Source organism: Labrys sp. 22185, assembly GCF_052045555.1.
Lineage (GTDB): Bacteria > Pseudomonadota > Alphaproteobacteria > Rhizobiales > Labraceae > Labrys > Labrys neptuniae.
This window is the reverse complement of sequence record NZ_JBQEPH010000002.1, coordinates 450,688-506,822: the sequence shown is the minus strand read 5'-3', so window position 1 is coordinate 506,822 and position 56,135 is coordinate 450,688. Positions and strand designations below refer to the sequence as shown.

Genomic DNA, 56,135 nt, shown 5'->3' with positions numbered 1-56,135 from the left:
CACGGCTCAAGGCATTGGGGGATGAAGGCGTGCTGGCCCTGGTCTGCGATTCCACCAATGCAATCCGCGACGGGCGTTCTCCCTCCGAGCGCGACGTCGCCAAGAATCTGGCGGAGATCATCGGCGCGAGGAAGGGCAGGGTGGCCGTCACCACCTTCGCTTCCAATGTCGGGCGCATTCGTTCGATCGCCGAAGCCGCCATGGCGAACGACCGCAGCGTGGTGATCGTCGGCCGGGCCATGGAGCGGGTTTGCCAGGTCGCGCGCGAATGCGGCCTGCTCGACGGCATTCCCGATTTCCTGAGCCCGGAAAGCTACGGCTTCCTGCCGCGGGAGAAGGTGGTCGCCGTGCTCACCGGCAGCCAGGGCGAGCCCCGCGCTGCGCTGGCGCGCATCGCCCGGGGCGAGCACCCTGAGGTCACGCTGGCCAAGGGCGATACGGTGATCTTCTCCTCTCGCACCATTCCGGGCAATGAGAAGGCCGTCGGCAACATTATCAACGGCCTTGTGCGGCAGGGCGCGGAGATCGTCACCGATCGCAACCAGCTCGTGCATGTCTCCGGCCATCCGCGGCGCGGCGAACTCACCGACATGTATCACTGGACGCGGCCGAAGATCGCCATTCCCGTGCATGGCGAAGCCTGGCACTTGGCCGAACATGCCGAACTCGCCCGTTCGCTCGGCGTGCCTGAAGTCGTCGCGGCCGGTGACGGCCAGATCATCGCGTTGCGCGAAGGTGATACCAAGGTGGTGGACGAGGCGCCCACCGGGCGCATCTGCCTCGATGGTGACGTGCTGATCAACGCTTCCGAGGAAACTATCCCCCAACGTCGGCGCCTGTCCTGGTCCGGTGCTGTCTCGGTTGCGCTCGCTCTGTCCGAGAAGGGCGAGATCGTCAACGAGCCGGATGTGAAATTCTCCGGTCTGCCAGTGCGTGTCGGTGATGGTCGCCTGATGGACGACGTCATCGCCGATGCCGCCCTGCTGGTGATCGACAGTCTGCCCAAGCCCAAGCGACGCGATCCCGACGCGGTCGAACTGGCGGTGGAGCGCGCCGTGCGCTCGGCTGTGAACGCAGTGTGGGGCAAGAAGCCTGTTTGTCATGTGATCGTGCTGGTGGTCTGATAGCCGGCCTGGGTTTGCAGGATGGAAACGCGCCATGACAGTTGCAGATCGAGCCAGCACCCGCACCCGCCGTAAATCCGTCGATGCCGAGGAAGAGCGTAACGGTTTTCAGCGCATCGCCCTGCTGTTGCAGGGCGGGGGCGCGCTCGGTGCCTATCAGGCCGGTGCCTATCAGGCGCTTGAAGAGGGAGGCGTCCAGCCCAACTGGATCGCCGGTATTTCCATCGGTGCCATCAACGCGGCTTTGATCGCCGGCAATGCCCCCGGCGAACGTGTCGCCAAGCTTCGGCGCTTCTGGGAGATGGTGAGCGACCCGCCCTTCGAACCGGCTCTCGAATGGGTCCGCCTGTTCGCCCGGGAGGGCGACCGCCAGCACAAGCTGGTGAACCAGGTCCTGGCCGGCCAGGTTCTGCTGAAGGGAGCGCCGAAATTTTTCGAGCCGCGCTTTCCGCCGCCCTATTTCATGCCGGCCGGTTCCATCGGCGCCACCAGTTTCTATGATACCGCGCCCCTGAAGCAGACTCTGCTGCAGTTGGTCGATTTCGATCGGCTCAACAGCGGCGAGACCCGCTTTGCGGTTGGAGCGGTCAATATCGCCAGTGGCAATTTCGCCTATTTCGACAATGGCAACGGCACGGCGCGCATCACGCCGGAACATATCATGGCAAGTGGCGCTCTGCCGCCCGGTTTCCCGCCGATCGAGATCGACGGGCAATTCTATTGGGATGGCGGCCTGGTCTCGAACACGCCCCTGCAATGGATCCTGGAGCAGCAGGATCTCGATACGATCGCCTTCCAGGTCGATCTGTGGAATGCCCGCGGCGACATCCCCAAGGACATGGCCGAGGTCGAGGTCCGGCAGAAGGAGATCCAATATTCCAGCCGCACGCGGGCGGCGACCACCCGCGCTCGTGAACGCCAGCGCCTGCGTGGCGCACTTAAGCGCATCCTGGCGGAATTGCCGGCGGATTTCGGCCTGGAGGACGATGTCGAACTGCTCAGCAAGGCAGTCGAGCGCAAGGCCTGTAATATCGTGCAGCTGATCTACAGGGCCCGCAAATATGAAGGGGCCAGCAAGGACTATGATTTCTCCCGCCTGATGATGGAGGAGCATTGGGCTTCAGGCTACGAGGATGCCCGCCATGCCCTCGGCCATCCGGAGATCTTCCGCAAGCCCCGCAATGTGGAGGCCTTCGCCAGCTACGATTTCGGCGGAAGCTAGCGCCCCTGGGATCGCGGGCGTCTCGCCTGCTCTTGGAAATATCGAATTTGCCGGAAAGGAAGATGCAGGCGAGACGCCTGCCGTCTCAGGCGGAAACATGCTTGCCATTGTCGGCTTGGCGGCTCATATACGATCGCTTTCCCGCCTGATTTAACGAACGCACAGAGACGCCGATGCCTGCCTATCGTTCCCGTACCACCACCCATGGCCGCAACATGGCCGGTGCCCGTGGCCTCTGGCGCGCCACCGGCATGAAGGACGGGGATTTCGGCAAACCGATCATCGCTGTCGTCAACTCCTTCACCCAGTTCGTACCCGGCCATGTCCATCTCAAGGATTTGGGACAGCTGGTGGCCCGCGAGATCGAACAGGCCGGCGGCGTCGCCAAGGAGTTCAACACCATCGCGGTGGATGACGGCATCGCCATGGGCCATGACGGCATGCTCTATTCGCTGCCTTCGCGCGAACTCATCGCCGACAGCGTCGAATATATGGTCAATGCCCATTGCGCCGATGCGATGGTTTGCATTTCGAACTGCGACAAGATCACCCCCGGCATGCTGATGGCCTCGCTGCGCCTCAACATTCCCACGGTGTTCGTGTCCGGCGGGCCGATGGAGGCCGGCAAGGTCGTCCTCGGTGGCCAGAAGAAGGCGCTCGATCTCGTCGACGCCATGGTTGCGGCTGCCGACGACAAGGTCTCGGACGAAGACGTCAAGGTGATCGAGCGCTCGGCTTGCCCGACCTGCGGCTCGTGCTCGGGCATGTTCACCGCCAACTCGATGAACTGCCTCACCGAGGCCCTCGGCCTGTCGCTGCCGGGCAATGGCTCGACGCTCGCCACCCATGCCGACCGCAAGCGCCTCTTCGTCGAGGCGGGCCATCTCGTCGTCGATCTGGCGCGCCGCTATTACGAGCAGAACGATGAGAGCGTGCTGCCGCGCAAGATCGCCAGTTTCGGGGCTTTCGAGAATGCCATGACGCTCGATATCGCCATGGGCGGCTCGACCAATACGGTGCTGCATATCCTGGCTGCCGCCCATGAGGGCGAGATCGCCTTCACCATGGACGATATCGATCGGCTGTCGCGTCGCGTGCCGGTGCTCTGCAAGGTCGCCCCGGCCGTCAGCCATGTCCATATGGAGGACGTCCATCGCGCCGGCGGCATCATGGGCATTCTCGGCGAGCTCGATCGCGCCGGCCTGATCAACCGCGACCTGCCGACGGTGCATTCGGCCAGCATGGCGGAAGCCCTCGATCGGTGGGACGTCGTGCGCACCAAGAGCGAGAGCGTGCGTGAGTTCTTCAAGGCCGCGCCGGGCGGCGTGCCGACCCAGGTCGCCTTCAGCCAGGACCGGCGCTGGGACGATGTCGATCTCGACCGCGAGAAGGGCGTGATACGCTCGGCTGAGCATGCCTATTCCAAGGATGGCGGCCTCGCCGTGCTGAAGGGCAATCTGGCGCTCGACGGCTGTATCGTGAAGACGGCCGGCGTCGACGAGTCCATCCTGAAATTCGCCGGCCCGGCCGTGGTGTTCGAGAGCCAGGATGCGGCCGTGGACGGCATCCTCAACGGTAAGGTCAAGGCCGGCGACGTCGTCGTCATCCGCTACGAAGGACCGCGCGGCGGGCCGGGCATGCAGGAAATGCTGTATCCGACCAGCTATCTGAAGTCGAAGGGTCTCGGCAAGGCCTGCGCCCTGATCACCGATGGCCGCTTCTCCGGCGGCACTTCGGGCCTGTCGATCGGCCACGCCTCGCCGGAAGCGGAAGAGGGCGGCACCATCGGCCTGGTCGAGCCCGGCGATCGCATCGAGATCGACATTCCCAACCGCACCATCGTGCTGGCCGTGCCGGAAGCCGAGCTCGAGCGCCGCCGCGCCGTCAAGGGAGCCGCGCCCTGGCGCCCGGCCGCGCCGCGCAAGCGCAAGGTCACCACGGCCCTGCGCGCCTATGCCGCCATGGCCACCAGCGCCGCCAAGGGTGCCGTGCGCCAGGTTCCGGATTTCGATTGAGCCCGGCGTGCCGGTCTTCTCAACTCCATCGAGAGATGGAGTGGGACCGGCACGTTCTTTCTGGGATCGCCGGCTTCCAGCCGGCTCTTGGAAGCACTGCACCCGCCGATGAGCAAGAGCCGGCTGGAAGCCGGCGGTCCCAGGAAATCCTCAACCGCCTCTAGCCAGCTTCTCCAGCGCCTCGCCGGTCAGGCGGCAGCCGATCCATTCCTTGCGCAGCACGGCCCCCTGTCTCTCGTAGAAGCCGATGGCAGGTTCGTTCCAGTCGAGCACGGACCATTCGAGGCGTCCCAGCTTTTCCGTGACGCAGCGCTTGGCAAGATGGCCCAGCAGGGCCTGGCCGATGCCGTGGCCGCGATAGGCGTCCCGGACGAACAGATCCTCCAGATAGATGCCGTGGCGGCCGAGGAAGGTCGAGTAGCTGTAGAACCACAACGCAAAGCCGGCCGTCTCGCCCTGCCATTCCGCGATCTCACAGAAGACGCGCGGATTGGTGGCGAACAGGCTGGCCCGGATGTCGGCTTCGGTGGCAACCGCCTCCTGCTCCAGCTTCTCGTAGAGCGCCAGGCCTCGGATCAAATCCAACACGGTTGCGGTATCGGCCGGTTCGGCGCGGCGGATGGTCAGGGACATTGTCGTGCTCCAACAAAAAGCCCGCCTTGAGGGCGGGCTGACTGTGTAGCCTGAAACCGTGATTTCAACAGTAATTCAGGCCGCGTCGATATCGTTCAGGCCGAGGCGCTTGTCGAGATAGGACGAACAGGACGCAATCAGTTCGTCCGTCTTGTTGTCGAAGAAGTGGTTGGCACCGGCAATGACCGATTGCTCGATGACGATACCCTTTTGCGTCTTCAACTTCGACACCAGCGTCTCGACGTCCTTGAGCGGTGCGACGCGATCGGCATCGCCGTGGACGATCAGGCCAGAGGACGGGCAGGGGGCGAGGAAGGAGAAGTCGAAGCGATTGGCGGGTGGGGCAACCGAGATGAAACCCTCGATCTCCGGGCGGCGCATCAGGAGCTGCATGCCGATCCAGGCCCCGAACGAGACGCCGGCGATCCAGCAGGACTTGGCGTCGGGCGTCACCGCCTGGACCCAGTCGAGCGCCGAGGCGGCATCGGAGAGCTCACCGGCGCCGTGGTCGAAGGAGCCCTGGCTGCGGCCGACGCCGCGGAAATTGAAGCGCAAGGCCGAAAAACCGCGCTGCACGAAGGCATAGAACAGATCATAGACGATCTTGTTGTTCATCGTCCCGCCGAATTGCGGATGCGGATGCAGGACAATCGCAATGGGGGCCCCACGCTGCTTGGACGGCTGGAAGCGGCCTTCGATGCGGCCTGCCGGGCCGGTGAACGTAACTTCGGGCATATATTGAGTTGCCTTTTTCGTGTGCCAGAGCAGTGCTCGGTTGATCCGAACGGTTCCCGATCAGCCGAGTTCCGCGAGAACTTCGAAACCTTGCAGGATATCCGGGCCCTCCTTAGGGCGGACCGCGAATTCCCGCTTGGGACGCGCGCTCCGGCTCCGATGACTGGCCTTGACGGCTGAGGGAGGCAGGAGTATGACTTTAGAATAATTCTAATGACTTAGAACCATTCTAAAGAAGCTCACCGCTCGGATGCGATGCGCTCTGATCCATGCGCCGATGAGGACGCATTGCACCCAGCCCGCGTTCGGGTAGCGCTTCTTAACACGAAGAGCAGGGCGTTTTGCAAGCTTTTCCGCATCGGTAGAGCGGCAGAACAATGGATTTTTGAGGTTTGACCAGGTCGCGCACCTATCTGGACCACAATGCAACCACGCCATTGCGGCAGGAGGCTCGCGCCGCCATGCTGTCCGCGCTGGATCTGTGTGGTGCGCCATCTTCGGTGCATGCGGATGGCCGTGTGGTGCGCAAGCTGGTGGAGGCGGCGCGCCATGATGTCGCCGATCTCGTCGGTGCGCTCGCCAAGAACGTGGTTTTCTGCGCCTCCGCTACGGAAGCCAACAATCTCGCCCTCAATCTCGACTGGCAACGCCCCGGCAAGCCGCCCCTCCGGCGCATGGCTGTGTCCAGCGTGGAGCATGCCAGCGTATTGAATGGCGTGCGTCCGCAGGGCACGGAACTCGACCTGTTGCCGGTGGATGGGAATGGGGTGCTCGACCTCAACGCACTCGAGGATCGGCTGAGCGCTTGGCACGAACGCGGAGAGACGGGCCTCGTGTCGGTGATGCTGGCCAACAACGAGACCGGAGTGGTGCAGCCGGTGGCCGAGATTGCCGCTCGTGTGCGTGAGGCCGGCAGCCTGTTTCATTGCGATGCCGCGCAGGCGGCAGGAAAAATCTCCTGTTTGATCAACGAAATCGGGGCCGATCTTCTAACGATTTCGAGCCACAAGCTTGGCGGGCCGCTTGGCGCCGGCGCGCTGGTGTTGGCCAGCGATAGCCTGCATCAGCCCAATGCTCTCATCCGCGGCGGCGGCCAGGAGAAGGGATTGCGGGCCGGTACCGAGAACGTACCGGCTCTGGCCGGCTTTGGCGCGGCAGCACGCGCCGCCGCGCGGGAGCTCGCGGCTTACGGGCAGGAGAGCCTTGCCTTGCGTTCGACTCTGGAGGCGGCGTTGCGGGACGCGTCGCCGGACATTGTGCTGTTCGGCGAGGGCGTCCGGCGCTTGCCCAACACGCTGAATTTCGCCGAACCGGGGATGGCGGCGGAAACGACATTGATTGCGCTGGATCTTGAGGGTATTTCCGTCTCCTCGGGATCTGCCTGCTCGTCGGGCAAGGTGAAGGTCAGCCATGTGCTGACAGCGATGGGCGTGGCGCCGGCGCTGGCCGGTAGCGCCTTGCGCGTATCGCTGGGACGGGAAACCACAGTCCAAGAGATCGAGTTTTTCGTCGCGGCCTGGAAAAGGCTGCGCAAGAACTTACATGACAGAAGGCATCGGGCAGCATAAATCCCTGTCCGATCTGTAAAATTTGCTGCTTTCGGGTGGCACCAGGAGACCAACATGCCTGCAGTCCAGGAAACCGTCGAACAGGTCCGGGCGATCGACGTCGACCAATATAAATATGGCTTCGTCACGGACATCGAGATGGAGCTTGCACCCAAGGGCCTGTCCGAAGAGATCGTGCGCTACATCTCGGCCAAGAAGGGCGAGCCGGAATGGATGACCGAATGGCGCCTCGATGCCTACAGGCGCTGGATCACCATGCAGGAGCCGACCTGGGCGCGCGTGGAATATCCGCCGATCGATTTCCAGGATCTCTATTATTATGCGGCGCCCAAGCAGAATGCCGCGCCAAAATCGCTCGACGAGATCGATCCGGCCATTCTCAAAACCTATGAGAAGCTCGGCATTCCTCTGCGCGAGGTCGAAATCCTCGAGGGCGTGGCGCCGGCCAACCGCATTGCCGTCGATGCGGTGTTCGACTCGGTCTCCGTCGTCACCACCTTCAAGGAGGAATTGAAGAAGGCCGGCGTGATTTTCTGCTCCATCTCCGAGGCGCTGCGCGAGCATCCGGACCTGGTGAAGAAGTATCTCGGTACCGTGGTTCCGACCACCGACAATTTCTATGCGACGCTGAACTCGGCCGTGTTCTCGGACGGGTCCTTCGTCTATGTGCCGCCGGGCGTGCGCTGCCCGATGGAGCTGTCGACCTATTTCCGCATCAACGAGGAAAAGACCGGTCAGTTCGAGCGCACTTTGATCATCGCCGACAAAGGAGCTTATGTCTCCTATCTCGAAGGCTGCACGGCTCCCCGCCGCGACGAGAACCAGCTTCACGCCGCCGTGGTCGAACTGATCGCGCTCGAGGACGCCGAGATCAAATATTCCACCGTGCAGAACTGGTATCCGGGTGACTCCGAGGGCAAGGGCGGCATCTATAATTTCGTCACCAAGCGTGGCGATTGCCGCGGTGCGCGCTCGAAGATTTCCTGGACGCAGGTCGAGACCGGTTCGGCCATCACCTGGAAGTACCCGTCCTGCATCCTGCGCGGCGAGGGCTCCCAGGGCGAGTTCTATTCGATCGCCGTGTCGAATGGCCGCCAGCAGGTCGACAGCGGCACCAAGATGATCCATCTCGGCAAGAATACCAAGAGCCGGATCATCTCCAAGGGCATCTCGGCCGGCCATTCCAACAACACCTATCGCGGCCTGGTCTCGGCCCATCGCAAGGCCACGGGCGCCCGCAACTTCACCAATTGCGACTCGCTGCTGATCGGCGAGCACTGCGGGGCGCACACCGTGCCCTATATCGAATCGAAGAATTCGACGGCGGTGTTCGAGCATGAGGCCACCACCTCGAAGATCTCGGACGACCAGCTGTTCTATTGCCTTCAGCGCGGCCTGTCGGCCGAGGAGGCGACGGCGCTGATCGTCAACGGCTTCGTCAAAGACGTGCTTCAGCATTTGCCGATGGAATTCGCGGTCGAGGCGCAGAAGCTCATCTCCATCAGCCTCGAAGGCAGCGTCGGCTAAGGCGGCGCGTCACCTCTTTCACGCTCCGGCGTCACTATTTCTAGGAACTCTACGATGCTCGAAATCAAGAACCTCCATGCCGAAATCGACGGCAAGCCGATCATCCAGGGGCTGAGCCTCACGGTGAAGGACGGCGAAGTCGCGGCGATCATGGGCCCGAACGGCTCCGGCAAGTCGACCCTTTCCTATATCCTGGCCGGCAAGGAAGACTATGAGGTCACGCAGGGCGAGATCCTGCTCGACGGCGAGAACATCCTGGAGATTCCGGTCGAGGAGCGCGCGGCGCGCGGTGTCTTCCTGGCCTTCCAGTATCCGCTGGAAATCCCCGGCGTCGCCACCATGACCTTCCTGAAGGCGGCCTTGAATGCCCAGCGCAAGGCGCGTGGCGAGGCCGAGCTCTCCACGCCGGACTTCATCAAGCGTGTCAACAGTGCTGCCGATGAGCTTAAGATCTCGAAGGAAATGCTGCGCCGCGCCTTCAATGTCGGCTTCTCCGGCGGTGAGAAGAAGCGTATGGAAATCCTGCAGATGGCTCTGCTGCAGCCGAGCCTCGCCGTGCTCGACGAGACCGATTCCGGCCTCGATATCGACGCGCTGCGCATCGTGGCGGACGGCGTGAACGCGCTGCGCTCGCCCAAGCGCTCCTTCATCGTCATCACCCATTATCAGCGCCTGCTCAACCATATCGTCCCCGATAGCGTGCATGTCCTCTCCAAGGGCCGCATCGTGAAGTCGGGTGGCAAGGAACTGGCGCTCGAGCTCGAAGCCAACGGCTATCGCGACTACGAGGAAGCTGCGTAACCATGGCCAATATCGTTGCTGTAAAGACTTCGGCCGAGACGGCGCTGGATGAGGCGTTCGGCGGCCTGCGCGAGACGCTGCCCGGTGCGGCGACCGTGCGCGGCCTGCGCGAGGGGGCGATTGCCCGCTTCCGCGCAAGCGGCCTGCCGCATCGCCGGGTCGAGGAGTGGAAATATACCGACCTGCGCAACCTGATGCGCGATGCCAATCCCGTTGCTACCAGCCCGTGGGGAACACCCGGTGCGGCGGGCAAGGCGGAGGAGTTTCTCGCCGGGCTCGAGCATATCCGCCTGGTGATCGTCGACGGCGCCTATTCTCCGGCGCTGTCGAACCTTGCCACACTGCCGGCGGGGTTGAAGGTGACGTCGCTCGCCGAGGCGCTCGCCTCGACGGACGATGCACTCATCGCCGATCTCAGCGCCGGAGCGCCTGACAATTCCGTGCTCGATCTCAACACCGCCTTCATGAGCGACGGCGTGGTTGTGAGCGTCGATGCGGGCGTCGAAATCGGCCTGCCGGTTGCCATCGAGACCCGCCACACCGGTACGGTGGCGCAGGCAACCTTCACGCGGTCGCTCGTTGTCCTGGGCGTCGGCGCCAAGCTGACGCTGATCGACAGCTATGAGGGGCCGGAGGGCGTTGCCCATCAGACCAATGCGGCGCTCGCCGTCAAGGTCGGCGACGGTGCCGAACTGCAGCGCATCAGCTTCCAGGTTCAGGGCCTGGAGGCCCAGCACATCTCCACCGTGCTGGCCTCGCTCGGCAAGGAAGCTCTGTTGCAGAGCTTCGCCCTGGAGGCTGGCGCAGCCGTGGCGCGCAACCAGCTCTTCGTCACCTATAAGGGTGACGATGCCAAGATCGTGCTGTCGGGCGCGACGCTGCTGGCCGGCAAGCGCCATGCCGACACCACTTTGGTGGTGGATCATACGGCACTGGGCGGTGAGAGCCGCGAGCTTTTCCACGCGGTCATCGACGACGAGGCCCGCTCGGTGTTCCAGGGCAAGATCGTGGTTCGTCCCGGTGCACAGAAAACGGACGGGCGCATGATGAGCCGTTCGCTGCTGCTGTCGGAGACGGCCGAGGCCAATGCCAAGCCGGAACTCGAGATCTTCGCCGATGACGTCGTCTGCGCCCATGGCGCGACCTGCGGCGCCCTGGACGAGGATCTCCTGTTTTACTGCAAGGCCCGCGGCATCCCGCAGAAGGAGGCCGAGGCGATCCTGGTGCAGGCTTTCGTCGGCGAGGCCGTCGAGACGGTGGAGAACGAGGAACTGCGTGAGCGCCTCAACGCCCTCACCGAGGCCTGGCTCGACAAGCGGGTCTGAAGGAGTGGCGGCCACGGGCCGCCATTCCAGGGTTGCGATTGATGGGGTGGCGGGACCGCCACTCCGAGTGAAGGAACAGGAACGTGAACAAGCCCGTCGCCGCACTTCCTTATGATCTGGCTAAGGTCCGTGCCGACTTTCCGGCCCTGTCCCTGCAGGTCCACGGCAAGCCGCTGGTCTATCTCGACAATGGTGCATCGGCCCAGAAGCCCCAGGCGGTGCTCGATCGCATGATGCATGCCTACACGCATGAATATGCGAATGTTCACAGGGGCTTGCATTATCTTGCGAATGCAGCGACGGAAGCGTATGAGGCCGGCCGCGAGAGCGTGCGCAAGTTCCTCAACGCCCCCTCGATCGAGCAGATCATCTTCTCGCGGTCGGCAACTGAATCCCTCAACCTCGTCGCCGCCTCCATGGGGCGGCTGCTCGAGATCGGCGAGGGCGACGAGATCGTGCTCTCGATTATGGAGCACCATTCCAACATCGTACCCTGGCACTTCCATCGTGAACGCGCCGGTGCCGTGCTGAAATGGGCGCCGATCCGCGAAGACGGCTCCTTCGATATCGAGGCTTTCGAAAAGCTCCTGGGGCCGCGCACCAAGATGGTCGCGATCACCCATATGTCGAACGTGCTGGGCACGGTGACGCCACTCAAGGAGATCGTCGCCCTGGCCCATGCCCGCGGCATTCCGGTGCTGGCCGACGGCAGCCAGGGCGCCGTGCATCTCGATGTCGACGTCCAGGATCTCGACGTCGATTTCTACGCCTTCACCGGCCACAAGGTCTATGGGCCCACCGGCATCGGCGTGCTCTACGGCAAGAAGGAGTGGCTGGAGCGCATGCCGCCCTTCAATGGCGGCGGCGAGATGATCGGCGAGGTGACCGAGGACAACATCACCTATGCCACGCCGCCCCATCGCTTTGAAGCCGGCACGCCACCGATCGTGCAGGCGATCGGGCTGGGTGCGGCGGTGGACTACATGATGGCGCTCGGCCGCGACAATATCCGGGCTCACGAGGAGAAGCTCCTGCATTATGCCCAGGAGCGCCTCTCCAAGCTCAATTCGATCCGGATTTTTGGTGAGGCGCCGGGTAAGGGTGGTATCGTATCCTTCGAGCTGAAGAATGCCCATGCCCATGACGTAGCGACCGTGCTGGATCGCTACGGTATCGCCGTGCGGGCAGGAACGCATTGCGCTCAACCGCTTTTGGCGCGATATGGCGTAACTTCGACCTGCCGCGCATCCTTCGGGCTTTACAATACGCTCGACGAGGTAGATGCATTGGTCGAGGCGCTGATCAAGGCGCAGAGCTTTTTCGCATGACGGAGGCAGTGATGGCCGACGGAAATCTGGCCGAGACCCGGCCCAATGAACCGGCTGTCGCAGGGGCGACGGCCTTGCCGCCGGAAGAGATCGATCGGCTGACCGACGCGATCGTGGCCGCCCTCAAGACCGTCTACGATCCGGAAATCCCGGCCGACATCTACGAACTCGGCCTGATCTACCGTGTCGAGATCGCCGACGATCGCAAGGTGAGCATCGACATGACGCTCACTGCGCCGGGCTGCCCGGTGGCGGGCGAGATGCCCGGCTGGGTGGAGAATGCCGTTGCAAGCGTGCCCGGTGTCTCCGAGGTGCAGGTGAAGATGGTTTTCGATCCGCCGTGGGATCAGTCGCGCATGTCCGACGAGGCGCGCGTTGCGCTGGATATGTGGTGAGGGATCCAATCCTCTCCCTCTCGCATTCGCGCCGAGTCGCGCTTATATTCGTGGGGTAAACCGAGCGCCGGGCCTTGAACCCGGTGTTGTTGGAGTGTTCCAGTGAGCAAGATCCGTCCGAAGTTCAAGGTCGTTTCGCTGACCGATGCCGCAGCCGACAAGATCAAGGCCATCATGGCCAATGCCGAGCGGCCCTATGAAGGCGTACGCGTTGGCGTCAAGAATGGCGGCTGCGCCGGCATGTCCTACACGATGGAATATGCCGAAACGGCAAACCCGCTTGACGAGGTGGTCGAGGACAAGGGCGTCAAGGTCCTGATCGATCCCAAGGCCGTGCTGTTCCTGCTCGGCACCGAGATGGACTACAAGACCGACAAGCTTTCGGCCCAGTTCGTGTTCAACAATCCCAATCAGACCTCGGCCTGCGGCTGTGGCGAGTCGGTAGCGATTACGCCGGCTGCGAGTGGCGCCCTGGAAGCGACGGCCTGAGGCTGCCGCCGGATGGATCACGAGCATCTGCGCAACCTCTTCGCTGGCATGCCCCGTCTATCCATCCGCCGCTTGTTCGGCGGGGTTGGCCTTTATTCCGATGGCGTGGTCTTCGCACTCGGTGCTTTCGATGAGATCTGGATCAAGGCGGATGCCGAGAGCCAGCCTCTGTTCGAGCAGGCAGGTTCGCGCCCCTTCCGCTACCGGGGCAAGAACCGTGAGGTGCAACTGCCATATTGGAGCCTGCCTGACCGGGCGCTGGACGATCCCGATGAAGCGTTGAAATGGGCTCGGCTCGGCCTCACGGTTTCCTTGCGTGCGCCGAAGCAGGCGTCTAAAGCAAAACGTTCCAGGAAGAGCGCGTCGCAGCCTTTGTGAGTGTTCTCGTTTCCTCGATATCGGACCGTCGCCATGTCCATCGTGCTTTCGATCGCCCTGTTCTTCGTCATCTGGTGGATGACGCTGTTCGCCGTGCTGCCGCTGGGCGTGAAGAGCCAGTTCGAGGGCGGCGAGGTGGTGCCGGGCACCGAGGCCGGCGCACCGCAAAGGCCGATGCTTCTGAAGAAGGCAGGCATCACTACGGTGATTGCCGCGGCGATCTTCACCTGCGTGTATCTCGTCGTGTCGAAACATTGGATGCCGCACCAGATCTTCGACATCGTGCCGGACCTGAAGCAATAATGGCCGTGCTCTCACGCGACGTCGGTGCGCAGGACCATGTGAAGGGGCCGGCCGATGCGCCGGTCACCCTGGTCGAATATGGCGATTTCGAATGCCCCTATTGCGGCGAGACCGTCGGCGTGATCGACGGCGTTCAGCGTCTGATGGGTGACAGGCTGCGCTATGTCTTCCGGCATTTTCCCCTGGTCGAGCCGCATCCTTTCGCCCTGCATGCCGCCGGCCTCGCGGAAGCCGCCAGTGAAGTCGGACGGTTTTGGGAAGCGCATCGCATCCTCTACGACAACCAGCATGCGCTCGATGACAGGGCGCTGCGCAGTTACGGGCGCCGGCTCGGTCTCGGTCAGGACGCCGTCGAGGCGGCCCTGGGCGGGCGCTATGCCGCCAGGATCGAGCTCGATTTCGAGAGCGGCATCGCCAGCGGCGTGAATGCGACACCGACCCTGTTCATCAATGGCACCCGTCACGATGGCCGCCGCGACCTCAGGGGGCTGCATGCGGCCCTGCTGGCTGCTGCGGAAAGCCGAGGCTGAGCCTGTTGCCCGCAGCACCTCAATGCTGCAGCACGATCTTGCCGAAATGCGTGCCGCCTGCGAGATGGCGCAGGGCTTCGCCGATATCCGTCCAGGGATAGCAGCGATCGATCACCGGTCGAATCCTGCCGCCGTCGATGGCCCGTACCATTGCCTCGAAGGAGGCGCGTGAGCCGACTGGAATGCCCCGCACCGTCACCTGGCGCCGGAAGATGTCGAGCGGATTGATGGTTCCCTCAGTACCGCCGAGATAGCCGATCACGCTGATTTGACCGCCGCGGCGTACGGCACGCAGGGACTGTGCGAAACTGTCGGGACCGCCCACTTCCAGGACATGATCGACGCCTCGCCCATAGGTCAGCTCGATCACGGCGTCCGCCCATTGCGGATGCTTGCGATAGTTCACGCCGGCCGCGGCCCCCAGGGCCCTGGCGCGCTCGATCTTCTCGTCGCTGCTCGAGGTGACGATGACACGAGCGCCGGCATTGACGGCAAATTGCAGGGCAAAGATCGAAACGCCGCCCGTGCCGAGCACGAGGATGGTGTCGCCGGCCTTGAGGTGTCCTTGCGTGACCAGGCTGTGCCACGCCGTCACGCCGGCGCAGGGCAGTGTGGCTGCTTCGAGGTCGGTGAGGTGGGCGGGCGCGGGTACGACAGCCTGTTCGTCGAGGGCGGCATATTCGGCCAGCAGCCCGTCAAGCGGGCCGCCGCGCTGATGGCTTGGCTCGGCCATGTCGAAACTGCCGCCGACCCAGCGTTGCCAGAACGTGCTGCAGACCCGGTCTCCGACCGTCACGCGGCTGACGCCTTCGCCGAGCGCGACCACTTCGCCGACGCCGTCCGAAACCGGGATCAGTGGCAAGGGGAAGCGGGTGTGATAGCTGCCGCGGATGATCTCAAGATCGCGGTAGTTGAGGGCCGTGGCCCTGATGCGCACGATCACTTCCTGGCGTCGCGGCGTCGGCATCGGTCGTTCGACCAGCCGCAGATTGTCGATGCCAGGCTCGCCGTCGATGATGATGGCCTTCATTCTCGTCTCCTTGCCCGTTTGGCTTGGCAAGGATGCGAGCGCAGTACATAATGTTCAAATTCATAATAATCAGAATTAATATGTAGAGAGTGTATGATGCTGAGCGAGATGCGCACTTTCGTTCTGTTCGCCGAAGAAGGTTCGATCCAGAAGGTCGCCGAGCGTCTGCCTTTGACGCAGCCGGCGGTCACCCGCCAGATCCAGCGGCTCGAACAGCTTCTCGGCTTCGAACTGCTCGACCGTCGCCAGAAGCCATCGGCCTTGGCGCCCTTGGGTGTCGAGGCGCTCGCGCGTTGCCGAAAGGTGCTGGCCGCCTATGACGAGTTTACGCAGATGGCAAGCCAGCGTGACCCCGAAGGCATGCTCAGGCTGGGTGTCGCCCATGGCATTGCCGGCAGTGCCCTGGTGCCGATCATTCGTGACCTGCGACAGCGATTTCCGAACGTGATGCTGCGCTTGACCACGGGCTGGAGCCAACCGCTGTCCGAGCAGCTTGGCCGTGGTCATCTCGATGCCGCCGTGCTGCTTTCGGCCGAGGTTGTCGCCGACCGGCTCAGCATCCTGGGACAGGAGCATCTGTCGATCATCACCGCCAGTGCCGACGCTGCCGGGAAGGCGAGTGGCTCGATCGCCGAGGCCGGCTGGATTCTCAGTCCCGAGCCATGCGAGGCCCGCCGGCTCCTGGCTTCGGCCATGGTGCGGCGGGGACAGGCCTTGCATGTCGCCGCCGAAGTTCAGGATTCCGGCCTGCAACTGGCCCTGGTGCGGGAGGGGCTCGGCCTCAGCCTGTTGCCGCGCAGGGTCCTGGAACGAGCCGCCATTCCGGGCATTGCCGCGATCCAAGAGGCCGATGATCTCGCCCTGGTTCTCGACGTTCAGATGCAGCGCTCGCCGCATCTTCGCTCGCTCGACCCTGTCGTCGACGTCCTGGCGCAGGCGATAGGGGCCTGGATGGGGTGAGGGGCAGTCCTTATCCCTTCGGCTTGTTCCCGGGCTTTTCCATCCATTTGATGATGAGCATGGCCGGAAAGACCCAGGCAAGGCCCAGAATGGCATAGAGGATGGGTTGCAGCCAGGCGGGGGCATCGGTGATGCGGCCTTCCGCCAGCGCCATGGCGAGGAGGGCATAGACCACGACCAACACCAGCATCGCCAGCGAACCGACCAGTTTGCGCAGGGACGGGGCCTTGTAGTCCTGGGCCATGATCTCGAACTCCATGGTTCAGCGTCGTCTCCGCCAGCCGGAAAGGCGCAGGCCGACATGCCGCTGGAGTGCGACGCGAGCGCGCGTTGCTCCTGGCCAGCGATTTCTATATCTGTGCGCCTTCTAGAGCAAAGCGCGTTCAAGTGTGAACGCTTATTTGCTCCAACTCTCTGTTTCCAAGTCAATCCAATGGATTGGCTTGAGCGTCGTTGCCCGTCTCGGCGATCCCGTCAGAGCGCAAAGCGCTGTCCAAGCCAGTCGATCAGGAAAGGCATGCGTGTGGCCGCCATTGCAGACAATCCCCCCCTTATCGGCATGAGCCGCGGCCATCTTGCCGCTGTCCGCGCCTGGCTCGTCGTCGTAGCGGTGCTGGTGATTGCCATGGTGGTGGTGGGCGGCGCCACGCGCCTGACCGAGTCCGGGTTGTCGATCACCGAATGGCAGCCGATCAAGGGCACCATTCCGCCGCTCTCCGCTGCCGAGTGGACGGCCGAGTTCGAGAAATACAAGCAGATTCCGCAATATGTGAAGCTGAACCTCGGCATGTCGCTCGAGGAGTTCAAGTTCATCTATTGGTGGGAGTGGAGCCACCGCCTGCTCGGGCGCCTGATCGGTATCGTCTTCGCCGTGCCTTTCCTGATCTTCTGGCTGCGCGGCTGGCTGACGCCCAGGCTTACGGTGAAGCTGGTCGGCCTGCTGGCGCTCGGCGGCAGCCAGGGATTGCTGGGCTGGTGGATGGTGAAATCGGGCCTTGCCGATCGGACCGAGGTCTCCGAATATCGCCTGGCCATGCATCTGACCCTGGCCTGTCTCATCCTCACCGCCATCGTCTGGGTCGCGTCTTCGCTCAAGGAAGAACGCGCCAGCGGCTCTGTGCCGGGAGCAGCGCGGGCGATCGCCTATCTCCTGGTACCTCTCATCCTGGTGCAGATCTTCATGGGCGGCCTGGTGGCCGGCCTGAGGGCCGGCATGGCCTACAATACCTGGCCGCTGATGGATGGCCATTTCGTCCCGGCGCTGAACAATCTCTACATCATGGCGCCGACCTGGGTGAACCATTTCGAGAACGCGCTGACCGTGCAGTTCCAGCACCGCATGGTGGCCTATCTCATCGTGGGGCTGGCCCTGCTGCAGGCCTGGCTGGCCATGCGTGGAGGCAATGGCCCGGCGCGCGGCCGGGCCTTGCTGGTGGCGGCCGTCGCGCTGGGCCAGGCGGCGATCGGCATCATCACGCTCGTGCTGGTCGTGCCGCTCTGGGCGGGAATCCTGCACCAGCTCGGCGGCGTCCTGCTGCTCACCGCTGCGACGGTACACGCGCAGCGGCTGGTTGCAGGGCCGGCGCCTCAGCTCCCCGCGAGGGCCTGATCGAGGTCGGCAATGATGTCCTTGACATCCTCGATGCCGACCGAGATGCGCACCACGTCGGGACCCGCGCCTGCCGCCTTCTTCTGTTCATCCGACAACTGCCGATGGGTGGTCGAGGCAGGGTGAATGATCAGCGAGCGGGTGTCGCCGACATTGGCGAGATGCGAGAACAATTTGACGTTCGATACCAGCTGGATGCCGGCCTCGTTGCCGCCCTTCAGGCCGAAGGTGAACACCGCGCCGGCGCCCTTGGGGCAGTATTTGCGGGCGAGGGCGTTGTAGCGGTCGGCATCGAGGCCGGGATAGGACACCCAGGCCACGCCGGGATGCTCGGCCAGATACTGGGCGACCGCCAGGGCATTGTCCGAATGCTTCTGCATGCGCAGCGGCAGCGTCTCGATGCCCGTCAGGATCAGGAAGGCATTGAAGGGCGACAGCGCCGGGCCGAGGTCGCGCAGGCCGAGCACGCGCGCGGCGATGGCGAAGGCGAAATTGCCGAAGGTCTCGCCGATGACGATGCCGTTATATTCCGGGCGCGGCGCCGACAGGAAGGGATAGCGGCCCGAGGAGAGCCAGTCGAACTTGCCGCCGTCGACGATGACGCCGCCGATCGAGTTGCCATGCCCGCCCAGGAACTTGGTGGCCGAATGCACCACGATGTCGGCGCCGAAGTCGATCGGGCGGGTGAGATAGGGCGAGGCGAGGGTGTTGTCGACGATCAGCGGCACGCCGGCCTTCTTGGCGATGGCGGCAATGGCGGCGATGTCGGTGATGATGCCGCCGGGATTGGCGATGGATTCGATGAAGATCGCCTTGGTCTTCGGCGTCACCGCCGCGGCAAAACTGGAGGGATCATTGGCATCGGCCCAGCGCACGTTCCAGTCGAACGAGCGGAAGGAATGGTTGAACTGGTTGATCGAGCCGCCATAGAGCTTGTTGGAGGCGATGAATTCGTCACCCGGCTGCAACAGGGTGTGGAACACCAGCATCTGCGCGGCGTGCCCGGAGGCCACGGCCAGGGCGGCGGTACCGCCTTCCAGCGCGGCGACGCGTTCTTCCAGCACCGCATTGGTGGGGTTGGTGATGCGCGAATAGATATTGCCGAAGGCCTGCAGCCCGAACAGCGAAGCGGCATGGTCGACATCGTCGAAGACGAAGGACGTCGTCTGGTAGATCGGGGTGGCGCGCGCGCCGGTGGTTGGGTCGGGCTGTGCCCCCGCGTGAACGGCAAGCGTTGAAAACCCTGGTTGTTGCCCAGCCGACATCATGATCCTCCTTGGATGGTCTTGTAGAATGCTTGGCCGCAATGACACGGCGTTGGTGAATTGGTGTCATTGCGAGCGCAGCGAAGCAATCCAGTTTTTGTAGGAGGACGCTGGATTGCTTCGCTGCGCTCGCGATGACAGACAGTACCGGCAGCCTATTGGCGCAAGCCGAGGCGTTGGAAGCCGCGGGTATCGCGGGTGGCGCGTTTGGAAGAAATCGCTCCGGAATTGACACCGGCCCAGCCGATCTCGCCGGACAGCCGGCCATATTCGATCTTGGGGCAGCGGTTCATCACCACCTCGATGCCGGCGGCTTCGGCTTTCGCAGCCGCGGCATCATTGCGCACCGTCAACTGCATCCAGATCACCTTGGGTAGGACAGGCAGGGCCAGGATCTCGTCGACCACCGCACCGGCCGCCTCGGAATTGCGGAAGATATCGACCATGTCGACGGGGCCGGGCAGAGCTGCCAGGCTGGCATAAACCGGCAGATCCAGGATGGTCTTGCCGGCGAGGCCCGGATTGATCGGGAACATCTGATAGCCACGCAGCTTGAGATATTTCAGCACGAAATAACTCGGCCGGACCTCATTGGCCGAAGCGCCGACCATGGCGATGGTGTGAACCTTGCGCAGGATGTCGCCGATATAGTCGTCAGAATAGCTGTCGTGGTTCATTCACACATCCGCCGGTCATCGATCGGTCAATCAATTGGCTTCGGCTATCGGTTTGAGCTTGTCGAGGAAGGGTTTCACCACCTCGGCATTGCCGGGCAGGGGTGTCAAGGCCTGCAGGGAGGCAAACTGCTCGTCGAGTTGCTGCAGCGCCTCCTTCTTCTTTTCGGGGGTGAGGCTCTGGTCCGCCTCGATCTCGGCCCGCGCCTTGGCCTTGTCTGCCTCGGGATCGTTCTGGCCGCTGTCGGCAGCACCGTTATTGTCGGGGACATCTGCCTGATAGGCCAGCATCACCGAATTGGTGACGATATCGAGCGCGTCCAGATCCTTGAAATCATACTTGCTCAGAATCGCATCGGTGCGCGTCTTGGCATCGGCAATGTCCTGGAATGCCGGCAGGGAGGCCACCGGATCATCGCCCGGCGTGTCGGAACGGTCGCCGTATTTCCTGGTGAGGTCGGTCGCAAGCACCGTCAACTCGGCGCGCGCGGCAATGAACTTCTCCACCATCGCTGCAGTCAGCTTGACCTGATCATCGCTCGCTCCGGCAGTGCCGGCCAGGAAACAGGCCGATAGGGCCAAGCCGGAAGCAAGACATAGGCGGCGGGCGAATTGCCTGATGGTGGAAGCGTGCATGTTGGCTACCAATCGAATTGCTCGCGCAGGATACGTTCGTCGAGCGAGTGCCCAGGATCATGCAGCATGACGAGGTCTTGCGACGAATCCATGGCTATCTCGACACGCTGCACGTCCTTGACCTCGACATTGTCGCCGACCGCATTGACCGGCCGCTTGGCCGGCTCCAGCACGTCTATGGTGACGCGTGCCCGCTGCGGCAGGATGGCACCACGCCAGCGGCGAGGGCGAAACGCCGAGATCGGGGTGAGCGCTAGCAGGGGCGCCTCCAGGGGCAGGATCGGACCGTTGGCCGACAGATTATAGGCGGTCGATCCGGCAGGCGTCGCCACGATCAGGCCATCGCAGATCAGGCTCTCCAGCCGGACATGCTCGTCGATCGAAATTCTGAGCTTGGCTGCCTGGAAACGGGCGCGCAGCAGTGAGACTTCGTTGATGGCATAGGATTTCGACGTGTGGCCACGCGTATCGACCGCGCACATCGCAAGCGGATGCACCACGCTGCGCCGGGCCTTGGCCAAGCGGTCATGCAGGTCGTTTTCGCGGAACTCGTTCATCAGGAAGCCGACGGAGCCACGATTCATGCCGTAAATCGGAAGCTTGCGGCCCATCAACCTGTGCAATGTCTGCAGCATGAGGCCATCGCCGCCGAGAGCGACGACAACCTCCGCCTCCTCGATCGGGACGTTGCCATAGCGGGCCGTGAGCGACTTGAGCGCCTTGCGCGCCGAAGTGGTTGCAGTGGCCACGAAGGCGATCTTCTCGAAATGATGTTTGCTGGTCACGAATGAAATCGCAATGGGAATGTTCGCTGGACCAGGGCGAGCCCGGGTCGATGGGTAAGGCAGGCGACGCATGCCCGCTGCCAGCCTATCGCGAAAAAATGCCGGCTGCCAATGCTCAAAGCGTCTTGCCGTCGGGCGCAAACGCCCAGAGTTGCAGGAACGCTTCCCAGCCCATGGCCACGGCATAAGAAAACGCCGCACTGACCATCAGTGCGGCGCCTTCTAGGATCACCAAGCGCCCCGCCATCCGACGCAAGCGCCGCGAATCGCAAGGTTGCTCTGGCCTATCGTCGGACTGGTCTGGATACGAAAGGGCCGAGCAAAGGAGCGGTCGGTCATGAACGCCCTCTGCTCAGGTCGCTCACCTCATTTCTTCGACCACCATCCGGCCTTTTTCGGCTTGGCCGGATCGACGGCGTCGACATAGACATAGGCCGAAGGGTTGGACACCACGACTTCCCGTACCGCGGCAGATGCCACAGCTTCCTGAACCGGCTCCGGTTCCGGCTCGGCGACGGGAGCCGGTGCCGGGGGCTGTTCGGCCTGAACGGGCTCGGCCTCCGGGGCAGGGACCGGCACGGGTTCGCTCTCTGCCTCCGTCTTGATCGCCACCTGCTTGCGGCCCCGGCGCTTGGGCTTGGGCTTCTCTTCGACGACCGCCTCGGGCGCGGCCTCGGCAACGGCCGGAGCTTCGACAGTTTCCGCTGCAACGGCTTCGGCCGCCGCAGCCTCGGGAGCAGGAGCTTCGGCTGCTGGCGTTTCAGTTTCGGCACTTGCCGGCGTCTCGACCTCGGCCTCGCGGCGACCGCCACGACGTCCGCGGCGCCGACGCTTGCCGGCATCGGCAGCCTCATCTTCGCTCGGTGCAGTAGCTTCGGCGGCCGGGGGCGGCGTCACCTCCTCGGCGACGGGGGACTCGACGGCGACCTGCTCGGCAGCCGGCGCGGCATCCTCGCCTTCACCTTCGCTTTCACCCTCGTTTTCATTGGCTGCGGCGTTCGGTGCATCTGCCTCGCCGCCGGCGCCATTGCCCCGGCGGCGGCGGCGGCGGCGGCGGCGCTTGCGACCGCCGTCGCCGGCATCGGCTTCGCCATCCGCGGCCTGGTGGCGCGGCTTGCGGCCACCCTCGGTCTCCTTCTCCTCCTCCTCGTCGGCTTCGACTTCGATCTCGACTTCGACCACTTCTTCGGCCGGCGGGAAGGAATCGACCTGGACCGTGGTCGCCACCGGACGGGGTTCCTGCGGCGTGGCGATATCGCCGCGCTCGATCAGGTAGTTCTGGTTGCCCACGATTGTCTCATCGGCGCTGACGGTGATCGAGACGCCGAAACGGGCTTCCAGTGCATAGAGATGGCCACGCTTATGGTTGAGCACATAGAGCGCGGTCGCCGTCCGGGTACGCAGCACCAGATTATGTGTGGCGCTCTTGAGAAGCTGGTCTTCGAGGGCGCGCAGGATGTGCAGCGCCACCGAGGTGACGGAGCGGACATGGCCGCTGCCGCCGCAATGGGCGCATACTTCGGTGGAGGATTCCAGCACGCCGGTGCGGATACGCTGGCGCGACATCTCCATCAGGCCGAAATGCGAGATGCGGCCGACCTGGATGCGAGCCCTGTCGTTCTTCAGGCAATCCTTGAGCTTGCGCTCGACCGAGCGGTTGTTGCGGCTCTCGTCCATGTCGATGAAATCGATGACGATCAGGCCGGCGAGGTCGCGCAGGCGCAGCTGGCGGGAGATTTCCTCCGCCGCTTCGAGATTGGTCTTGAGGGCGGTGTCCTCGATATTGTGCTCGCGCGTAGCGCGGCCCGAGTTGACGTCGATCGAAACCAGCGCCTCGGTCTGGTTGATGACGATGTAGCCGCCTGATTTGAGGCTGACGGAGGGCGAGAACATCGCATCGAGCTGGGCCTCTACGCCGAAGCGCTGGAACAGCGGTGCCGCCTCGCGATAGGCCTGCACGTTCTTGGCATGGCTCGGCATGAGCATGCGCATGAAGTCCTTGGCTTCGCGATAGCCGTCGTCGCCGGCGACGATCACCTCGTCGATGTCCTTGTTGTAGAGGTCGCGGATCGAGCGCTTGATCAGCGAGCCTTCTTCATAGACCAAGGTCGGTGCGGCGGATTTCAGCGTGAGATCGCGGACGTTCTCCCACAGGCGCAGCAGATATTCGAAGTCGCGCTTGATCTCGACCTTGGTGCGCGAGGCACCGGCCGTGCGCAGGATCACGCCCATGCCGTCAGGCACGTCGAGTTCGCCGGCCACGGCCTTCAGGCGCTTGCGGTCGACGGCATTGGTGATCTTGCGGGAGATGCCGCCACCACGGGCGGTGTTGGGCATCAGCACCGAATAGCGGCCGGCCAGCGAAAGATAGGTGGTGAGGGCCGCGCCCTTGTTGCCACGCTCTTCCTTGACGACCTGGACCAGCAGCACCTGGCGGCGCTTGATCACTTCCTGGATCTTGTACTGCTTGCGGGGACGGGAGACACGCTCGGGGATGTCGTCGGCAACATCACCGCCGCCGAGGGCTTCGACATGCTCCTCGTCGGAGCCGGAGCCGACCTCGACGATGCCGCCCGAGCCACCATCCTCACCCGCGCTGTCGTCGGAGGCTTCAGGCTCGGGGGGCGAAGCGACAACGGCGGCCGTCTCGGCTTCTGCAGCCTCGGTGCGGTTCTGGCCACGGCCGCGGCGGCGGCGCGAACCGCTCCGGCGGCCTTCGCCCGCACCGTTGGCGTTGCCGTTTTCCTCGTCGTCTTCCTCGTCGCGATGCGAGCGCTGTTCCTCGGCCAGCAAGGCCAGGCGATCGGCAACGGGGATCTGGTAATAATCGGGATGGATTTCCGAAAAGGCGAGGAAGCCATGGCGGTTGCCGCCATATTCCACGAAGGCCGCCTGCAGGGACGGTTCGACGCGGGTGACCTTGGCGAGATAGATATTGCCGCGCAGCTGCTTGCGATTGGCTGCCTCGAAGTCAAACTCCTCGACGCGATTGCCGCGGACCACCACGACCCGGGTTTCCTCCGGGTGGGCGGCATCGATCAACATTTTGTTGGCCATTATTATTTTCTCTCTGGCAAGCACGGCCGGGGTCATGCGCGGGGCTGCTGGCGGCGAACACCGATACAGCCCTGCCGATGCGGCAGGCGCTTGCTCTGTTGGCTGGGACAAGGCTCGATGAGGGGCGAATGGTATGTCCCGAAGGCGAAAGCGGCAGTGTTCGTGCAAACCACTCGGGGAGTGCACGCTGCATCACTTCTCGACGTCCGGGGGATGCTGTTGTTTGCATCGCTCCATCACCGGGTTCGGGTCTCGGGACTGCTCCCGCGACGGCGCTCTCGGTCGATGGGCGGGACGGGATATCCGACCGGCGCTCGCGCCGATCCGGATCGCAGGGCGATCCGCACGCCACCCGTGATTCTCCTTATCCTCTAAGGACACATCAGCAGCCGGATAACCTCGGCTTGGCCGGCACCGCATACGATCGTCACGCTTTCACGGCGCAACCGGTCTGCAGGGACCATTCTGATGCTCGAATTCGGCATGGTCGGAGAACCATTCGAGAGCAGATTTGTTTTATCGAGTTCTTGTTCGATTTGGCAAGGATTTCCGTTGGGTGTTGCAGGAAGGACACGCAAAACGTCGGGTCTGCGTTAACGTCCGGGACACCGTTCGGGGCCTTCATCATTGTTTCGCCACTTCCGACCGGATATTGGCAAGGCCGAATTTTGCACTGGGCCCTGCGTTGCCGCGACGGGAGCCGCATGCGCGACGGCCGTGTTCGGCGGGACAATTGGAGATGATGGGCGGAATGAGGCTCGCCGCGATAGGCATGCTGGTCTTGTTGGGGGTGGGACAGGTCCAGATGGCCCGTGCCGCCCAAGGGCCCGTTGCCCCTCCGGTCACGGCCGAACCCGCGCCGACGCAGCCACCCGCGACAGCGTCGCCATCCGCCCTGACGGCCAGTGATGCGCGCCTCGCGGGTGACGACAAGCGCACGCGCCTGATCGTCGATCTTCACGGTTCCGTGAGCGACCTGAATTTCCGCGTCTTCGTGCTGCCCGATCCCTATCGCGTGGTGGTCGATCTGCCGCAGATCGAATTCGGCATGCCACCGGACACCGGCAAGCATGGGCGTGGCGTGGTCAGCGCCTATCGATTTGGCCTGATCGCGCCCGGAAAGTCCCGCATCGTGCTGGATCTAACCGAGCCGGCGGCGGTGGACAAATCCTTCCTCCTCGATGCGCTCGACGATCAGCCGGCGCGGCTGGTGATCGATCTGGTCAAAACGGATCGGGCCGCTTTCCTGCGCACGGCGGCGAGCCAGAGGAGTTCGGACATGACGGCGCATCCGCAGCCACCGCAACCCTCGCCACCTTTGTTGCCGGAGAGCCAGCCTGGTCTGCCCGTTGTCGTGGTCGACCCCGGCCATGGCGGCATCGACATGGGCGCGACGTCCAAATCCGGCGAGCAGGAAAAGACCATTGTGCTCGAATTCGCCAAGCGGCTTGCCGACAAGATCAATGGGACGGGGCGCTATCGGGCCGTGCTCACCCGCGACGGCGACACCTTCATCTCGTTGGCCGGCCGCGTACAGTTCGCGCGGGCCAACCGCGCCTCGCTGTTCATCTCGGTGCATGCGGACACCCTGCACGACCCGTTCGGGGTTCGGGGGGCGACGATCTACACGCTCTCGGATCGGGCCTCCGACGCCGAATCGGCTCGCTATGCCGAGCAGGAGAACAAGGCGGATGCGATTGCGGGCGTGGACCTGGCGTCGGAGCCCGGCGATGTGGCCGATATCCTCATCGATCTCACGCGGCGCGAGACCAAATCCTTCTCCAACGGCTTTGCCAAGGTCCTCATCGACCAGTTCCAAGCTGCAGCCACGCTGAACAAGAACCCGCACCGCTCGGCCGGCTTCAAGGTGCTGACCGCGCCCGACATTCCCTCGGTGCTGTTGGAGCTCGGCTATTTGTCGAGCCGGGATGACGTGAAGCTGCTGACCTCGGACGATTGGCGCAGCCGTGCCGCCGATGCCGTGGTAACGGCCATCGATGGTTTCTTCCAGCAGCGCCGCGCCAACCAGCCGGCCGCCTCCAGCGGCTCCGCTCCGGCAACGCCCTGAAGCGCTTCACGCCGGCGTCACTGCGGGTCTTGCACAGGCATGTTGCCCGGGAGCCGCAGTTTCTCCACAAAAGCCCTGCAAAAGCGTTGAGGTGCAGTTGCCGCCCTTGGGTTCGGCCGGCCTGGCATGTTAGATGTCAACCGAATATGCCGGGGCTGCCGGTATGAAAACGAACGGCTTTGGCCCAAACCCGGCAATGGCAGGGCAGGGAAGATATTGCCGATGAAAGCGTTGTGATGAGACTTTTCGTTCGGTTCCTTGGATTTTTGTTCACAACGGCATCGATGTTGTTCCTTGTCGGGGGATCGTTCGTGGCCCTCTATGTCTGGGCCAACACGCGTGACCTGCCCGATACCGCTGCGCTCAAGGATTACGAACCGCCGGTGATGACGCGCGTGCATGCGGGCGATGGCGCCCTCCTGGCCGAATATGCCCGCCAGCGCCGCCTCTATCTGCCGATCGAAGTGATGCCGCCGCTCCTGATCCACGCCTTCATGTCGGCGGAGGACAATGATTTCTACAATCACGTCGGCATCGACCCCAAGGGCGTGCTGCGCGCGCTGATCGCCAATGTCACGCATAAGGGCCGTCGCCAGCAGGGGGCGTCGACCATCACGCAGCAGGTTGCCAAGAACTTCTTCCTCGCGCCCGACCAGAACATCGTGCGCAAGATCAAGGAAGCCATCCTGGCCCTGCGGATGGAGCAGACCTATTCCAAGGACAAGATCCTCGAGCTTTATCTGAACGAAATCTATCTGGGCATGGGCAATTACGGCGTAGCCGCCGCCGCTCTCAATTATTTCGGTAAATCGGTCGACGAACTCGGCGTCGCCCAGGTCGCCTATCTCGCTGCCCTGCCGAAGGGGCCGAACAACTACAATCCGATCCGCAATCACGATGCAGCCGTCGGTCGACGCAATTGGGTGATCGACCAGATGGTTTCCAATGGCTACATCTCCAAGGAAGAGGGACGGAAAGCGCAGGCTGAGCCCCTGGCCGTAACGCCGCGTTCCTTCGAAGGCGCCCAGAGCTACGCCGCCAATTATTTCACCGAGGAAGTCCGCCGCGAGATCGCAGAGCGCTATGGCGAGGACAAGCTCTATGAAGGGGGCTTGTCGGTACGCACCACGCTCGATCCGAAGCTCCAGCGCCTGGCACGGGATGCCATGGTGGCCGGACTGGTGCGCTTCGACGAGCGCGGCGGCTTCCGCGGCCCCGTCAAGAATGTCGACCTCGGCGAGGACTGGGGCGTGACCCTGGGGGCGGAAAAGCGCCTGAGCGACATCAAACCCTGGCAACTCGCCATTGTGCTCGATAGCGGCGACAACTCCGCCCGCATCGGCCTGCAGCCACCGCTGGACCGTTTCGGCTCGATCTCCACCGAACGCCCGACCGGCACCATCAATCTGGATGGCGTGAAATGGGCACGCAGCCGGGTCGGCAAGGTCAGCCAGATCCTGAAGGTCGGTGACATCGTCTATGTCGAGCCCAAGACCGATGGCACCTTCCGCTTGCGCCAGATCCCCGAAATCTCCGGCGCCATGGTGGTGATGGATCCCTATACCGGCCGTGTGCTCGCCATGGTGGGGGGCTTCTCCTTCGACCAGAGCGAGTTCAACCGTGCCACCCAGGCGCAGCGCCAGCCCGGTTCCTCCTTCAAGCCCTTCGTCTATGCCACCGCCATCGACAATGGCTATACGCCGGCCTCCGTGGTCATGGACGCGCCGATCGAAATCAACCAGGGCAATGGCGAGACTTGGCGGCCGTCCAACTATTCCAACAAGTTCTACGGCCCACAGACTTTGCGTTTCGGCATCGAATATTCGCGTAACGTCATGACGGTGCGGCTCGCCCAGGATGTCGGCATGCCGCTGATCGCCGAATATGCCCGCCGCTTCGGCGTCTATGACGACCTGCCGTCCTATCTGTCGGGCGCGCTCGGCGCCGGCACCACCACCGTGATGCGCATGGTTGCCGGTTACGGCATGCTCGAGAATGGCGGGCGCCTGATCAAGCCGACCTTGATCGACCGTATCCAGGACCGCTGGGGCAAGACCATCTACAAGCATGACGAGCGCATCTGCCAGGGCTGCAATGCCGACGACTGGAGCGATCAGGACGAACCCAAGCTGCTTGACCCGCGCGAGCAGGTGCTCGATCCGATGACGGCCTATCAGGTCACCTCCATGCTGGAAGGCGTGATCCAGCACGGTTCGGCCCAGACGCTGCGTTCGCTCAACCGCCCGATTGCCGGCAAGACCGGCACGACCAGCGACGAGAAGGATGCCTGGTTCATCGGCTACTCGCCCGATCTCGTCTGCGGGCTCTATGTCGGCTACGACACGCCGCGCCACATCGGCAACAAGGTCACGGGCGGCAGCCTCGCGGCGCCGATCTTCGGCACCTTCATGAAGACGGCCCTGGCCGACAAGGCACCCGTGCCCTTCCGCGTGCCGCCCGGCATCAAGCTGATCCGTATCGACCGCAAGACCGGCATGCGTTCGGATGGCAGCGGCGCCATCCTGGAAGCCTTCAAGCCCGGCACGGCACCGCCCGACAACTACACCGTCATCGGGTCCGGCAGCGGTGGCTCGGAGGGCGGCGGTGGCGGGCCCGTCTCGATGGGGACGGGCGATCTCTACTGATTGTCCTTTCCCTCGCCGGACAGCTTGCCTATATGAAGCCCGGCGAGGGTAAAGTGCGAGTTCTCCGAATCGTACTTTTTCTCCAACTCTTTGTTTCGACGCATTTTCTGAACCGAAAAGTCTGTCGACTTTTCTCGAAAGTGCTTTTGCCAATCTCGAACGGGCGATTCTTTCATGCGCGCTGAAATCCTGTCCCTGGCGGACGAAATCAAGCAGTCTGCTGGACTGCTGAGGAGGCATCTTTGACTGGGATACATCCTACGCCCGCCTGCAAGAACTGAACCATCTTTCCGAACAGTCCGACTTCTGGAACGACGCCGAGAAGGCGCAGAAGCTGATGCGCGAGCGCACCGATCTCGATGATCGGCTGTCAGCCCTCGTGCGCATCGAGAAGGATCTGGACGAAACCCTCGAACTCGCCGAGCTCGGTGAGGCGGATGGCGATGAGTCGATCGTCGACGAGGCGCAGGGCGCCTTGGCCCGGCTCAAGGACGAGGTGGTCGAACGCCAGTTCGAGGCCCTGTTCTCCGGCGAAGCCGACAACAACGACACCTACATCGAAATCAACTCCGGGGCTGGCGGCACCGAGAGCCAGGACTGGGCCAATATGCTGCTGCGCATGTATACGCGCTGGGGCGAGCGGCACCGTTTCAAGGTCGAGTTGATCGATTTCACGGACGGCGAAACCGCGGGCATCAAATCAGCCACCATCCTGCTCAAGGGCAACAAGGCCTATGGCTGGGCCAAGGTGGAATCGGGCGTGCACCGCCTCGTGCGCATTTCACCTTATGATTCCAACGCGCGCCGGCACACCTCTTTTGCCAGCGTCTGGGTCTATCCGGTGATCGACGACTCGATCAACATCGAGATCAACGAATCCGATTGCCGCATCGATACCTATCGCGCGTCCGGTGCCGGCGGCCAGCACGTCAACCGGACGGATTCGGCGGTGCGCATCACCCACATGCCCTCGGGCATCGTGGTCGCCTGTCAGCAGGACCGCTCGCAGCACAAGAACCGGGCCACGGCCTGGGCCATGCTGAAGGCGCGCCTCTACGAGGCCGAACTCAAGAAGCGCGAGGAAGCGGCGATGGCGACCCATGCCGGCAAGACCGACATCGGTTGGGGCCACCAGATCCGCTCCTATGTCCTGCAGCCCTATCAGATGGTGAAGGATACCCGCACCGGTTACACCTCGGGCACGCCCGGCGATGTGCTGGACGGTGACCTCGACGACTTCATGAAGTCCGCCCTGGCCCAGCGCGTCTATGGCGGCGGGCCGGATGCGGTCGAAGACATCGACTAGTGAGAAGCCGGGGTTGGCCCCGGCTTTTTCTTTTGAAATGAGTATGTTGCCAATGAGCTCCGATCCGATCTATCAGCGCTATTCCTTTGCTCACGGCCTGATCAAGGAGGCCGGTGCACTGGCGCTCGGCTATTTCAACGAGCTGGACAGCCTGACGGTGAAGAGCAAGGGCTTGCAGGACGTCGTCAGCGAAGCCGATCTGCAGACCGAGCTGCTGATCAAGAAACGCATTGCCGAATCCTATCCCGACGACGGTTTCTTTGGCGAGGAAACCGGGCCGAGCGGCATCGGCGACAAGCGCGGCATCTGGGTCGTCGATCCCATCGACGGCACCCAACCCTTCCTGAGCGGCCTGTCCTCCTGGTGTGTGTCGATCGCGTTCGTCCGTGATGGCGAGCTGCAATTCGGGCTCGTCTACGCGCCGAAGGACGACGAGCTCTTCGCCGGCGGGCTGATCGCGCCGGCGACCCTCAACGGCCGGCCGATCACCCCCCACAAGGGCGGCGCGCTCAGCGACGGCGTGGTCAGCGTCGGCTACAACAACCGCATCAAGCCGAGCGAGGTTCTAGCGGTTCTGGCGCGGCTGCTCGAGGCGGGCGGCATGTACCAGCGCAACGGTTCGGGTGCGCTGTGCCTGTGCTATGTCGCCTGCGGGCGCCTGCTCGGTTACGTCGAATCCCACATCAATTCCTGGGATTGCCTTGGCGCGATTGCCATTATCCGCGCCGCCGGCGGCCTGACCAACGACTTCCTGGCTGATGACGGCTTGGTGAAGGGCAATGCCATCATGGCTGGAGGGCCGGCCATCTATCCGGCTCTCCAGAAATTGCTCGGCTGAACCGAGATCCAGGCCGGCTGTCACCCTGGCCTGGAGACAATGTCACCCGAGCACCATGGCGGTGAAGGGATAGACATAGGCCTGCAGTGTCACGAACAGGCCGACCAGGCAGGCCAGGACGATCGAGTGTATGAACACGTAGCGCAGGATCGTGCCTTCATGACCGTACCAGTTGGTCGCGGTGGAGGCGACGACGATCGACTGTGCGTCGATCATCTTGCCCATCACGCCGCCAGAGGAGTTGGCTGCCGCCATCAACACCGGTGACAGGCCCAATTGCTGCGAGGTGATCTTCTGCAGATTGCCGAACAGCACGTTGGAGGAGGTGTCGGAGCCCGTCAGCGCGACGCCGAGCCAGCCGAGCAGCGTTCCGAAGAAGGGATAGAACACGCCCGTCGCCGCGAAGGCGAGGCCAAGGGTGGCGTCGACGCCGGACAGGCGCGTCAGCGTGCCGATGGCGAGCATGGCCGAGATGGTGATCAGCGAGATCGAGCACACCTTGATGGTGCGGCTATATTCGGCGATCAGCTTGGCCGGCGAGAACCCCATCAGCAGGCCCGACACGATGGCGGCCAGAAGCATGCCCGTGCCGGTGAAGGAGAGATAGGTAAAGGCGAACACCGCGGTTTCGGGCGTGGGTTTGGCCACGACGGGCGCCACCTTGTTGATCTGGTTGTGCAGGTCCGGCACCTGATAGTTCCAGGAGAAGATGGCATTGGCCCAGGTCTTGAAGGCGCCGGTGCCCCAGACCAGCATGAAGATGCAGACCAGGATCCAGGGAAGCAGCGCCCCCCAGAGCTGGGCTTGCGTCAAGGGCTTGCGATCGGCATCCGTGCGAGGCCTTGCCAGATCCGCTGACGGATCGTTGGTGCGCAGGGCGGGCGAGAGCCAGAGCTCCTTGGGCTGCCAGACCTTCAGGAAGAGGATCAGGCAGGCCATCGAAATCAGTGAGGCACCGATGTCGACGATCCAGGGGTTGATGTAGTTGGAGATCAGGAATTGCGGCACGGCGAACGAGATGCCCGTGACCAGGATGGCCGGCCACACTCCGATCATGCCACGCCAGCCGGCGAAGGCACCGATCACCCAGAAGGGCACGATCAGTGAAAACAGCGGCAATTGCCGGCCGACCATGGCTCCCAGCACATAGGGGTCGAGCCCGGTTACCGATGCCAGGCCCTGGATCGGCGTACCCAAGGCGCCATAGGCAACCGGCGCGGTGTTGGCGATCAGGGAGAGGCCGGAAGCCGCCAGGGGCGAGAAGCCGAGGCCGATAAGGATTGCGCCGGTGATGGCGACAGGCGTGCCGAAGCCGGAAGCCCCTTCGAAAAAGGCGCCGAAGGAGAAGGCGATCAGGAGCAATTGCAAGCGCCTGTCTTCGGTGACGCCGCCGATGGCCCGCTGCAGCAATTCGAAGCGGCCGCTCTCGACCGTGATGCGGTAGAGATAGATCACGTTGAGAACGATCCAGCCGATCGGGAAGAAGCCGGTAACGACACCGAGCAGGGAGGCCCGGATCGACAGGCCCGCGGGCATGGTAAAGATGAATATCGTGATGAGATTGGCGACGACGAGAGCGATCACCGCCGCGATGTGCGCCTTGACCTTGCCGCTGGCGATCAGAACTAGCAAGGTTACCGCAGGGATGGCGGCTGCTATGGTGGACAGTACTTCGTTGTCGAGAGGGTTGTAAGTCTGGTTCCACATGTGATGGCTTCCCGATGACGACTTTTATCGTTGGGGTATGCCATGCGGAAGTTCTGCTGATTTGACCGTAAAATCAAGGCAGATAACCAGATGTGGCCCTGCGCATTGCAGGGCCACCTGAGCCGTCCAATCCGGATTTAGGATTTCACGCGCACATAACTTCCCGGCGCGTCGCCGAGAGGCTTGCGGCGTCCGCCCGGCTTGCGCTTGTCGGCAGGAACCTCCTCGGGGGCCTGCTTCTTCAGCCAAGTCAACCAGTCCGGCCACCAGGAACCGGGGTGTTCGGTGGCTCCCTCCAGCCAGTCCTCATAGCTGCCGGCGACGGCGCCACCGAGCCAGTACTGGTATTTCTTGCGGGCGGGCGGGTTCACCACGCCGGCAATGTGACCGGAGCCGGACAGGACGTAGCGCACCGGCCCGCCAAAGGCCTGGGCACCGATGAAGACGGAATTGGGCGGGGCGATGTGATCCTCGCGGGTCGCCAGCTCATAGATCGGGATCTTCACCTTCTTGAGATCGAGGGTCTCGTCACCCACCACCATGCGCCCGCGCGTGAGATTGTTCTCCAGATAGCAGTTGCGCAGATAGAAGGAGTGGTTCTTCTCGGGCATGCGGGTGGCATCCGCATTCCAATAGAGCAGGTCGAAGGGCGTGGGCTGCTTGCCGCGCATGTAATTGTTGACGAGATAGGGCCAGATCAATTCCTGGCTGCGCAGCATGTTGAAGGCGGCGGCCATCTTGGAACCGGGAAAATAGCCGTGCTCGGCCATGGTCTTCTCGATCCATTGGATATGGTCCTCGTCGGCGAAGACCTTGAGGTCGCCGGCCTTGTCGAAATCGACCTGGGTGGCGAACAAGGTGGCCGAGGTTATGCGGGTATCGCCCTTGGCAGCCAGCCAGGCCAGCGTCACCGAGAGCAGGGTGCCGCCGACGCAATAGCCGATGGCGGAGACTTCCTTCTCACCGGTGATCTTGCCGATCTCGTCGAGGGCGGCGACCGGCCCTTCCTTCATATATTCCAGGAAGCCCTTGTTGCGCTGCTTCTCGTCCGGGTTCACCCAGGAGATCACGAAGACGGTCAGGCCCTGGTCGACGCACCATTTGATGAAGCTCTTTTCGGGCGTCAGGTCGAGCACGTAGAATTTGTTGATCCAGGGCGGGCAGATCAGGATGGGCCGCTTCAGCACGCTGGCCGTCGTCGGCGTATATTGCAGCAGCTCCATGGTGGCGTTGCGGAAAACCACCTTGCCCGGTGTGGTGGCGAGATTGACGCCTACCTCGAATTTCGAGGTGTCGGACTGGCGGATCTTCAGATCGCCATCGCCGGCATCGATATCCTCTTTCAGCATTTCCAGGCCGCGCACCAGGTTTTCGCCGTTCTCGGCCAGCGTGTCGCGAATGAGCGAAGGATTGGTGGCGATGAAATTGCTCGGCGAGATCGCGGCCGAGACCTGCCGCACATAGAAATCGGCCTTGTGGCGCAGGCGCGGCTCCAGGCCATCGGCCTCATGCACCAGCTTTTCCGCCCAGCGGCTGGTAATCAGATAGGCCTGCTTGAGCAGGTCGAAATACTGGTTCTGGCTCCATTCGGGGTCGCGAAAGCGAGCGTCCTTGGGGTCGGGCTCCGCAGCAGGCTTGGCTTCCTCACCGGCCATACGCTGCAGCGAGGAGGCCCACAGGGACATGAAACCACTGGCGAGGCTGGTCTGGGCCTGCAGGGCGCGCTGCGGGTCGGACAGCCAATATTGCGCCAGATGACCGATGGAATTGACTGCGTCGGCGACCTCCTCCGTGATGTCGCTCTTGACCCTGCCGTCCTCCCGTGGGCGCAGATAGGCCGCCAGAGCCTTGCCGCCTTCCTCCACAGCACGCCCCATATTGCGGGCAAGCGTTTCGATGTCGACCGGTCCAAAGGAGGCCAGCGACTCGGCCGAGGGAGGGGGATTGGAGTTTTTCTCGTTCTTCATCACGCCCCATCTTGGCTCTTTACGGCCCTTCATTAGAACATGTTTTTCCTTCCTGTGAATGCTTCTTCGCATCGCTTTGTGAACCATGACGGTGATTTCATCGATTTTCCCTGTTTGCCGATCGGCCAGCGCTCTATAAGAGAGGGGAGAAATTGCGAGAACGTCATGCGGATCCATTCCTTCCTCGTCGTCGCCGCAGTGGCTGGCATCGGGCTTGCCAGCTGTGCCGGCGGCTCCGGCCAGACCAGCAAGCGCCTCGGGCTGACCTCGGGTCCGTTACCGACGCCTCAACCCTTCGTGACGCAGTCCCGCACGAGCCAACCCAACGTCTATCCGCGGATCGGCGCTTTGCCGCCGCCGCGCAGTGACCAGATTCTGTCCATGAGCGAGCGTAAGGCGCTGGAGGCCAGCCTATTGGCGACGCCGGGCCGGCAGCCGAGCCCCGAGGAACTCAAGGCACGGGCGCAGGCCAACCGCAAGGTAGCCCAGAAGCGCGTTCCCCCGTCCCAGCGCAAGCATGTCGGCTTCTTCCCGCCGCAATGATCGATATCGCATTGTCGTGGATCGATTTTTCACGACCGGCGCAGATTTTTGGCATTTCTTTTGCCATCATTCTTCGAAATGATTTAGAGGTTCGCTCCCCGTAACCCTGAATGCGCCATCGCGCGAAAGCACCGTCATGTCCGACTTTTACTCAACCCGCCGTTTGCCGCCCTATGTCTTCGAGCAGGTCAACCGGGTGAAGGCGGCAGCGCGCGGGCAGGGGGCCGACATCATCGACCTGGGCATGGGCAATCCGGACCTGCCCACGCCGAAATTCATCACCGACAAGCTGATCGAGACGGCCCAGAAGCCGCGGACCAATCGCTATTCGGCGTCCAAGGGCATTCCGGGCCTGCGCAAGGCCCAGGCCAATTATTACGCCCGCCGCTTCGGCGTGAAGCTCAATCCGGACACCCAGGTCGTCGCCACGCTGGGATCCAAGGAAGGCTTCGCCAATATGGCGACCGCCATCACCGCGCCCGGCGACGTGGTGCTGTGTCCCAATCCGTCCTACCCGATCCATGCCTTCGGCTTCCTGATGGCAGGGGGCGTCATCCGTTCCGTCCCGGCCGAACCGAACGAGGACTTCTTCCGTTCCGCCGAGCGCGCGGTGAAGCATTCGATCCCCAAGCCGATCGCGGTGATCGTCTCCTATCCCGCCAATCCGACGGCCTGCGTCGCAAGCCTCGATTTCTACCGGGACCTGATCGCCTTCGCCAAGGCGAACGACCTGTTCGTGCTGTCGGACCTGGCCTATTCGGAAATCTATTTCGGCAGTGAGCCGACGCCGTCCGTGCTGCAGATCCCGGGAGCGATGGATGTCGCCGTCGAGTTCACCACCCTGTCCAAGACCTTCTCGATGGCGGGCTGGCGCATGGGCTTTGCGGTCGGCAATGAGCGGCTCTGCGCCGCGCTTGCCCGCGTGAAGTCCTATCTCGATTATGGTGCCTATACGCCGATCCAGGTTGCTGCTGCTGCCGCGCTGAACGGGCCGGAAGACTGCATCGCCGAAATGCGCGAGACCTATCGCAAGCGCCGCGATGCCCTGGTGGAGAGTTTTGCCCGTGCCGGGTGGGACGTGCCGATTCCGCCAGCCTCGATGTTCGCCTGGGCACCGATCCCGCCCAAGTTCAAGGAGCTGGGCTCGGTGGAGTTCTCCAAGCTCCTGATCGAGAAAGCCTCGGTCGCGGTGGCGCCCGGCATCGGCTTCGGCGAGCATGGCGACGATTTCGTGCGCATCGCCTTCGTCGAGAACGAGCAGCGCATCCGCCAGGCGGCGCGCAACATCCGCAAGTTCATGGAAGGCGCAGACCAGACGCTGCACAACGTGCTGCCGCTGACGAAGTCTGCGTGATCCGGTGTGCCGGTCTTCAGACCGGCACACCGAATTTTTCGTGATGACTAAAAATGCATGGCTGACAGGCAGTAAAAAGACGACTGCCTGTCTTTCCCTTGTCGATTTCAAATGGTAAACGATCGCGCCAACCCAGCTCCGGCGGCACGGATTCCAGCCCCCCGAAGCAGGATCGATTCCGCTTTTACTGATTGAGAGTTGGCAATGACACGCATCGTTGATTCATCGCTTTTCCCTGAAGCGCTCACCTTTGACGATGTGCTGCTGACGCCCGGGCACTCCGAGGTGCTCCCGGCCCAGGCTGACATCCGTTCGCGCGTCACCCGTTCCATCTCCGTCAACCTGCCGCTGCTGGCTTCGGCGATGGATACCGTCACCGAGGCGAACATGGCGATTGCCATGGCGCAGAATGGCGGCATCGGCGTGATCCACCGCAACCTTACCCCCGAAGAGCAGGCCGAACAGGTTCGCCAGGTCAAGCGTTTCGAGAGCGGCATGGTGGTGAACCCGATTACCATTCCGCCGGAGGCCACGCTGGCAGACGCGCTGGCCCTGATGAAGCGCCATCGCATTTCCGGCATTCCTGTCGTCACCGGCGCCGCTCCCGGCGTGCCCGGCATCCTGGTCGGCATCCTCACCAATCGCGACGTGCGCTTTGCCGACAAGCTCGACCAGCCCGTGGCCGAGTTGATGACCAAGGAACGCCTGGTCACCGTCAAGACCGGTGTGGCGCAGGAAGAGGCCAAGCGCCTGCTGCATCAGTTCCGCATCGAGAAGCTGGTGGTGGTCGACGAGGCCTATCGCTGCGTCGGCCTGATGACCGTCAAGGACATCGAGAAGGCCACGCTGCACCCCAATGCCTGCAAGGACGAGCAGGGGCGCCTGCGCGTCGCGGCGGCTTCCACCGTCGGCGATGGCGGCCATGCCCGTTCCGAAATGCTGATCGATGCCGGCGTCGACATGATCGTGGTCGACACGGCCCATGGCCATTCGCAGAAGGTGCTGGATGCGGTGTCGCGCATCAAGCGCCAGTCCAATTCCGTGCAGGTGGTGGCCGGCAATGTCGCCACCGGCGAGGCGACGCGCGCCCTGATCGGTGCGGGCGCCGATTCCATCAAGGTCGGCATTGGCCCGGGCTCGATCTGCACCACCCGCATCGTGGCCGGTGTCGGCGTGCCGCAGCTCACCGCCATCATCGACTCGGCCAATGCCGCGCGCGAGCATGACGTGCCTGTCATCGCCGATGGCGGTATCAAGACCTCCGGCGACTTTGCCAAGGCGATCGCGGCCGGTGCTTCGGTTGCCATGGTCGGCTCGATGCTGGCCGGCACCGACGAGACGCCTGGCGAGGTCTATCTCTACCAGGGCCGCTCCTACAAATCCTATCGCGGCATGGGCTCGATCGGTGCCATGTCCGCCGGCTCAGCTGACCGTTATTTCCAGGCCGACATCAAGGATTCGATGAAGCTGGTGCCGGAGGGCATCGAAGGCCAGGTGGCCTATAAGGGCCCGGTCTCGGCGGTGCTGCACCAACTCGCCGGCGGCCTGCGCGCCTCGATGGGCTATGTCGGCGCCGAGACGATCACGGATTTCCAGGAGCGGGCGCGGTTCGTGCGCATCTCCAATGCGGGTCTGCGCGAAAGCCACGTGCATGATGTGACCATCACCCGCGAGAGCCCGAACTATCCGGGACGGAATTGATGGAGCGCGGACATCGCAGCGACATGGAGAAATGTCGCGATGTCCGCTCTTATTCCTTATTTGCAACTGTCGTGTTTCCAAGAGCGGACAGGATGTCCGCGCTCCCAAGCCTTCGTGCTCCCAGGTGATCCTTGACCCCCTCCGCTCGTCTGTCCGCCGCCATCGAGATCCTGGCCGATATCGAAGCCCGACGCCGTCCCGCCGCCGATGCGCTCAAGGATTGGGGTCTCTCCCATCGCTTCGCCGGCTCAGGCGACCGGGCGGCGCTGGCCGGGCTGGTCTACGACACGCTGCGCCGCCGAGCCTCGGCACGCTGGCTGATGGACAGCGAGGCGCCCCGCGCCGCGCTGATCGGCATGCTGGTCCTGCAGCGCGGCGAGACGATCGAAACGCTCGACGCCCTGTTCACCGGCGAGCGCTTCGCGCCCGAACCCCTGACGGAGGACGAGCGCAAGGCGCTGGCCGAGCGCAAGCTCGAGCAGGCGGCGCCCGATATCCAGGCGGACGTTCCGAACTGGCTGTGGTCTTCCTTCGAGACGGCCTTCGGCGAGGACGCCATTGCCGAGGGGCGGGCTTTGGCCGAGCGCGCGCCGGTGGATCTGCGCGTCAATACGTTGAAGGCTTCGCGGGACAAGCTCCTCGCCGAACTCGAGCCGCTCCACGCCAGCGCGACGCCGCTGTCGCGCTGGGGCGTGCGCGTGCCGCTCGGCCCTGACGGCCGCAGCCCGGCCATCCAATCCGAGGAGAGCTTCCAGAAGGGCTGGTTCGAGGTCCAGGATGAAGGCTCGCAATTGGCCGGCCTCGTCGCGGCGGCCAAACCCGGCGAGCAGGTGCTCGACCTCTGCGCCGGTGGCGGCGGCAAGACGCTGGAATTCGCGGCCGCCATGGAGAACAAGGGGCAGGTTTTCGCCACCGACAGCGACAAGCGCCGCCTGGCGCCGATCCATGACCGGCTTGCCAGGGCAGGGGTGCGCAACGTCCAGGTCCGCACGCCACGGGGAAGTTTGCCAATCGACGACCTCGACGGCCGCATGGATCTGGTGCTGGTGGATGCGCCCTGCTCGGGAACCGGCACCTGGCGCCGCAGCCCGGACACCAAATGGCGCATGCGCCCGTCCAGCCTAGCCGACCGCCAGAAGGACCAGGCCACCGTGCTGAAGGCCGGGGCCAGGGCGGTGAAACCAGGCGGGCGGCTGGTCTTCGTCACCTGTTCGGTGCTGCCGGAAGAAAACGATGCCTCGGTGAAGGCTTTCCTGGCCGACCATGCCGATTTCACCGCTGCACCCCTGTCGGAGCTGGCCAAGGGCGCGGGGCTCTCGGCTTTCGCGCGGTTCGGCTCGTCGGGCGGCACCGGCCTGCAGCTTTCGCCCCACCGCTCCGGCACCGACGGCTTTTTCATCGCCCTGCTGCACCGGGCTTGATCGGCGTCGATTTGTCCTCGCATTGAGCGATGATGCATCTTCCCTGATTGCATGATGTTCGGGGGCACGGATGAAGCGATTATGGGATCTTGCGAGCTTGGCTGCGGCTGGCCTTGCAGGCTTCTGTGCATTCGGCACAGCGTCGGCGTCCGATGGTGCGGCATCCGCCTTCGACCTGCTGTTTCGCAGCGATCTAAAGCTACCGGCGCGCACGGTCCTCCTGACGGCTCGTGAGGAGGGATGGCGCTCCGAGTATTGGTTTGCGAGTGACGACAGTGGCGGTCCGGAGATCGCAATCTGCATCGAGCGCGGACCGATCATCCTGCCGGCGGGCAAGGAAGTCATGCTGCGGGTCACTTCCGTCGATGTCATTCACACGTTGAGCATCCCCGAACTCGGCGTGACGATTGACGCGATACCAGGCCGTCTGAACGAAAAAGACCATGAAGCCGGCGAAGGTCGGGCGCCTTGTTGCGCAGGCAACTATCGAGAAGGTGGGCAAAACGAGCCGCAAGACCCTGGATCTGACTATTCTCGAGCCCGCGGCCTACGCATCCTGGGTCGAGAAGGCTTCGCAGACGCGGTCCTGTACGGCAGAATAAAAGAGTACGTGATTTTCGTGGCCGATGGATCGGTTCTGCGCAGAATCACAAAGATGGAGCCGATTTCCTCTCTTCATTTGTGCGTATTTGCAAGAAATTGATCCTCCCTCGGTTGCATCGAAAGCCCCGGTCGACTACCTCCCTGCCATGACACACAACGCCATCCTCATCATCGATTTCGGTTCGCAAGTCACCCAGCTGATCGCACGCCGCGTGCGCGAAGTCGGCGTCTATTGCGAGATCCATCCCTTCCAGAGCGCCGCCGAGGCCTTCGAGAGACTGAAGCCGAAGGGCGTGATCTTCTCCGGCGGCCCGGCTTCGGTGACGACGGCCGGCAGCCCCCGGGCACCGCAGGCGGTGTTCGATGCCGGCGTGCCGATCCTGGCGATCTGCTATGGCCAGCAGACGCTGGCGACCCAGCTGGGCGGCAAAGTCGAGGGCGGGCACGCCGCCGAGTTCGGCCGTGCCGATGTCGAGATCCTCGAGGCGAGCCCGCTGTTCGACGGTTTCTGGGAGCCGGGCAAGCACTATCCGGTGTGGATGAGCCATGGCGACCGCGTCACAGAGCTGCCCGCCGGCTTCAAGGTGGTTGGCACCTCCGAGAATGCGCCCTTTGCCATCGCGGTGAACGAGGAACGGCGCTACTACACCACCATGTTCCATCCCGAGGTGGTGCACACGCCCGATGGCGGCAAGCTCCTGAAGAACTTCGTGCAGAAGATCGTCGGCATCGAGTCGGACTGGACCATGGCGGCCTATCGGGCCGAGATGATCGAGAAGATCCGCAAGCAGGTCGGCAAGGGCAGGGTGCTTTGCGGCCTGTCCGGCGGCGTCGACTCCTCCGTGGCCGCCGTGCTGATCCATGAGGCGATCGGCGACCAGCTCACCTGCGTCTTCGTCGATCACGGCCTGATGCGGGCCGGTGAAGCCGACCAGGTCGTCGGCCTCTTCCGCGAGCACTACAACATCCCCCTGGTGCATGTGGATGCGTCCGAGCGCTTCCTCGGCGAGCTCGCCGGCGTCACCGATCCGGAAGTGAAGCGCAAGACCATCGGCCGCCTCTTCATCGAGGTCTTCGAGGAAGAGGCCCGCAAGATCGGGGGGGCCGAATTCCTGGCCCAGGGCACGCTCTATCCCGACGTGATCGAGAGCGTCTCCTTCTCCGGGGGCCCCTCGGTGACGATCAAGTCGCACCACAATGTCGGCGGCCTGCCCGAGCGCATGAACATGAAGCTGGTGGAGCCGCTGCGCGAACTCTTCAAGGACGAAGTCAGGGCGCTCGGCCGCGAACTCGGCCTGACCGAAGCCTTCGTCGCCCGCCATCCCTTCCCGGGCCCGGGCCTCGCCATCCGCATTCCCGGCGAGATCACGCGCGAAAAGCTCGACACGCTGCGCGCGGCCGATGCCATCTATCTCGACGAGATCCGCAAGGCCGGCCTCTATGACAAGATCTGGCAGGCTTTCGCCGTGCTGCTGCCGGTGCGCACCGTGGGCGTGATGGGTGACGGGCGCACCTATGACAGCGTCTGCGGCCTGCGCGCCGTGACCTCGGTCGACGGCATGACCGCCGATTTCTTCCCCTTCGACATGAACTTTCTCGGCCGGGCCGCGACCCGGATCATCAACGAGGTGAAGGGCATCAACCGGGTGGTCTACGACGTGACGTCGAAGCCACCCGGGACGATCGAGTGGGAATGATTTTTGCCTATCCGAGCGTATCCGAAACTACGCCAGAGTACGATCTAACCCATTGATAAAAATAAATATTTCTATCTCTATCTATCGGCACCTATCGGTGCGTAGAGATCAGAAGCGGCGGCCCGCTTGACGGCCCTCGCGCATATTGATCACGTGGAAATTTGAAAGTACCGTCAGGGCAGATGAGGCTCCTGACGGTACTTTTTTGACGCTAAGCTGCTGACAATACGCAGACTTTTCCGACGAGAGCCCCCCAAAACCGCGTGACGGTACTTTTTTGGAGGAGGCATACCATGTTGACGGACGCGGCGCTCAAGGCGCTGAGACCACAAGATAAAATTTACAAGGTGACGGACCGCGATGGCATGTATGTGCGCGTTGCGCCATCCGGCGCTCTCTCGTTCAGGCTGGACTATCGGCTCAATGGACGACGCGAGACGGTTTACCTGGGCAAATACGGTCGAGATGGGATCTCGCTCGCGCGGGCTCGGGAACTGTGCCTAGACGCGCGGCGAGCGATCAGCGAAGGCCGCTCGCCGGCGATTGAGAAGCAGCGCGAGAAGCGACGTATCAAGGAGGCGAAGAGCTTCGGGGAGTTCGGCGAAAAGTGGCTGGTGAACGCGCCGATGGCCGATAGCACCCGCGCGATGCGTCGTTCCATCTTTGAAAGAGAGCTGTTGCCAGTTTGGCGCAACCGCTTGCTTACCGAGATCACGCCGGACGATCTTCGCGCCCAATGCGGAAAGATTGTCGATCGCGGCGCTCCAGCGACGGCGATCCATGTCCGGGACATCCTGAAGCAGATCTACGGGTTCGCGATCTTGCATGGCGAGAAGGTGGCCAATCCGGCCGACGACGTCGGACCAGCGTCGATCGCGACGTTCACGCCGAAAGATCGGGCTCTGTCGCCAGCCGAAATTCGAGTGATGCTAAAAGAGCTGGAAAAGGTCGCCACGCTGCCGACGATCCGGCTGGGGATGCGGCTCTTCCTACTGACAATGGTGCGTAAGAGCGAACTGCAGGACGCGGTATGGGACGAGGTCGACTTCGAGAACGCTGTTTGGACAATTCCCAAGGAGCGGATGAAGCGGTCAAAGGCGCACAACGTCTATCTGTGCCGCCAGACTCTCGACATCATGATTGCGCTCAAGACCTGCGCCGGGAACTCCCGGTATCTGTTGCCGTCGCGCTACGACGCCGATGCTCCAATGTCTCGCGCTACGTTCAATCGGGTCACATATTCGGTCGTGGAGCAGGCCAAGCAAGATGGGCTGCCACTCGAACCATTCACGGTTCACGACCTGCGGCGGACAGGCTCGACCCTGCTAAACGAACTGGGTTTCAATAGGGATTGGATCGAGAAGTGCTTGGCGCACGAAGACGGTCGCTCGTCGCGCGGAGTCTATAACAAGGCTGAATACGAGGTTCAGCGTCGGCACATGATGCAGGAGTGGGCAGACACCGTGGACGCATGGGTCGACGGTCGCAGGCATGCCCCCACGCTCTTGCCTGCAGCTATGCCTTTGATGGAACTCGATCCCGCCCTTTGACTGGACGGGATTTACGCTTGGTGACGTCAGGGTGTTGCGCACGACGGATCGGGTTGGTCCGTCGTGCGATCAACCAAGCCTCGACCTCGGCCAAATCCCAGACGATGCAACGTGGGGAGAGCGCGAAACGCCGTGGGAATTCGCCACGTTGCTCCATTTCATAAATAGTGCTGTCAGCCATCGGCACCATCTCACGCAATTGTTGCCGCCGGATCGTTCTCCGAAGCTGCATAGTGTCGATCTGCGCCATTCTCAATCTCCGCCATTGCTGAGGCGATTGAGAACGATAGGTATTGATAACGGAAGCCCCCTCGGGCAGGCGTACGGCAATTTCGCACTATAGCGTACACACCGGCGGGGTCATGCTGGACAACAAACTACAACAATAACGAGGCGGCGGCATTGCGCGCCGCTGTCATCGGACGAGAGACTCCCCGCAAATAGCTCTCAATTACTGCTCCATCGAGTAGAAGCACGATCTGATCAGCAAGCTCCGATCGTCGCAACCTTGTCCGCTCAAGGCTGTTTTGAATGTGGCGTCGAAGCCCTCGCTTATATTGTTGCACGATTTCGTAGATGGGACTGCGTGGTTCCGCCTCTTGCAAACTCGCATGAATAAATGGGCACCCTCGGTAATGGGGTTTCTTGGTTCTCGCTTCGTAAAAATCGAAAATCGCTCCGATGCGCGATGCTTCTGTCTCATAGTTCGATGAAGCTCGCTCTAGCGACGCGAGCGTATCTGCTGCCATTTCTTTATAGACTGCTTCGGTAAGAGCTTCCTTTGACGGAAAATTATTATAAAGCGTCATTCTAGCGACGCCCGCGGTCTCTGTGACCTCGTTGATCCCAACGTTGGCCGCCCCTCGCCTGAGGAACAATCCCCGCGCGGCGTCTATGAGACGCTCACGGCCATCGCCGGTTGTCCTTCCTCTGGTTGCGTGTCCCATATTGCTTTTCCATGTTTGACATGCTTACGGCCCCAGATATGTTAGGTAGATCGGTCTACATATTCAAGGTACGTCATGCTGAAGCTTTGGTACTCTCCGGGAGCCTGCTCATTAGCTCCGCACATTCTCCTATATGAAATCCGCGTGCCGTTTGAGGCGATCGAAACGCCCGTCTCCTCCGGAGCCCATTTGACGTCCGAATTTACCCGCCTGAACCCAAAGAATAGGGTGCCGGTTTTGGCAACTGAAGGGCACGTTATTACGGAGCTTCCCGCCATCTCCGCCGCAATATCGCTTAGAGCGCCCGAGCTTGGATTGATGGGTCGCAGCGCGATGGAAAAGGTTCGGGTGCTCGAGTGGCTGAATTGGCTCTCAGGCACGGTGCATGGTCAGGGTTTCGGATGCCTCTGGCGGCCGCAACGCTTCACTGCGGCGGAGAGCGCCTTTGAAGGTATCAAAAAGCAAGGGCAGGCGACGATCGCTGAGTGTTTTCAAGCGATAGAGCAGCGAGTCGGTGACGCTCACGCATCTGGCACTTCCTTTACCGCTGTGGACGCTTTCCTTCTCGTGTTCTTCCGTTGGGGCAATCGAATCGGCTTGAACATGCATGACCGCTACCCCCGGTTCACGGCGCTCGTAGCGGCTTTGGCAGAACGACCCTCGGTTCAATCCGCACTGCGAGCTGAGCGAGTTAGCTTGGCCGGTTGAAAGAAAAGATAAGAAGCGAGGTCTTATGCAAAGAATGTTTCTCACGTCGCTTCTGGTGCGTGATTATGATGAAGCGATCGACTACTTCGTCGGACGGCTTGGCTTCGAAGTCCGTGTCGACAAACGACTAAGCGACGAAAAGCGTTGGGTCGTTATTGCGCCGGAGGGAGCGGGCCATGGGTGCATACTGCTTGCGAAGGCTAGTAACGAGCGTCAAGAGAGACAGATCGGCGACCAGTGTGGCGGCCGCGTGTTTCTTTTTATTGATACAGATGATTTTGCGCGAGATTACGAAAAATATCTAAGCCGAGGCGTGAGGTTTGTTCGGCCGCCACATCATGAGGATTATGGGACCGTTGCGGTCTTCGAAGACCTCTATGGCAATCGCTGGGACCTAATCCAGCACACCGGGTACTTTGGTATATAGCTCGACTGAGGCGATTTACTGGGAGAAACAATCTGAACGAACCCGCGTGCGGCTTGCGAGCGAGCTCAAATCCTCTCGATTCCCGCATGATGGCAGCCACTCGCGCGTATTTTTCAGTTGCAAACTGACGTCGAAAATTTATATGTATGACGCGTGCATATATTGGACGGGCTATCTGGTTCTGCTGGTGGCGCGATCTGCCGGTGGAAGGGGCTTGGAATGAGCAGTACGTCGCTGAGGGCGGTGATTCCGCTTTCGATACTCACGGCCGTGGGATTGTTGGCAACAGATCTATATCTACCCTCCGTCTCGTCTCTGCCCTCGGAAATCGGCGGCACCGTTCCGCAAGCGCAGGCGACGCTCGCCGTCTTCCTGGCGAGCCTAGCGCTATCGCAGCTGCTCTGGGGGGTAGCCGCTGATCGGTTCGGTGGGAAAGCAGTCCTTAAAGTCGCGATCGGGCTCCAAATCCTGGCTGGGATGGCCTGCGCGGTGGCGCCTTCGATGGGCGTTCTGATAGTCGGAAGAGCTTTTCAGGGCTTAGGCGTTGGCGCCGCGACCGTCGTCGTCCCTTCGTTGATACGGCAGCGGTTCAGCGACCGCGATACGGTTCGTGCAATGTCGTGGCTAGGTATCGCGGAGAGTCTCATACCGGCTGTAGGACCGATCGCAGGGACTGCGTTATTGAGTGTGACGGATTGGCGTGCCAGCTTTTGGATTGTCACTGGTATCACACTCGTCTTGACACCGTTTGCATTGAGAAGCGTCCCTGAACACCAGCGCGCGAAGGGCGGCAAGAACTCATTCGGTTACACGGTGTTACTCCGTGATGCTGCCTATATTGGGTATGCTCTTGGCCATGCGCTCTGCTTCGCGGCGCTTTTGACTTTTGTTGCTAGCGCACCGCAAGTCGTTCAAATCTGGCTGCGCGCTGAACCGCAGACGTTCGCTATCCTCCAGGCTCTCGGCGTATCCGCCTTCGTTGTTTCGGCTTCCCAGAGCGGTCGGCTGACTGCGTCGTATGGTATCGATCGGTTGATTGGTGCAGGGGTCGTGCTGCAGGTAGTTGCCACAGCTGCGATGCTCGCGCTGGCGTTATTGGAAGCTCGCTCCGCAACCGCGCTAGTGGCGACATGGGTCCTGTTTTGCGGCGCTCTAGGTCTAAGAGGGCCGGCGACGATGGCGCGCGCCCTCGACGTCGCCCCGGAATATGTTGGCCGGGCGTCGGGCCTTCTTATGTTTCTCGCGCTCGGGCTCGCTGCGGCAGGTACTCAAGCTGTCGCACCATTCTTGGTTGGTGGCCTGCTGCCCGTAGCGGTGATCTCGCTCGGGTACACACTGGGAAGTGCAGTAATTATCCTGATGGGGTGGCAATTCCGTGTCAAAACCAAAGAACATAGGGTTTTGTGTTCGGTTGAGGAGTGAGGGTTATGGGTAGCGGAGCAGACTCGGAAACGCTCCTAGGGACGCTCTCAATTTTGATTGCAGACAGGGTCGCTGCGAGCTTTCGCGAGCTCGGTGTTTCCTTGACTGATGCGGCCACTCTACTATGCATCCACGAACATCCGGGTGTGAACATCGGGCACGTCGCCCAGACCGCAGATATCTCTCACTCCGCTGCCGTCAGATCAGTTGACCGTCTTGTGGAACGTGAGTTGGTCGGCCGCTGGGTATCTCCGGCAGATCAGCGGGCGGTAGAACTTACGTGCACCTCATCGGGCAAATCCCTAAGTCGACAATTATTTGAAGCGCGACGGGAAGCTGCGCGCACTTCCATGGAGCGGTTGAGCTCGGAACAGAGAGTAGTCTTCGCGGAGTTCGTTGATTTAATGCTGGAAGGTCTCGCTGAACGGCGATCTGAAGCGTGGCGCTTATGCCGGTTCTGCGATCGCAGCATTTGTCCCATTCCGGCCTGTCCCATCGGCCGTTGCGTGCGCGTCGAAGACACAGGCGGCCGATGAGTCCAGCTCGGTCGAACTGCGGGCCGTCGACAGGTTCGTCGAAGCAAGTGCGCCGCCACAGGGGCCAGCTTGAGGCGAACATTGACGTCGGACGCCTTCAATATCTGTTGGCGGCTGCCGAGATCGGAAGCTTCCGTCGTGCCGCTGAAATCCTTGGAGTACATCAATCAAGTGTAAGTCGCGCGGCCCAACAACTCGAAGAATTGTTGGGAGTGTCGCTCTTCGAGCGAGGCCATTTCGGAGTGCGGCTAACTCAAGCCGGACATCGATTCTTGGCAGATGCTATGCCAGCGGTCGAGCAATTGGATGCGGCTCGGCGCTCAGCAGGGGCGGTCGGGCGCGCAGAGGTAGGGATTGTTCGCGTAGGAATCTTCACGTCGCTTGCTGGGGGGTTCTTGCGACAGCTCCTTCATTGTTACTCGAGTAGGTTTCCTTCGGTGTCAATTGACGTACATGATGGAGGCCGACGCGAACACTTGGCTGCAGTACGTACACATCGACTCGACATTGCGTTCATTACGGGCGCCGGACCTATCGAGAAGTGCGAAACGGCCGAACTCTGGCGCGAAAGGGTATACGTCGCAATGCCTAGTGATCATCCGCTAGCGGCAAAGGACCGGATCGAGTGGAATCTTCTTCAGAACGCCCATTTCATCGTCAGCCGCAGTGAGCCCGGCCCGGAGGTGCACAGCTATATCATGCGCCGGAGCGCAGATTTCAGCACATATCCGAACATCGAAGAGAAGGCGGTATTGCAGGATACCCTGATGAATCTGGTAGCGCTCGGGCAAGGAATTACGCTTGTCTCTGCTGCATGGAATTCGGTTGCGGTGCCGGGGCTCGTTCTTCGTCCGCTCACTGCCGCTGAGGATATCGTGCCATTCAGCGCCGTCTGGTCGCCGAAAAACGACAATCCGGCGCTGCGTCGCCTATTGAGCGTCGCCCACATTTTGGCGGGCCGCTGGAGGAAGGGATCCTCTGATTGGGCTACCGAAACATCGTTCAGTGCTTGCATGAAGCAGCTTCCGATCGACTAGGGGGTGGAGCGCTGCGGTGACCTTCGGAAGTTGGATGGAGGCGCCCGGCGACACCTAGGGCTCTTCTCGCGCTCCCCGGACAAAACCGCGGTCTGTTTTCATGAACCGGTCGAGCATCGGAACGATTAATCTAACTGGATCTGAGACTGTTGTGCCCTGTTGACGTCCCAACAACTCGGCATATCGCACTAAGTCTCGATAGAGAGTGGCAGGTATTTCGATGCTTACCTTGATCGGCTTTTCGTCAATAAGTGCCCCTAACTTCAGTTTCGCCATTGCTAAACTCCATATGGTTCTAGGATCAGGTCGCGAGTCACGATCACCCGAACCGGGAAGCCCGGCCGGATCGTCAGCGTCGGCGCGATGTTGAGCTGGCGACGGATGATCTGCTGGCCAGCGTCGTTGATCGTGTCCTGGCCGCCGTTGCGGATCGCCTGGATCAGCCGGTCATCGTCATTGGTGGCGAGTTCAGCGCCGACACTCAGGAGCGTCGAGAGTCCTGCAGCCTTGGCGAGATCCCACCAGTGGTAGTCGACACCGTCTTGCAGGCCGGCATAGCCCTCGGCATCGGCGCCAGGTTGGCGTTCGAGCACGATGCTGCGGCCATTCGGGAAGATCAGGCGGTTCCAGACCAGAAGGACCCGGCTCTGCCCGAACTGGACGTTGTTGTCGTACTGGCCGATGACGCGGGTGCCCTGCGGGACCAGAAGGATGCGGCCGGTCGGGCTGTCGTAGATGTTCTCGGTGACCTGGGCGGTGATCTGGCCCGGGAGGTCGGAACGGATGCCGGTGATCAGCGCCGCCGAGATCACCGCGCCCGCCTGCAGGATGTTCGGCGACGCCGGCGCGGCGACGCGATCGGCCGCGACAGTGCGCCGGTCAACCGGAGCGTTGAGGAAGGCCTGCTGCCGCTCCTGAGCCGTTGGCGTCGCCGCCGGCGGCGCGAGGCCAAGGCTCGTGAGATCGGGCTGCGCCAGCGTCTGCGTGCTCGTCGTCGCCGGCGTCATGGTGCGCGCCTCCGAGGCCGCAAACAGCCGGCTGGTCCGCGCCGTCTCGATCTCCTGTAGCCGGCGCTGCTCTTCCGGGCTGATACCGGGCTGCACCGGCGCCACGCCCGGCGCCGGCACGGGTTGGCCGCGGTTCTGCGCGCTGACGATCGGCCGGCCGAGATCGCCGGGCAATGGCGGCCCGAGCTGGGGCACGCCGGTATAGTCCCGCGGCAGACCCTGAAGGCCGTCCGCCGTCGAGCGGTTGTCGGTCGAATAGAGTTCCTCGGGCGGCCGCCCGCCGTTGCGGGTCTGGAGCGCGTAGACCAGCGCGCCGCCGAGGCCGAGGCTCGCCACCAGGCCGAGCCCGGCGAGAACCTTGCGCGACAGCCGGGTAACGCGCGGAGCCTCTGCGCGCAGCCGCATCGGCGCGGCCGCCTCCGGCGCCGATCCCTTCAGCGGCGCGCCGGCTTCCTCCTCCTCGTTCCGGTCATCGCTCACGACGCGGGCCTCCCGTCGGTGCGGGTGATCCGGACGCGCTTCTGGGCATCGCCGGAGCCAAAGCGCAGCTCGGCGGCCGCGAAGAGCCGGTCGACGATCATGTAGTTGTTGCGGACCCGGTAGTTGACGAGTTCGGAGGTGTTGCCCTCGGCGCCAACGACGAAGAGCGGCGGCATTTCGCCTTGGCCGATGCCTCTCGGGAATTCGATGAAGACCTGCCGGCCGTCGTCATAGGCGCGCAGCGGACGCCACGCGGCGCGATCACCCGTCACCTCGTAGCGGAAATTGATACGCGCGAGATCGACGCCGGTCGCCACCGGCTGGGTCGCCTGCGCCACGGCGTTCTGGCGCCGGAGCGCGATGAGCTGGTCCTGCGGATATTGCCAGGAGACCGAGGCCATATAGGTGCGCTCGGTCGAGCGCAGCTCCATGTGATAGGTGCGCAGATTGGTGTTGATGACGAGATTGGTCATCAGATCGGCGCGGGTAGGCTTCACCAGAATGTGGACCTGCAGGGTCGCGCCCGCGCCGCTCTGCGTGTCGCCGATGATCCAGCGCACGGTATCGCCGGCCGCCACCGGCCCGGAGCCGACGAGCTGCTCGCCCGGCTGGAGCGCGATGTCGGTGATCTGCCCGACGGCGGTGTAGACTTGGTAGAGCGCGCCCTGGGTGAAGGGATAGACCTGCATGGAGTTGATGAAGCCGTCGCGCACCGGCTGGATGCGGGCGGCAGCGTTGGCCTGATTGACCCGTGCCGTGGGATCGGCGGGTTCGGGCGCTCGCCGCGATTCCTCGACCGGCTTCATCTGGCCGGGTAGCGGAAGCGGTCTCGGCAGTTCGACCACCCGGACCGGCGCGGGCGGATCGACGGTCTGCACGGCGGCGGGCGCGTCGTCGTAGCTAATTTCGGGCGGCCTCTGCGTCGTCGCGCAGCCGGCGAGTGCGGTGGCGGACAGCAACAAAACCGCCAATGTGTGAATACGGAAAGCCGGTTCTCCGGCTTTACGGAAAATCGGCATCGTCATTGCCCCAGCTCCCGTGACCATGAAATTGCGTTGACGTAGATCCCCAGCGGATTGGCGCGCAGCCGGTCGGCGTTGCGCGGAATCTGGACGACGATGGTGAGGATCGCCGTCCATCGGGTCGTGTCGGCGAGCTGGCCGTTCTCGTAGCGGCGCTCGGTCCATGCGACCCGGAAGCTATCGGGAGAGGCCCTGATCACGCTCGAGACGTCGACGGCGATCTGCTGGCGGCCGACCTTGGTGAAGGGGTCGTTCGAGCGCGCGTAGTCGTTGAGCGCGGCGGCGCCCCGATCCGTGGTGAAGTCATAGGCGCGCAGCCAGTTCTGCCGGACGATGATCGCGTCCGCCGGGATCGAGCGGACCTGCTCGATGAAGCGCGCAAGGTGGAACGCGATCTGCGGGTCCGTCGGCTGATAGTCTGCCGTCGCAGGCGCGATCGCCTGCGCCTGGCCGAGCCGGTCTGTCTGAACCACCCACGGGACGACGGTGCCGCGCGCCGACTGCCAGACAAGGGCGGCCGCGAACCCCGCCGACAGGAAGAGCGAGCCGAACGCCATGTAGCGCCAATTGCGCGCCTGAACTCGGGCCGAGCCGATGCGGTCATCCCAAACCTGGGCGGCGCGCTGATACGGCGTCTCGGGTTCGGGCGCTTTTCCATAGTGCGTCGAGGGTCGTCGAAACATCAGCGGTCACCTTCGGAGAGATTGATGGAGGAGCCGCCGCCGTGGCTGTCGCCGCTGCGCACCGCATGGACCGTGGTCGAGACGGCGTGGCTCATTTGTTGAGAGCGCTTCATGCGGCGGGCCCAGGCAGGCGGTTGATCGCCGCCACCGGAAGGCGTCGGTGCGGCGTCGTTCGCCGCTTCGCCAACAGTGCCCATGGTCGAGGAGCCCCCGGTCGCCTCGAAGGCGGATCGGGCTCCGTCGGCGAAGCTGGAGCGCATGCTTGACGACGCACGCTCGGCAGCGCGGCGGAGCGGCGATGTGGCTGCGGAACCGGCGGCCCGGGCGACGCCGCCCAGGCCGCTGGCCACGCCCGAGGCGCCCGTCTGCCCTGCGGCGCCCAGGCTGTATGCGGTGGAAGCTCCGCCCGCCAGCGCTGCGCCCCCGCGGGCGGCGGCAGCGGCGCCTCCTGCAAGCGCCGCACCTCCGGAAGCGACCGCGCCGACCGTCGCGGCGCCGGCGGCGACCATGCCGCCTGCGGCAAGCCCGGTGCCGACCGCAGCGCCCGCGCCGAGCTGCGGACCACCGGACACGAGGCCGTTGGCGATGCCGGGGCCGAAGATGCCAAGGCCGAGCAGCGTCAAAGCCGCGAGCACGATCGCCATCGCTTCGTCGATTGTCGGCGTGCGGCCGCCGAAGCCAGCGGTGAACTCGGAGAAGAGGCTCGATCCGATCCCGATGATGACGCCGAGGACGAGCACCTTGATGCCGGAGCTGATGACGTTCCCCAAAACCCTTTCGGCCATGAAGGCGCTCTTGCCGAAGAGGCCGAACGGGATGAGCACGAAGCCGGCCAGCGTCGTCAGCTTGAACTCGATCAGGGTGACGAAGAGCTGGATGGCGAGGATGAAGAAGGCGAGCAGCACCAGCGCCCAGGCGAGCAGCATCACCGCGATCTGGATGAAGTTCTCGAAGAAACTCCAGTAGCCCATGAGATCGGAGATGGAATCGAGCAGCGGCCGTCCAGCGTCGAGGCCTGTCTGCGCGACGCGGCCGGGCCGCATCATGTCCGCGACGGTGAAGCCGGTGCCGGACGCCTTCAGCCCGAGCCCGGCGAAGCTCTCGAAGATGATGCGGGCAAGGTTGTTCCAGTTGCCGATCAGATAGGCGAAGACGCCGACGAAGAGCGTCTTCTTGACCAGCCGCGCCATGATGTCGTCGTCGGCGCCCCAGCTCCAGAACAGCGCGGCGAGCGTCACGTCGATCACGATCAGCGTGGTGGCGATGAAGGCCACTTCGCCGCTGAGGAGGCCGAAGCCGCTATCGATGTAGCGGGTGAAGACCTCCAGGAAATGGTCGATGACGCCGGTGCCGCCCATGATCTCAACGCGCCTCGTTCGTGTGGGAGTCGATTGCCGGCGCGGCCTCGTTGACGGCGGGATCGCGGGCGGCCGGAGGGTTCTGCGGCTGACCATGCGGGCCTGGCGCCTGCGGCGCGGGTTGCGGCTGCAGGGCCTGCGATGGCTTCAGGAAGCGGTCGCGATTGTCCGCCCAGGCCTGAAGGCAGGCGGGATCACGAGTGCCGGCTTCGCCGAGCTGCTGGCAGCGCCGCAGCTCGGTCTTCAGCGGGTCGGCGCCGGTTTCGGTCGGCGCGGCGACGCTGCGATAGAGCGGCGGTTCGTCCTTGCGGGAGAGTTCGATGGCCGTCGCCGTGATCGCAAAGGTTACGAAGCCGACGGCGCCGATACGCGCGAGAATCTTTCCGTCCATCGCCGCGCCCTCAGTTGCTGCCTGGGAACATCTGCGCGTTGCCGGGCTGGTAGCCGGTCCCCGGCGTGAGAAACCGGCGGCGCTGCTCGCGGCCCTGTTCAGCGGCGGCCGACCGCTCGGCCTCGGCGAGCGCCTGGGCGCGGCCATTGGCGGAGACGACGGCGGTGAGATCGGCGAGCTGCTGGGCCTGAAGCGCGAGAAGCTGGTTGCCGGCCTGCGTCGCCTGCAGGGCGCCCGTCGCGCCCTGGCTCTGACCGACGAGCGCCGACATCTGCGTGCGGTTGGTGTCGATATTGCCGACGACGCCCGCCTGGACCCGCATCGCGTCCTGCAGGCCTGAGACCGTGTTGTTCCAGCGTTCCTTCGCCTGGGCGACGAGTTGCTGATCGGAGGCGCTCATCGAGGCGCTACCGCCCCCGTAATTGGTCTGGAATGCCCGGTCGATGTTCTGGACGTTGTAGGCGATGCCCTGCGCCTGGCTGAGGAGCTGCTGGGTGCGCTGGACAGACTGCTGAAGCTGCTGAAGGGAGGAGAACGGCAGGCTCGTAAGGTTGCGCGCCTGGTTGATCAGCATCTGCGCTTCGTTCTGAAGCGAGGTGATCTGGTTGTTGATCTGCTGGAGCGCTCGTGTCGCCGACAGCAGGTTTTGCGCGTAGTTGGTGGGATCGTAGACGATCCATTGGGCCGAGGCCGGGGCGATCAGCACAGGCGACACCGACAGCGGCGCGGCGAGAATGGCGGCGGCGAACGCCGCGCGGGGGACACGCAGTTTCATAGCTGGCTCTCCAGGTTGGTGAGGTTGGGAATGAGGTCGGCCGCCCAGTCGATGCCGCGATGGCGCAGCCACGCCGCGAGGAAGCCTTCGCGGCCGTGCTCGGTAACGATGCGGTCGATGGCGGCCTGGTCGGTCTTGGAGGACGCCGCGCAGAGGGCGAGCGCGACGTCGGCGAGGCCGAGCTCGAACAGACGGTTGCCGCGGCGGCTCTGGCAGTAATAGTCCCGCTTGGGCATCGCCCTCGCGAGGATCTCGATCTGCCGGTCGTTGAGGCCGAAGCGCCGGTAGATCGCGGTGATCTGCGGCTCGATCGCCCGTTCGTTCGGCAGCAGGAGCCGCGTCTGGCAGCTCTCGATGATGGCCGGCGCGATGGCCGAGCCGTCGATGTCGGAGAGCGACTGGGTCGCGAAGACGACGCTGGCGTTCTTCTTGCGCAGCGTCTTCAGCCACTCTCGGAGCTGGCCGGCGAAGCCCTCATCGTCCAGGGCGAGCCAGCCTTCGTCGACGATGATCAGGGTCGGCTCACCGTTCAGCCGGTCCTCGATGCGATGGAAGAGATAGGAGAGCACCGCCGGGGCCGCAGCCGTCCCGATCAAGCCCTCCGTCTCGAAGGCCTGGACGGTGGCGGTGCCGAGGTGTTCGCTCTCGGCGTCGAGCAGCCGGCCATAGGGTCCGCCGACGCAATATGGGCGCAGCGCCTGCTTCAGGTCGTTTGACTGCAGCAGCACCGAAAGGCCGGTCATGGTGCGCTCGGCGACGGGCGCGCTGGCGAGCGACGACAGCGCCGTCCAGATCAGCTCCTTGACCTCCGGCGTGACCTGTATGCTCTCGCGCATGAAGATGGCGACGATCCAGTCGGCGGCCCAGGCGCGTTCGGCTGCCTCGTCGATGCGCGAGAGCGGCTGAAGCGCGACGCTGTCGGCTGAGCCCTCGGTCAATCCGCCGCCGAGATCGTGCCAGTCGCCGCCCATGGCGATCGCGGCGGCGCGGATCGAGCCGCCGAAGTCGAAGGCGAAGACCTGCGCGTCGGCGTAGCGGCGAAACTGCAGCGCCATCAGCGCCAGCAGCACGGACTTCCCAGCGCCGGTCGGGCCGACCACCAGGGTGTGGCCGACGTCGCCGACGTGAATGGAGAACCGGAACGGGGTGGACCCTTCGGTCTTGCCGTAAAGCAAGGGGGGCGCACCAAAGTGCTCATCCCGTTCCGGCCCCGCCCACACCGCGGAAAGCGGGATCATGTGGGCGAGATTGAGCGTTGAGATCGGCGGCTGACGGACATTGGCGTAGACGTGGCCGGGCAGCGATCCGAGCCACGCGTCGACCGCGTTGATCGTTTCGGGCATTGCGGTGAAGTCGCGGCCCTGGATCACCTTCTCGACGAGACGGAGCTTCTCGGACGCGACGCGGGGATCGTTGTCCCAGACGGCGATCGTCGCGGTGACATAGGCCTGGCCGGCATAGTCGGCGCCGAGTTCCTGCAGGGCCAGATCGGCATCGGCGGCCTTGTTGGCGGCGTCGGTATCGACCAGGGCGCTCGCCTCGTTGGTCATCAC

General features: G+C 63.3%; 52 protein-coding genes (2 of these 52 only partly in view). 31 read left to right on the top strand and 21 right to left on the bottom strand.

Features of this window, described 5'->3' with window-relative positions; translation table 11 throughout:
* The 3 genes from ACTJKX_RS06970 to ilvD form a co-directional block, all read left to right on the top strand.
* On the top strand, nt 1–1,124 hold the 3' portion of the coding sequence (locus ACTJKX_RS06970) for a ribonuclease J (protein WP_440724819.1). Its footprint begins 547 nt before the window's first position; only the last 1,124 of its 1,671 coding nucleotides appear in the window; its start codon lies off the left edge, out of view; the stop codon is at nt 1,122–1,124.
* Nucleotides 1,125–1,158: 34 nt separating this feature from the next.
* On the top strand, nt 1,159–2,346 hold the full coding sequence (locus ACTJKX_RS06965; protein ID WP_415087374.1) for a patatin-like phospholipase family protein: 1,188 nt from the start codon (nt 1,159–1,161) through the stop codon (nt 2,344–2,346).
* A 173-nt stretch (nt 2,347–2,519) separates the two neighbouring features.
* Complete coding sequence (ilvD, locus tag ACTJKX_RS06960; RefSeq protein WP_440724818.1) at nt 2,520–4,361, top strand: dihydroxy-acid dehydratase; 1,842 nt, start codon at nt 2,520–2,522, stop codon at nt 4,359–4,361.
* Between the two features lie 150 nt (nt 4,362–4,511).
* Here ilvD and ACTJKX_RS06955 read toward each other — a convergent pair whose 3' ends face one another.
* Nucleotides 4,512–4,994 (bottom strand): GNAT family N-acetyltransferase, encoded by a 483-nt coding sequence (locus ACTJKX_RS06955; protein ID WP_394309194.1) that lies wholly within the window; start codon nt 4,992–4,994, stop codon nt 4,512–4,514.
* 75 nt (nt 4,995–5,069) lie between these two features.
* The gene (locus tag ACTJKX_RS06950; RefSeq protein WP_105862965.1) at nt 5,070–5,729 is read right to left on the bottom strand and encodes an alpha/beta hydrolase; all 660 of its coding nucleotides are present in this window, start codon (nt 5,727–5,729) and stop codon (nt 5,070–5,072) included.
* 392 nt (nt 5,730–6,121) lie between these two features.
* Between ACTJKX_RS06950 and ACTJKX_RS06945 the strand changes: the two genes are divergently transcribed.
* From ACTJKX_RS06945 to ACTJKX_RS06900, 10 genes are all read left to right on the top strand, one after another.
* A complete protein-coding gene (locus ACTJKX_RS06945; protein ID WP_440724817.1) occupies nt 6,122–7,297 on the top strand; it encodes a cysteine desulfurase family protein in 1,176 nt (391 codons plus the stop codon).
* Between the two features lie 54 nt (nt 7,298–7,351).
* Entirely contained in the window at nt 7,352–8,824 is a 1,473-nt protein-coding gene (sufB, locus tag ACTJKX_RS06940) for a Fe-S cluster assembly protein SufB (protein WP_311938216.1), read from the top strand.
* A 54-nt stretch (nt 8,825–8,878) separates the two neighbouring features.
* A complete protein-coding gene (gene sufC / locus ACTJKX_RS06935) occupies nt 8,879–9,625 on the top strand; it encodes a Fe-S cluster assembly ATPase SufC (RefSeq protein WP_068282568.1) in 747 nt (248 codons plus the stop codon).
* A gap of 2 nt (nt 9,626–9,627) precedes the next feature.
* Nucleotides 9,628–10,950: a Fe-S cluster assembly protein SufD gene (sufD, locus tag ACTJKX_RS06930; protein ID WP_440724816.1), complete on the top strand. Its 1,323-nt coding sequence runs from the start codon at nt 9,628–9,630 to the stop codon at nt 10,948–10,950.
* Between the two features lie 83 nt (nt 10,951–11,033).
* Nucleotides 11,034–12,278: a cysteine desulfurase gene (locus tag ACTJKX_RS06925; RefSeq protein ID WP_367622617.1), complete on the top strand. Its 1,245-nt coding sequence runs from the start codon at nt 11,034–11,036 to the stop codon at nt 12,276–12,278.
* An 11-nt stretch (nt 12,279–12,289) separates the two neighbouring features.
* Nucleotides 12,290–12,673 (top strand): SUF system Fe-S cluster assembly protein, encoded by a 384-nt coding sequence (locus ACTJKX_RS06920; protein ID WP_068282576.1) that lies wholly within the window; start codon nt 12,290–12,292, stop codon nt 12,671–12,673.
* A 111-nt stretch (nt 12,674–12,784) separates the two neighbouring features.
* Nucleotides 12,785–13,162, top strand: coding sequence for a HesB/IscA family protein (locus ACTJKX_RS06915; RefSeq protein WP_068283007.1), 378 nt, complete (start codon nt 12,785–12,787; stop codon nt 13,160–13,162).
* 12 nt (nt 13,163–13,174) lie between these two features.
* Nucleotides 13,175–13,540, top strand: a complete 366-nt coding sequence (locus ACTJKX_RS06910; RefSeq protein ID WP_440724815.1) for a TfoX/Sxy family protein — start codon at nt 13,175–13,177, stop codon at nt 13,538–13,540.
* A gap of 33 nt (nt 13,541–13,573) precedes the next feature.
* Nucleotides 13,574–13,843, top strand: a complete 270-nt coding sequence (locus ACTJKX_RS06905) for a DUF1467 family protein (RefSeq protein ID WP_311938224.1) — start codon at nt 13,574–13,576, stop codon at nt 13,841–13,843.
* Nucleotides 13,843–14,373 (top strand): DsbA family protein, encoded by a 531-nt coding sequence (locus tag ACTJKX_RS06900; protein WP_394309185.1) that lies wholly within the window; start codon nt 13,843–13,845, stop codon nt 14,371–14,373. The genes ACTJKX_RS06905 and ACTJKX_RS06900 overlap by 1 nt, the downstream gene beginning before the upstream one ends.
* 19 nt (nt 14,374–14,392) lie before the next feature.
* Here ACTJKX_RS06900 and ACTJKX_RS06895 read toward each other — a convergent pair whose 3' ends face one another.
* Complete coding sequence (locus ACTJKX_RS06895) at nt 14,393–15,403, bottom strand: zinc-dependent alcohol dehydrogenase family protein (RefSeq protein ID WP_440724814.1); 1,011 nt, start codon at nt 15,401–15,403, stop codon at nt 14,393–14,395.
* A gap of 108 nt (nt 15,404–15,511) precedes the next feature.
* Here ACTJKX_RS06895 and ACTJKX_RS06890 point away from each other — a divergent pair, with 108 nt between their 5' ends.
* On the top strand, nt 15,512–16,363 hold the full coding sequence (locus ACTJKX_RS06890) for a LysR family transcriptional regulator (RefSeq protein WP_440724813.1): 852 nt from the start codon (nt 15,512–15,514) through the stop codon (nt 16,361–16,363).
* Nucleotides 16,364–16,373: 10 nt separating this feature from the next.
* Here ACTJKX_RS06890 and ACTJKX_RS06885 read toward each other — a convergent pair whose 3' ends face one another.
* Nucleotides 16,374–16,622 carry a DUF2842 domain-containing protein gene (locus tag ACTJKX_RS06885; protein ID WP_311938231.1) on the bottom strand — a complete coding sequence of 83 codons (249 nt, stop codon included), beginning with the start codon at nt 16,620–16,622 and terminating at the stop codon, nt 16,374–16,376.
* A 258-nt stretch (nt 16,623–16,880) separates the two neighbouring features.
* On the opposite strand from ACTJKX_RS06885, the gene ACTJKX_RS06880 reads away from it, so the two are divergent.
* Nucleotides 16,881–17,972, top strand: coding sequence for a COX15/CtaA family protein (locus ACTJKX_RS06880; protein WP_440724812.1), 1,092 nt, complete (start codon nt 16,881–16,883; stop codon nt 17,970–17,972).
* Here ACTJKX_RS06880 and ACTJKX_RS06875 read toward each other — a convergent pair.
* The 5 genes from ACTJKX_RS06875 to ACTJKX_RS06855 form a co-directional block, all read right to left on the bottom strand.
* A complete protein-coding gene (locus ACTJKX_RS06875; RefSeq protein WP_311938234.1) occupies nt 17,951–19,237 on the bottom strand; it encodes an O-acetylhomoserine aminocarboxypropyltransferase in 1,287 nt (428 codons plus the stop codon). The two genes, ACTJKX_RS06880 and ACTJKX_RS06875, sit on opposite strands and share 22 nt — an antisense overlap.
* 155 nt (nt 19,238–19,392) lie before the next feature.
* Nucleotides 19,393–19,914 carry a CoA-binding protein gene (locus tag ACTJKX_RS06870; protein ID WP_440724811.1) on the bottom strand — a complete coding sequence of 174 codons (522 nt, stop codon included), beginning with the start codon at nt 19,912–19,914 and terminating at the stop codon, nt 19,393–19,395.
* A 30-nt stretch (nt 19,915–19,944) separates the two neighbouring features.
* Nucleotides 19,945–20,547 carry a hypothetical protein gene (locus ACTJKX_RS06865; protein WP_440724810.1) on the bottom strand — a complete coding sequence of 201 codons (603 nt, stop codon included), beginning with the start codon at nt 20,545–20,547 and terminating at the stop codon, nt 19,945–19,947.
* 5 nt (nt 20,548–20,552) lie between these two features.
* Nucleotides 20,553–21,332, bottom strand: coding sequence for an NAD kinase (locus tag ACTJKX_RS06860; RefSeq protein ID WP_440724809.1), 780 nt, complete (start codon nt 21,330–21,332; stop codon nt 20,553–20,555).
* Nucleotides 21,333–21,698: 366 nt separating this feature from the next.
* Complete coding sequence (locus ACTJKX_RS06855; RefSeq protein ID WP_440724808.1) at nt 21,699–24,389, bottom strand: Rne/Rng family ribonuclease; 2,691 nt, start codon at nt 24,387–24,389, stop codon at nt 21,699–21,701.
* 739 nt (nt 24,390–25,128) lie between these two features.
* Here ACTJKX_RS06855 and ACTJKX_RS06850 point away from each other — a divergent pair.
* From ACTJKX_RS06850 to ACTJKX_RS06835, 4 genes are all read left to right on the top strand, one after another.
* Nucleotides 25,129–26,457, top strand: a complete 1,329-nt coding sequence (locus ACTJKX_RS06850; protein WP_440724807.1) for an N-acetylmuramoyl-L-alanine amidase — start codon at nt 25,129–25,131, stop codon at nt 26,455–26,457.
* 236 nt (nt 26,458–26,693) lie between these two features.
* Complete coding sequence (locus ACTJKX_RS06845) at nt 26,694–29,102, top strand: penicillin-binding protein 1A (RefSeq protein WP_440724806.1); 2,409 nt, start codon at nt 26,694–26,696, stop codon at nt 29,100–29,102.
* A 174-nt stretch (nt 29,103–29,276) separates the two neighbouring features.
* Nucleotides 29,277–30,408, top strand: a protein-coding gene (prfB, locus tag ACTJKX_RS06840; RefSeq protein ID WP_311938243.1) for a peptide chain release factor 2 whose coding sequence is annotated in 2 segments (ribosomal slippage) — nt 29,277–29,345 and nt 29,347–30,408 — 1,131 coding nt in all. Because the reading frame shifts where the segments join, the coding sequence is not laid out codon by codon here.
* Between the two features lie 52 nt (nt 30,409–30,460).
* Complete coding sequence (locus ACTJKX_RS06835; RefSeq protein ID WP_440724805.1) at nt 30,461–31,246, top strand: inositol monophosphatase family protein; 786 nt, start codon at nt 30,461–30,463, stop codon at nt 31,244–31,246.
* A 42-nt stretch (nt 31,247–31,288) separates the two neighbouring features.
* On the opposite strand, the gene ACTJKX_RS06830 is transcribed toward ACTJKX_RS06835, so the two are convergent.
* Nucleotides 31,289–32,953 carry an L-lactate permease gene (locus ACTJKX_RS06830; RefSeq protein WP_440724804.1) on the bottom strand — a complete coding sequence of 555 codons (1,665 nt, stop codon included), beginning with the start codon at nt 32,951–32,953 and terminating at the stop codon, nt 31,289–31,291.
* Nucleotides 32,954–33,090: 137 nt separating this feature from the next.
* Complete coding sequence (locus tag ACTJKX_RS06825) at nt 33,091–34,920, bottom strand: PHA/PHB synthase family protein (RefSeq protein ID WP_440724803.1); 1,830 nt, start codon at nt 34,918–34,920, stop codon at nt 33,091–33,093.
* 165 nt (nt 34,921–35,085) lie between these two features.
* Between ACTJKX_RS06825 and ACTJKX_RS06820 the strand changes: the two genes are divergently transcribed.
* From ACTJKX_RS06820 to ACTJKX_RS06790, 7 genes are all read left to right on the top strand, one after another.
* Nucleotides 35,086–35,463: a hypothetical protein gene (locus ACTJKX_RS06820; protein WP_311938248.1), complete on the top strand. Its 378-nt coding sequence runs from the start codon at nt 35,086–35,088 to the stop codon at nt 35,461–35,463.
* Nucleotides 35,464–35,599: 136 nt separating this feature from the next.
* Nucleotides 35,600–36,817, top strand: coding sequence for an LL-diaminopimelate aminotransferase (locus ACTJKX_RS06815; protein ID WP_394309161.1), 1,218 nt, complete (start codon nt 35,600–35,602; stop codon nt 36,815–36,817).
* 204 nt (nt 36,818–37,021) lie between these two features.
* Complete coding sequence (guaB, locus tag ACTJKX_RS06810) at nt 37,022–38,518, top strand: IMP dehydrogenase (protein ID WP_367622627.1); 1,497 nt, start codon at nt 37,022–37,024, stop codon at nt 38,516–38,518.
* 131 nt (nt 38,519–38,649) lie between these two features.
* The gene (locus ACTJKX_RS06805) at nt 38,650–39,939 is read left to right on the top strand and encodes an RsmB/NOP family class I SAM-dependent RNA methyltransferase (protein WP_440724802.1); all 1,290 of its coding nucleotides are present in this window, start codon (nt 38,650–38,652) and stop codon (nt 39,937–39,939) included.
* A 70-nt stretch (nt 39,940–40,009) separates the two neighbouring features.
* Nucleotides 40,010–40,642: a hypothetical protein gene (locus ACTJKX_RS06800; RefSeq protein WP_440724801.1), complete on the top strand. Its 633-nt coding sequence runs from the start codon at nt 40,010–40,012 to the stop codon at nt 40,640–40,642.
* A 46-nt stretch (nt 40,643–40,688) separates the two neighbouring features.
* On the top strand, nt 40,689–42,239 hold the full coding sequence (gene guaA / locus ACTJKX_RS06795) for a glutamine-hydrolyzing GMP synthase (protein ID WP_440724800.1): 1,551 nt from the start codon (nt 40,689–40,691) through the stop codon (nt 42,237–42,239).
* A 293-nt stretch (nt 42,240–42,532) separates the two neighbouring features.
* Entirely contained in the window at nt 42,533–43,789 is a 1,257-nt protein-coding gene (locus ACTJKX_RS06790) for a tyrosine-type recombinase/integrase (protein WP_440724799.1), read from the top strand.
* On the opposite strand, the gene ACTJKX_RS06785 is transcribed toward ACTJKX_RS06790, so the two are convergent.
* Together ACTJKX_RS06785 and ACTJKX_RS06780 are read right to left on the bottom strand one after the other, a co-directional pair.
* Nucleotides 43,755–44,039, bottom strand: coding sequence for a helix-turn-helix transcriptional regulator (locus tag ACTJKX_RS06785; RefSeq protein WP_440724798.1), 285 nt, complete (start codon nt 44,037–44,039; stop codon nt 43,755–43,757). The genes ACTJKX_RS06790 and ACTJKX_RS06785 overlap by 35 nt on opposite strands.
* A 127-nt stretch (nt 44,040–44,166) precedes the next feature.
* Nucleotides 44,167–44,736, bottom strand: a complete 570-nt coding sequence (locus ACTJKX_RS06780; protein WP_440724797.1) for a TetR/AcrR family transcriptional regulator — start codon at nt 44,734–44,736, stop codon at nt 44,167–44,169.
* A 75-nt stretch (nt 44,737–44,811) separates the two neighbouring features.
* On the opposite strand from ACTJKX_RS06780, the gene ACTJKX_RS06775 reads away from it, so the two are divergent.
* The 5 genes from ACTJKX_RS06775 (at nt 44,812) to ACTJKX_RS06755 (ending at nt 48,866) form a co-directional block, all read left to right on the top strand.
* Entirely contained in the window at nt 44,812–45,444 is a 633-nt protein-coding gene (locus ACTJKX_RS06775) for a glutathione S-transferase family protein (protein WP_440724796.1), read from the top strand.
* A gap of 34 nt (nt 45,445–45,478) precedes the next feature.
* The gene (locus tag ACTJKX_RS06770) at nt 45,479–45,871 is read left to right on the top strand and encodes a VOC family protein (protein ID WP_440724795.1); all 393 of its coding nucleotides are present in this window, start codon (nt 45,479–45,481) and stop codon (nt 45,869–45,871) included.
* A gap of 219 nt (nt 45,872–46,090) precedes the next feature.
* Nucleotides 46,091–47,293, top strand: a complete 1,203-nt coding sequence (locus ACTJKX_RS06765) for an MFS transporter (RefSeq protein WP_440724794.1) — start codon at nt 46,091–46,093, stop codon at nt 47,291–47,293.
* 5 nt (nt 47,294–47,298) lie between these two features.
* The gene (locus ACTJKX_RS06760) at nt 47,299–47,829 is read left to right on the top strand and encodes a MarR family winged helix-turn-helix transcriptional regulator (RefSeq protein ID WP_440724793.1); all 531 of its coding nucleotides are present in this window, start codon (nt 47,299–47,301) and stop codon (nt 47,827–47,829) included.
* On the top strand, nt 47,742–48,866 hold the full coding sequence (locus ACTJKX_RS06755; RefSeq protein WP_440724792.1) for a LysR family transcriptional regulator: 1,125 nt from the start codon (nt 47,742–47,744) through the stop codon (nt 48,864–48,866). Before ACTJKX_RS06760 ends, ACTJKX_RS06755 begins: the two co-directional genes overlap by 88 nt.
* A 54-nt stretch (nt 48,867–48,920) precedes the next feature.
* Here ACTJKX_RS06755 and ACTJKX_RS06750 read toward each other — a convergent pair whose 3' ends face one another.
* The 8 genes from ACTJKX_RS06750 to trbE all read right to left on the bottom strand — a co-directional run.
* Nucleotides 48,921–49,142 (bottom strand): DUF2274 domain-containing protein, encoded by a 222-nt coding sequence (locus tag ACTJKX_RS06750; protein WP_440724791.1) that lies wholly within the window; start codon nt 49,140–49,142, stop codon nt 48,921–48,923.
* Between the two features lie 2 nt (nt 49,143–49,144).
* Nucleotides 49,145–50,278: a TrbI/VirB10 family protein gene (locus ACTJKX_RS06745; RefSeq protein WP_440724873.1), complete on the bottom strand. Its 1,134-nt coding sequence runs from the start codon at nt 50,276–50,278 to the stop codon at nt 49,145–49,147.
* A gap of 71 nt (nt 50,279–50,349) precedes the next feature.
* The gene (trbG, locus tag ACTJKX_RS06740) at nt 50,350–51,378 is read right to left on the bottom strand and encodes a P-type conjugative transfer protein TrbG (protein WP_440724790.1); all 1,029 of its coding nucleotides are present in this window, start codon (nt 51,376–51,378) and stop codon (nt 50,350–50,352) included.
* Nucleotides 51,375–52,058, bottom strand: a complete 684-nt coding sequence (trbF, locus tag ACTJKX_RS06735; RefSeq protein ID WP_054362435.1) for a conjugal transfer protein TrbF — start codon at nt 52,056–52,058, stop codon at nt 51,375–51,377. The genes trbG and trbF overlap by 4 nt, the downstream gene beginning before the upstream one ends.
* The gene (gene trbL, locus ACTJKX_RS06730) at nt 52,058–53,416 is read right to left on the bottom strand and encodes a P-type conjugative transfer protein TrbL (protein ID WP_440724789.1); all 1,359 of its coding nucleotides are present in this window, start codon (nt 53,414–53,416) and stop codon (nt 52,058–52,060) included. The genes trbF and trbL overlap by 1 nt, the downstream gene beginning before the upstream one ends.
* A gap of 4 nt (nt 53,417–53,420) precedes the next feature.
* Entirely contained in the window at nt 53,421–53,807 is a 387-nt protein-coding gene (trbK-alt, locus tag ACTJKX_RS06725; RefSeq protein ID WP_440724788.1) for a putative entry exclusion protein TrbK-alt, read from the bottom strand.
* Nucleotides 53,808–53,817: 10 nt separating this feature from the next.
* A complete protein-coding gene (trbJ, locus tag ACTJKX_RS06720; RefSeq protein WP_440724787.1) occupies nt 53,818–54,582 on the bottom strand; it encodes a P-type conjugative transfer protein TrbJ in 765 nt (254 codons plus the stop codon).
* On the bottom strand, nt 54,579–56,135 hold the 3' portion of the coding sequence (trbE, locus tag ACTJKX_RS06715; RefSeq protein WP_440724786.1) for a conjugal transfer protein TrbE. Its footprint extends 882 nt past the window's final position; only the last 1,557 of its 2,439 coding nucleotides appear in the window; its start codon lies off the right edge, out of view; its stop codon occupies nt 54,579–54,581. Before trbE ends, trbJ begins: the two co-directional genes overlap by 4 nt.

Excerpts from the sequence above, each read along its gene's own strand:
- guaB (WP_367622627.1), top strand. The coding sequence starts at position 37,022 with ATGACACGCATCGTTGATTCATCGCTTTTCCCTGAAGCGCTCACCTTT.
- ACTJKX_RS06880 (WP_440724812.1), top strand. The coding sequence starts at position 16,881 with ATGCGTGTGGCCGCCATTGCAGACAATCCCCCCCTTATCGGCATGAGC.
- ACTJKX_RS06955 (WP_394309194.1), bottom strand. The coding sequence starts at position 4,994 with ATGTCCCTGACCATCCGCCGCGCCGAACCGGCCGATACCGCAACCGTG.
- ACTJKX_RS06835 (WP_440724805.1), top strand. The coding sequence starts at position 30,461 with ATGAGCTCCGATCCGATCTATCAGCGCTATTCCTTTGCTCACGGCCTG.
- ACTJKX_RS06845 (WP_440724806.1), top strand. The coding sequence starts at position 26,694 with ATGAGACTTTTCGTTCGGTTCCTTGGATTTTTGTTCACAACGGCATCG.
- guaA (WP_440724800.1), top strand. The coding sequence starts at position 40,689 with ATGACACACAACGCCATCCTCATCATCGATTTCGGTTCGCAAGTCACC.
- ACTJKX_RS06765 (WP_440724794.1), top strand. The coding sequence starts at position 46,091 with ATGAGCAGTACGTCGCTGAGGGCGGTGATTCCGCTTTCGATACTCACG.
- trbL (WP_440724789.1), bottom strand. The coding sequence starts at position 53,416 with ATGGGCGGCACCGGCGTCATCGACCATTTCCTGGAGGTCTTCACCCGC.
- ACTJKX_RS06825 (WP_440724803.1), bottom strand. The coding sequence starts at position 34,920 with ATGAAGAACGAGAAAAACTCCAATCCCCCTCCCTCGGCCGAGTCGCTG.
- sufB (WP_311938216.1), top strand. The coding sequence starts at position 7,352 with ATGCCTGCAGTCCAGGAAACCGTCGAACAGGTCCGGGCGATCGACGTC.
- ACTJKX_RS06900 (WP_394309185.1), top strand. The coding sequence starts at position 13,843 with ATGGCCGTGCTCTCACGCGACGTCGGTGCGCAGGACCATGTGAAGGGG.
- ACTJKX_RS06760 (WP_440724793.1), top strand. The coding sequence starts at position 47,299 with ATGGGTAGCGGAGCAGACTCGGAAACGCTCCTAGGGACGCTCTCAATT.
- ACTJKX_RS06790 (WP_440724799.1), top strand. The coding sequence starts at position 42,533 with ATGTTGACGGACGCGGCGCTCAAGGCGCTGAGACCACAAGATAAAATT.
- ilvD (WP_440724818.1), top strand. The coding sequence starts at position 2,520 with ATGCCTGCCTATCGTTCCCGTACCACCACCCATGGCCGCAACATGGCC.
- ACTJKX_RS06745 (WP_440724873.1), bottom strand. The coding sequence starts at position 50,278 with ATGCGGCTGCGCGCAGAGGCTCCGCGCGTTACCCGGCTGTCGCGCAAG.
- ACTJKX_RS06780 (WP_440724797.1), bottom strand. The coding sequence starts at position 44,736 with ATGGGACACGCAACCAGAGGAAGGACAACCGGCGATGGCCGTGAGCGT.
- sufD (WP_440724816.1), top strand. The coding sequence starts at position 9,628 with ATGGCCAATATCGTTGCTGTAAAGACTTCGGCCGAGACGGCGCTGGAT.
- ACTJKX_RS06755 (WP_440724792.1), top strand. The coding sequence starts at position 47,742 with ATGCCGGTTCTGCGATCGCAGCATTTGTCCCATTCCGGCCTGTCCCAT.
- ACTJKX_RS06800 (WP_440724801.1), top strand. The coding sequence starts at position 40,010 with ATGAAGCGATTATGGGATCTTGCGAGCTTGGCTGCGGCTGGCCTTGCA.
- ACTJKX_RS06910 (WP_440724815.1), top strand. The coding sequence starts at position 13,175 with ATGGATCACGAGCATCTGCGCAACCTCTTCGCTGGCATGCCCCGTCTA.
- sufC (WP_068282568.1), top strand. The coding sequence starts at position 8,879 with ATGCTCGAAATCAAGAACCTCCATGCCGAAATCGACGGCAAGCCGATC.
- ACTJKX_RS06820 (WP_311938248.1), top strand. The coding sequence starts at position 35,086 with ATGCGGATCCATTCCTTCCTCGTCGTCGCCGCAGTGGCTGGCATCGGG.
- ACTJKX_RS06750 (WP_440724791.1), bottom strand. The coding sequence starts at position 49,142 with ATGGCGAAACTGAAGTTAGGGGCACTTATTGACGAAAAGCCGATCAAG.
- ACTJKX_RS06785 (WP_440724798.1), bottom strand. The coding sequence starts at position 44,039 with ATGGCGCAGATCGACACTATGCAGCTTCGGAGAACGATCCGGCGGCAA.
- ACTJKX_RS06920 (WP_068282576.1), top strand. The coding sequence starts at position 12,290 with ATGGCCGACGGAAATCTGGCCGAGACCCGGCCCAATGAACCGGCTGTC.
- ACTJKX_RS06885 (WP_311938231.1), bottom strand. The coding sequence starts at position 16,622 with ATGGAGTTCGAGATCATGGCCCAGGACTACAAGGCCCCGTCCCTGCGC.
- ACTJKX_RS06830 (WP_440724804.1), bottom strand. The coding sequence starts at position 32,953 with ATGTGGAACCAGACTTACAACCCTCTCGACAACGAAGTACTGTCCACC.
- ACTJKX_RS06895 (WP_440724814.1), bottom strand. The coding sequence starts at position 15,403 with ATGAAGGCCATCATCATCGACGGCGAGCCTGGCATCGACAATCTGCGG.
- ACTJKX_RS06775 (WP_440724796.1), top strand. The coding sequence starts at position 44,812 with ATGCTGAAGCTTTGGTACTCTCCGGGAGCCTGCTCATTAGCTCCGCAC.
- ACTJKX_RS06950 (WP_105862965.1), bottom strand. The coding sequence starts at position 5,729 with ATGCCCGAAGTTACGTTCACCGGCCCGGCAGGCCGCATCGAAGGCCGC.
- ACTJKX_RS06905 (WP_311938224.1), top strand. The coding sequence starts at position 13,574 with ATGTCCATCGTGCTTTCGATCGCCCTGTTCTTCGTCATCTGGTGGATG.
- ACTJKX_RS06855 (WP_440724808.1), bottom strand. The coding sequence starts at position 24,389 with ATGGCCAACAAAATGTTGATCGATGCCGCCCACCCGGAGGAAACCCGG.
- ACTJKX_RS06865 (WP_440724810.1), bottom strand. The coding sequence starts at position 20,547 with ATGCACGCTTCCACCATCAGGCAATTCGCCCGCCGCCTATGTCTTGCT.
- ACTJKX_RS06815 (WP_394309161.1), top strand. The coding sequence starts at position 35,600 with ATGTCCGACTTTTACTCAACCCGCCGTTTGCCGCCCTATGTCTTCGAG.
- ACTJKX_RS06875 (WP_311938234.1), bottom strand. The coding sequence starts at position 19,237 with ATGTCGGCTGGGCAACAACCAGGGTTTTCAACGCTTGCCGTTCACGCG.
- trbK-alt (WP_440724788.1), bottom strand. The coding sequence starts at position 53,807 with ATGGACGGAAAGATTCTCGCGCGTATCGGCGCCGTCGGCTTCGTAACC.
- ACTJKX_RS06965 (WP_415087374.1), top strand. The coding sequence starts at position 1,159 with ATGACAGTTGCAGATCGAGCCAGCACCCGCACCCGCCGTAAATCCGTC.
- trbJ (WP_440724787.1), bottom strand. The coding sequence starts at position 54,582 with ATGAAACTGCGTGTCCCCCGCGCGGCGTTCGCCGCCGCCATTCTCGCC.
- trbF (WP_054362435.1), bottom strand. The coding sequence starts at position 52,058 with ATGTTTCGACGACCCTCGACGCACTATGGAAAAGCGCCCGAACCCGAG.
- ACTJKX_RS06870 (WP_440724811.1), bottom strand. The coding sequence starts at position 19,914 with ATGAACCACGACAGCTATTCTGACGACTATATCGGCGACATCCTGCGC.
- trbG (WP_440724790.1), bottom strand. The coding sequence starts at position 51,378 with ATGACGATGCCGATTTTCCGTAAAGCCGGAGAACCGGCTTTCCGTATT.
- ACTJKX_RS06850 (WP_440724807.1), top strand. The coding sequence starts at position 25,129 with ATGATGGGCGGAATGAGGCTCGCCGCGATAGGCATGCTGGTCTTGTTG.
- ACTJKX_RS06890 (WP_440724813.1), top strand. The coding sequence starts at position 15,512 with ATGCGCACTTTCGTTCTGTTCGCCGAAGAAGGTTCGATCCAGAAGGTC.
- ACTJKX_RS06770 (WP_440724795.1), top strand. The coding sequence starts at position 45,479 with ATGTTTCTCACGTCGCTTCTGGTGCGTGATTATGATGAAGCGATCGAC.